Here is a 56224-nt window from a genome sequence, read left to right on the forward strand (position 1 = left end):
GATATCGTCTTCGTCGACATTCGAATAACCGATACGGCCTTCCGCCGTTTCCACTTCGACCAGCGGTTCCAGCCAGAGCATGCCGCGCGAACCGTTGCGCACGATTTCAACTTCGATGCCGCGTTTCTGAGCTTCAGCCGCAACTGCCAGCGCGACACGATCAGCGCCGAGCGCCAGTGCCGACGAATCACAAGGGACGTAGATGCGCGTCATACCAGATCCTCCGCGCTCGAATGAACGCGCGCCGCTTCGTACAGCCGCTCGAATTTCTGCGGCGTGACGCGGGCATGCAACTCACCGTTGATGGTCATGGCCGGCGACAGCGCGCATTGCCCGAGGCAATACACGGTTTCCAGCTCGGTATCGACTTGATGGCCGGAATCGAACTTGCACCCCGTATGCCCTTCGATATGCGCCGCCAGCGCTTCCGTTCCCATACTCTTGCAAGCCTCGGCGCGGCACAACTGCACGGTCACGCGTGCCGGCGCCTCGGAGCGGAAATGGTGGTAATAGGTGATCACGCCGTGCACTTCCGCGCGCGACAGCGACATGGCCTGAGCGAGCGGGGCGATGACATCGGCGGGAATGTAGCCGGCTTCGTCTTGAATAGCGTGCAGCACGGCGAGCAGCGATGCGCCCTTCTTCAGATGGCGCGCAACGCGCTCATCGGGCGTGCCGGCCGGCTGATTTTGGTGGTTATGAGGCATTTGGACCATGTGGGGAGTCTCCATTGCTCGGCATATGTTTTTTAAGAGCATATATCGGACCTATAATTTGCTATACCGAGCCCGTGATATGCAAGATACGAGGCTAGCCGGTCGATGGCAATAGGAACTGGGATTACATATGATCGATGTCGAATGCCGTACCGAGCTCGTCCTGCGCGACGCCGCAGGCCGCGAAGCCAGTCTCAGCGCGGCCGTGCCGCTTTTGCTGCTGGTTTCTCAGACTGGCAGCATCGCGCAGGCTGCATCGGCTAAGGGTTTGTCCTATCGGCACGCATGGGGTCTTTTGCGCGACATAGAGACGCGGCTGGGCGGCGCGCTGATCACGAAGTCGCGTGGGCGCGGGTCGGTGCTGTCGGAACTTGGCGAAGCCGTGCTGCGGGCGCAACGTTTGTCGAACGAGCGGCTCGACGGGCCGCTTCAGGCGTTGGCCAGCGAAGTGGCCGGTGAACTCAACCGTCGGCTCTCGCGCGCCGTTGGCGAAATACGGATTCACGCCTCGCACGGATACGCTGTGGCGGCGCTGGTGGGCGCGCTGGCCGCGAAGCAGATCCCCGCCGACATCAAGTACCGCGAGAGCGCTGAAGCCGTTACCGCTCTCGCGCGCGGCGAGTGCGAACTGGCGGGGTTTCACTTGCCGATCGGCGAATTCCGCGCGAGTTGCGCCGAGATCTATCGGCCATGGCTGGATGCGGGGCGGCATCGGCTGATTCATTTGACGCGGCGCACGCAGGGCCTGTTTCTGCCCAAGGGCAACCCGAAAGGCATACGCGGCTTGCGCGATCTCGCCCGCGACGACATCCGCTTCGTCAACCGTCAGCCGGGATCGGGCACGCGCATGTTGCTGGATCTGGCGTTGCGCCAGATTGGCGTCGACCCGGCGAGCATCAACGGTTACGCCACGGCTGAACTGACCCATTCGGCCATTGCCGCATTTGTCGCGAGCGGCATGGCCGATCTCGGTTTTGGTGTGCAGCCGGCCGCGCAGCAGTTCGCGCTGGACTTCATTCCGATCATCGATGAGGACTACCTGTTCGCGTGCAACCGCGACAAGCTCAACGGCGCCGGACTCAGCGGCCTGCTGGAGGTACTGCGCAGCGATACATACCGCGACAGCGTGGCGCACCTGGAGGGCTACGATCCGGCTTTTTGCGGACAACTGCTTGAGCTCGATGAAGCGCTCGGCGGGGGAACCGGAAACGCGCGGTAACCATTTAGACCCGGCGTGTCCCGCCGATCCGAAGCCTTCTGTCTAGAATTACGTTAACCTTATGGTTGGCTAGGGTTGGCAAGGCAGTCCGGTGGCGTTATATGCAACATTATGTCGCGGCTCACCAGGCCGGAAATGCTCTTGGCCAAACGTTTAATCGACGACCGTTTTACTCACCGTTACTGCTGCCATGAAATTGCTTTTGAGCGTTGCCGCGTTGATCGCGTTTGTTGTTAGCGCCGTTGCCTTTGTGCCCGTCGCTTTTGCCCAGAATTCGCCAGGTGTTCCGGGCGGCATCTTGCAGGACCAGTTTCGCCTGAAAGAGCACCCGCAGCTGCAGTTTGCTGCATCGGCGCCGTCGGATAAGTATCAAAACGGCGTGACCGCGAAGCGTAGGCGCGGCGATCTGGGCGATCCGAACGGCTGTAACTTGCAATGCCCGCAGGATCAATAACCCGGCCGGACTTTGGAGCGTGTGAACGGCGGCTCGTATGGAAGCCGCCGGTTCGCTGTGTGCGACCGCCTTAAAAACCAGCACACTTCCGCGGCCGGCGTTGCCGCGATTACGCAACCTGATAACGGCGTACGCTGAATCTGGATCAGTCCTCGTACTCGATCGGTTTATTAGCGCAATCCAGAACAGTCGAGTGAATGGACACCTCGCAGCGTTCCCGGAACATCTTGATAGTCCGGTTGCGTGGCCATAAATCAGCATCGACATACCACTCCTCGAGCATGTGCTCGAAGATCACCTTCCAGTTGCGTTGAATCCACCGATTGCCCGTATTAATCGGGTCGTCGGTATTGTCGGTGGGGATCAGAAATGCCGTCGGGTCGTCACGTGCGACGCCCAGCGCGATTTTCACATCGGGCGGGGAGGGATCTGCGGCGTTGATCCATTCAATAAATGGTGCCGTGGGCGCCACGACGGCGACTACCCGGTTCGTGACGTGAAGCGGTTCCAACTGCATGCGATCGATCCTCGTATCAGATGACCAAATGCTGAAGCAAGCCGGCCATCGTGCAACGCTGGCTGTCGAAGCCCAAGCTGCGCGTTAGAGAAGGGCAGAAATGCCAGCCCACAGGCGGGAACAGACGCCATGAGAGTAGGTGTCGATCATTGCCTGGATCGGAGCGTGACGCCCGTACGCCACCGTGGTCACGAGCAGGAGCCCGGTAGCGGCGGCAATGGGACGAAACAGCTTAACTTTGGAGCGTGCCAATGGGTGCACGAAAAGCGCCGCGACCAAGGCTCCGAGCAGCCAGCCGGCAATGACTTCCGGAACGGTGTGGGCATAGTCGAAGACGCGGGCACATGCCGTCAGCAACCCGACCAGCAGTCCCGCCATGGCGCCCACCCACGCGCTGCCGCCCGCACTTCGCCAGAGGAGGGCGATGGCAACCGTCCAGACAGCCGTAGACAAGGTCGTATGGCCGCTGATCACGCGAAACCCTATGGAGGAGATCTCGACTCCGCATCCGGCATACAGGATCTTGGTGATGCCGACCAGCGCCATCCCGGCGGCCAGAAGCGTCACCCAGCGCACGGCCAGTGTCTTATCCGACAGCCTGAGCCAGATCGCGCAGGTCAGGGCGATGGGTAGAGTCAACGCGGCATCGCCGACATTGCTGATTGCAGTCCACATGAATTCTGTCAGATCAAAAGAGAGCAGGGCAGTTTAGCGCATTGCGCAGGAAGCATTCGTGTGCGCCGACACCCAGGCCGGTCAATAAAAAACAATAAAAAACCCCGCGAGCCTTTCGGCCTACGGGGTTTCAAATAATCCGGCACACGTCCGGATGCGATATTGGTGGAGGCGGCGGGAATCGAACCCGCGTCCAGTAGCGCTCTACGACCAGTTCTACATACTTAGTTCTATCATTTAATTTAACCTGGCGACGCGGACGAACACGCTTCGCTTCGGCGATTCACTAAATTTTCGACCTTGGCGTCGCGACGCCGACAAGGCTTATCTGACGTATATGACCTCTCGCGGTATTGCTACCGGTCTTGCGACTCTAGTCCGTCAGTAAACTAGGGAGAGGCAGGCGGCCCTTAGGCTGCCAGTGCGAACGTTTCGTCGTTTGCAGTTACGTTTTTCCCATTGATTTACGAGGTGACGGGTCCTCGGTATGCCCTAGCCGCTTCGCAACCCCTGTCGAAACCAGGTCGCCCCCGAAGCATTGATCATTATCTCACAGTTCATCCGCGTTTTGGCCGGCGAGCCCACCCCATCCGGGAACCGCATCCCTCACCGGCCATTGATGAATTGATGGTTTATTGCACGTCGCGTAGCAGATGTTGCAATTCGATGGTTGTTTCCACGACATGATCCGCGTGCCACCGCGTGGGCGGCAGGTCCGTCCCGCAGTACCCGTAGGCGGCCGCCACGGTGACCATGCCGGCGGCAAAACCGGCCTGGACATCACGCAGGTCGTCGCCCACGTACACGACCCGCTCGGGCGCTTCTTCCATCAATTCCGCAGCATGCAGCAGCGGCGCCGGATGCGGCTTCGAATGCGAGGTGGTATCGCCGCAAACAAGGCACGCCGCGCGCTCAGCCAGTCCAAGCAGCGCCACGAGCGGTTCGGCCAGCCGCGTTGCCTTGTTGGTCACAATGCCCCAGCGCACGCCGCGTGCATCGAGTTGATCGAGCAATTCGTCGATACCTGGAAACAGCGTCGTCTCGATGCACAAATCCGCTTCGTAATTGGCGAGAAACTCCTCGCGCATGGACGCGTAATCAGGATGCTCCGGCTCGATCTCGAACGCGCCGGCCAGCAAACCGCGCGCACCCGCGGAAGCCAATGGCCTCAACGTCTCGAGCGGCCGCATTTCCAGCCCACGGTCATGCCGCATCTTGTTGACCGCGGCAACCAGATCGGGCGCCGTGTCCGCGATGGTGCCGTCAAGGTCGAACAACACCGCGTGGCAGAGCTTGAGCCGGGTCTTGTCGATTTGCTGCTTGGGCAAGGGCGTCGGATCGTCGCTCATGAAAGTCCGTACAGGTTCGATGACGCTCGGAGGCGTGGGGTCGGCATCACTGGGTCGATCGCTCATGTCATTTCCCGTCAGGCCACGCGGCGGCAAGCCATCAGATAGTTGATGCTTGAGTCGTCGGAGAGACCGAAGCGCTTGCTCAGCGGCCGGTACGTGATCCCCTTGATCTCGGCGATATCAAGTTGCGCAGAACGCACGAACTGCGCAAGTTCCGACGGCTTGATGAAGCGGGCGTAATCGTGCGTGCCGCGCGGCAACATCCGGGCAATGTATTCTGCGCCGATCACCGCAAACAAATAGGCCTTGGCATTGCGGTTGAGCGTGGAGAAAAACACCCAGCCGCCGGGTTTGACGAGCGTGGCGCACGCCTGAACAATGCCCGCCGGATCCGGCACGTGCTCGAGCATCTCCATACAGGTCACCACGTCATAGCTGCCGGGCTCTCGCGCCGCCAATGCTTCGGCCGCAATCTCTTCGTATTCGACTTTGACGCCGCTCTCCAGGCTATGCAAGTCAGCCACGCCCAGCGCGCTCGACGACAAATCCACGCCTTTCACCTTCGCGCCACGCACGGCCATCGACTCAGACAGGATGCCGCCGCCGCAACCGATATCCAGCGCGCGTTTGCCCGACAGATGCGCAAGCCGGTCAATCCAGTCGAGCCGCACGGGGTTGAGCTCGTGCAGTGGCTTGAACTCCGCATTCGGGTCCCACCAGCGATGAGCCAGCTCGCTGAATTTTTGAAGCTCGTGGGGATCGGCATTGATCATGTGCGGATAGCCTTGAAACGGAAGGTCGTAAGGTCAGGAACGGTTAAGTCCCAAGTATATAGGCGGCGGCGAGAGCCGGTGAATCGCGGCGCTCATCGAGGCCGGCCGGGCAGGGGAACGCCCCGGGCATGCCGCTGGAGGGGTTGCACCCGCAGGTTCCACATAAAAGTTGTACATAAAAAAAGCCCCGCCGAAGCGGGGCTTTGATCCTGCGGCAATCTGTCGCGAATTACTGCGGCTGACGCGAGGTTCCAACAACTTCGACTTCCACGCGACGATCCGGTGCGAGGCAGGCGATAAGTTGCTTGCGGTTCTTCTGGTTGCAACCCGTGGTAACCGGGTTACGCTTGCCCTTGCCTTCCGTATAGATACGGTTGGCTTCGATGCCCTTGCTGACCAAGTATGCCTTGACAGCTTGTGCACGACGCAGCGACAGGCGATCGTTGTACTTGTCCGAACCGATACGGTCCGTGTAACCCGTTGCGACCACGACTTCCAGGTTCAGGTCGCCAATCTTCGATGCGAGATCGTCAAGTTTTTCCTTGCCAGCCGGCTTCAGGATTGCCTTGTCGAAGTCGAACAGAGCGTCAGCTTGGTACGTAATCTTCTGGCTCTGGATGACCGGAGCAACAGGAGGAGCGACCGGCGGCTGCGGTGCCTGGGCTACCAGCGCGCCATCGCACTTTGCGTTAGCCGTTGCCGGGGTCCAGAACGCGTCACGCCAGCAAAGCTCGTTCGTGCCGTTCATCCAAACCCATTCGCCCGTGCCGTTCACCCAGTTGTCGTTCACTGCCTGGCGTGAAGCCGGGACCGATTGCGCCATCGCCGATGCAGCCATAACTGCGGTAGCTGCAATGAACGCGAGCTTTGAAAGTTTATTCATATTTCTCCTCTCGAAATTGAGATTACCGCAGGTTTACTGCGAGCCTTGTTGACGAAGACAAGTCATACATTGCTCGAAGTATAACATTACCGCGGAACAAAACGCTGTGTGTAGACTTCGAGCAGTGTCTAACTTTGTGCGTTCGCATTTTGCCATATCGTTCCCTTGCATCGATAAAAATATCCCTGGGGCCCCAACGCCCGCAACCTTATGTGGTGCATGCGCAACAAGACGGGGCAAGGAATTGCAGGGTTTGATACGTGCGGAACATGCGCACAATGCGTGCCACCCCGGAACTTTTTCCAAAAACATCAATACATTTTTTTCGACCAGTTTTTCGCGCGTTAAACGGCTGCGTCAAAACCAGTGAGGGCGAATGATAGCGGGTTAGTCTGACGTTTTCACTTTGTTGTGTGCAGCAATTTGTAAGCTTCGCAACTGTTTGCTCTGCGGGCTCCCGTCATGCTGGTCATCGGCTAGCGCCATTCGGCACTTTTCTGATCTCGTCCACGGCCTCACTGATTTGTCCCTGAATTGCTCGATCTGTTTCATGTGAACAATGGTCGAACTATCTGGGCTTACTGTATGTGTATACGCAGGTGCTCCGGAAGCGGATGTCGCGCATGTTAGAATCGCGTGATGCGTTGCGTTCGCAATGCCGATGCTAAACGACGGTGAATCCGGGTAAAACGCCGCAGAAGAGGCTTTTATTCCGCGCCGGCGCCGCACAGTTCAAGACACGGATAAATGGATCAATTCGCCAAAGAGACTCTGCCAATCTCCCTCGAGGAGGAAATGCGCCGCTCATATCTCGATTACGCGATGAGCGTGATCGTGGGGCGAGCGCTCCCCGATGTCCGCGACGGCCTCAAGCCAGTCCACCGTCGCGCACTGTATTCCATGCACGAACTGAACAACGACTGGAATCGCGCCTATAAGAAGTCCGCGCGTATTGTGGGCGACGTCATCGGTAAATATCATCCTCACGGTGACCAGTCGGTCTACGACACCATCGTGCGGATGGCGCAACCGTTCTCGCTGCGCTACATGCTGGTCGACGGTCAGGGCAATTTCGGTTCGGTCGATGGCGACAACGCCGCCGCCATGCGATACACCGAAATCCGCATGGCCAAGATCGGCCATGAACTGCTTGCGGATATCGACAAGGAAACGGTCGACTTCGGCCCGAACTATGACGGTAGCGAAAGCGAGCCGCTGGTTCTGCCGGCGCGTATCCCCAATCTGCTGATCAATGGCTCGGCCGGTATTGCCGTGGGCATGGCGACGAACATTCCGCCGCACAACCTGCGCGAAATCGTCGACGCCTGCATGCATCTGCTGAACAACCCCGACAGCACGATCGACGAACTGATGGAGATCGTTCCGGGGCCGGACTTTCCGACCTACGGCGTGATTTACGGCGTCTCGGGCGTAAAAGACGGCTATCGAACGGGTCGCGGACGCGTCGTGATGCGTGCGACCACGCACTTCGAAGAGATCGACCGCGGCCAGCGGATGGCGATCATCGTCGACGAAATCCCGTATCAGGTGAACAAGCGCACGCTGCTCGAGCGTATTGCCGAGCTGGTGAACGAGAAGAAGATCGAAGGCATCTCGGACATCCGCGACGAATCCGACAAGAGCGGCATGCGTGTCGTAGTCGAGCTGAAGCGCGGCGAAGTGCCGGAAGTGGTGCTGAACAATCTGTACAAGATGACGCAGCTTCAGGACACGTTCGGCATCAACATGGTTGCGCTGGTCGACGGCCAGCCGCGTTTGCTGAACCTAAAGCAGATGCTGGAGTGTTTCCTGTCGCATCGGCGGGAAGTGCTGACGCGGCGCACTGTATACGAGCTGCGCAAGGCGCGGGATCGCGGCCACGTGCTGGAAGGCCTGGCGGTGGCGCTGGCGAATATCGACGAATTCATCCGTATCATCAAGGCTGCGCCGACTCCGCCAATCGCGAAGCAGGATTTGATGAACAACGCCTGGGACTCGGAAATCGTGCGCGAAATGCTCTCGCGCGCCGAAACCGAGGAATCGGGCGGGCGTCAGGCGTACCGGCCGGAAGGGTTGAACCCGGCGTACGGCATGCAGGCCGATGGCTTGTACAAGCTGTCCGACGTTCAGGCGCAGGAAATTCTGCAAATGCGCCTGCAACGCCTGACCGGGCTCGAGCAGGACAAGATTGTTGGCGAGTACAAGGAAGTGATGGCGCAGATCGCTGACTTGCTGGACATCCTGGCGCGGCCGGAGCGGATTCGCGCGATCATCGTGGAAGAACTGGCGTCTATTCGTGCTGAATTCGGCGACGACCGCCGTTCGCGCATCGAGCTGAATGCGACCGAACTGAATACCGAAGACCTGATCACGCCGCAGGAAATGGTCGTGACCATGTCGCACACCGGTTATGTGAAGTCGCAGCCGCTGTCCGAGTATCGCGCGCAAAAGCGTGGTGGCCGCGGCAAGCAAGCCACGCAGATGAAGGAAGACGACTGGATCGACACGCTCTTCATCGCTAATACGCACGACCACATGTTGTGTTTCTCGAACCGTGGCCGCGTTTACTGGATCAAGGTCTACGAAGTACCGCAGGGTTCGCGGAATTCGCGCGGCCGGCCGATCGTGAACATGTTCCCGCTGCAAGACGGCGAGAAGATCAACGTCGTGCTGCCGATCAAGGAATTCTCCGCAGACAAATACGTCTTCATGGCGACCTCGCTGGGTACAGTCAAGAAGACGCCGCTGGAAGCCTTCAGCCGGCCGCTGCGCAAGGGCATCATTGCCGTTGGCCTGGACGACGGCGATTTTCTGATCGGTGCGGCGATTACCGACGGCCAGCATGACGTAATGCTGTTCTCGGATTCGGGCAAGGCGGTGCGTTTCGACGAAAACGACGTGCGCGCAATGGGCCGCGAAGCCCGAGGCGTGCGCGGCATGCAACTCGAAGAAGGCCAGCAGGTCATCGCGTTGCTCGTCGCCGGCGGTGAAAACCAGTCGGTGCTAACGGCGACTGAGAACGGTTTCGGCAAGCGTACGCCGATCGACGAATACACTCGCCACGGCCGTGGCACGAAGGGAATGATTGCTATCCAGACATCGGAACGTAACGGCAAGGTAGTCGCCGCAACGCTCGTCGAACCGGAAAGCGAGATCATGCTGATCACCAATACCGGCGTGCTGATCCGCACACGGGTCTCGGAGATCCGTGAAATGGGCCGCGCAACCCAAGGTGTTACACTCATCAGTCTTGACGACGGCACCAAGCTGTCCGGTTTGCAGCATATTGCCGAGGCGGAAGTCGCAGTCGAACTCGACGCCGATCTGGAAGGTGAAGCGGAGGATGCTGGCAGTGCTGGCGAAACTCCGTCCAGCGCCGCTGCTGATGATTCGGCTGATGCTGGCGACTCATCGAACGACGCCTCGAACGACGCCTCGGGTGACACGCCGGGCGACACGTCGGAAGGTGATGAGGACGGCACGTCCTGACCGAGTGTTCGCACCGAGCGCCTGTTCTGTTTCTGAAAGCTTGAATGGATAAGCTGCGCGACTTGAGCACATGCCAAGTCGCGTCGCGATGAAAGCAAAAATTTTTTAAGGGAGTAATGATGCAAAAACAGTTTAAACAATGGATGTTGCTGGCTGCTTTGGTACCGGCTTTCGCATCGGCTCAATCGCTCCAGAGCCAAGCAACGTCGCCGGCGCCGGATGCAGCCACAGCGGCACCGGATCCGGCGAAGCAAGCTGCGATCAAGGACCTGCTGGACGCAATCGACGCGCAAAAGCTCGTCGGCGCCATTGGTAACAGCGCACAAATGCAGTCGAAGCAACTGGTTCCGGCCATCTTGTCTGACGCTTTGAGCGAAAACAAGACGATGAACGACAAGCAGAAGCAAGCTGCCGTTCCTCAACTGCAGAAGGACACGGTACCGAAGCTGGTTGATTCGGCAGGTCAGGTTTTCGCGACCGACTCGTTCCGTCAGGACGCCATGCAGGCTCAGTACGACGCGTACGCGAAGTACTACACCACAGCTGAAATCAAAGACCTGACGTCGTTCTATAAGAGCCCGACGGGTCGCAAGTTCATCCAGGTTCAGGACCAGGTTGGTCGTGACGTGGTGAACGGTCTGATGCAGAAGTACATGCCGCAATCGATCAAGGCCACCCGCGCGCAAGCGGACAAGGAAGTGGCTGCCGTCAAGCCGAAGTAAGTAAGGCTGCCAACGCCCGCTGCCGCTCGCGCGACTGTAGTTTGGCGGGTTTTCGGGACGGTGCGATAATGGCTGTTTGCGTTCAGACGCAAACAGCCATTTCTTTTTCGTGGCGTGATTCAAGCTTTATTCAGCGTTCCGTTCGCGCTGGCGTTGTCTGCTAGCGTTCTCTTTATCGCGTCCGGCTTTTCGGGGTGTTTATCAGATGCGCGTGTTCAATTTCTCCGCTGGTCCTGCAGCAATGCCCGAAGAGGTACTCCGTCAAGCAGCCGACGAAATGCTTGATTGGCACGGTAGCGGCATGAGCGTGATGGAAATGAGCCATCGCGGCGCTGAGTTCATGTCGATCCATGAAGCTGCGCTTACCGATCTGCGCGATCTGCTGAAAGTACCCACGTCGCACAGAATCCTGTTTTTGCAGGGCGGCGGCATTGGCGAGAACGCGATCGTTCCGCTGAACCTGCTCGGCGCGCGTCAAACAGCCGACTTCATCGTGACCGGTTCCTGGTCGCAGAAATCCTTCAAGGAAGCGCAGAAGTACGGCACGCCGCACATTGCTGCAAACGGCAAGACGGAGCAGGGTTTCACGCATGTGCCGAAAGTCGCCGAATGGCATCTCTCTGACGACCCGGCTTACGTCCATCTTTGCACGAACGAAACCATCGACGGCGTCGAGACCTTTGAGATCCCCGATCTCGCTTCGGTACCACTGGTTGCGGACGCGTCGTCGCACATTCTTTCCCGCCCAATGGACATCGCGAAATATGGTGTGCTGTTTGGCGGCGCGCAGAAGAACATCGGCATGGCGGGTGTGACGGTCGTGATCGTGCGCGAGGATCTGCTCGACCGCGCGTTGGCCATCTGCCCGTCGGCGTTCGAATGGAAGACGGTCGCCGCGAATAATTCGATGTACAACACGCCGCCAACCTACGCCATCTACATTGCCGGGCTCGTGTTCAAGTGGCTGAAAAAGCAGGGTGGCCTGGAGGCCATGGAAGCACGCAGTATCGAAAAGTCGACGCTGCTGTACGACACTATCGACGCCAGCAGTTTCTATCTGAACAAAGTCGAGCGTCAGTCGCGCTCGAGGATGAACGTACCGTTCTTTCTCGCCGACGAAACCCGTAACGAAGCATTCCTGGCCGGCGCAAAAGCGCGCGGCCTGTTGCAGCTGAAAGGCCACAAGTCAGTCGGCGGCATGCGCGCGTCCATCTATAACGCGGTGCCGCTCGAAGCGGTGAAGACGCTCGTCGAGTATATGAAGGAATTCGAGCAGGCCAGTGCCTGAGTTCAGGCACGGCCTCCCATCCGACGCTTGGTAGCCCAAGCCGGATCGACTCATCTCATACAACGCATGGACGACGACCTTAATTCACGACTCATACCGCTGCGCGACCGCATTGATGCGCTCGACGCGCAGCTCATCGCGCTTCTGAATCAGCGCGCCGCCGTGGCGCTCGAAGTGGGCGAGGTGAAGAAGCATTTCAACGCGCCGGTGTTTCGCCCCGAGCGCGAGCTGCAAGTCATCGCGCGGCTCCAGGAGATGAGCGAAGGGCCACTTGCCGATGATCACATCAGCTCGATCTGGCGCGAGATTATGGCCGCGAGCCGTGCGCTCGAAAAGACGCTGCGCGCGGCGTATCTCGGTCCGGTCGGGACCTACAGCGAGCAGGCGATGGTCGAGTATTTCGGACACTCCATCGAAGGCGTGCCGTGTCCTTCCATCGACGAAGTGTTTCGCTCGGTTGAAGCCGGTGCGGCCGAGTTTGGCGTGGTGCCGGTTGAGAATTCTGCGGAAGGCGCGGTCTCGCGGTCGCTCGATTTGTTCCTGCAAACGCAGCTTGTGATTGGCGGCGAGTTGGCTTTGCCGATTCACCACAATCTGTTGACGGCATCCGGCACGCTTAATGGCGTGACCCGCGTGTTCGCGCATCCGCAAGCGCTCGCGCAATGCCAGCATTGGCTGACGGCGAATGCACCCACGCTCGCGCGCCAGGCTGTATCGAGCAATGCCGAAGCGGCGCGGCTGGCGGTAGGTGACCCGACCATCGCGGCTATTGCCGGAGATCGCGCGGCCACGCATTACGGGCTCGGCGTGGTCAGCTCGCTGATCCAGGACGACCCGCACAACCGCACGCGCTTCGTGATGATCGGCAAGGAGCGCACAGGCGTGAGCGGGCATGACCAGACGTCGCTGATCGTGTCGGTGGCTAACGAGCCGGGCGCATTGCTGAAATTGCTGGAACCGCTCGCGCGTCACGGCGTGTCCATGACGCGTTTCGAGTCGCGTCCTGCGCGCGTCGGCACGTGGGAATACTACTTTTATATCGACGTGGAAGGCCATCGCGACGACGCGCCGGTCGCCGCTGCGCTTGAGGAACTGGGCGAAAAAGCCGAGTTCCTCAAGATCCTCGGTTCGTATCCTCGCGCTCGTTGAGCCTTTTAAAAATCGCTGGAGAAAACATGACATCGCAATTCGGCCCTTCCTACGTGCGCGCAATCGCGCCTTATATTGCCGGCAAACCGATCTCGGAAGTGGCGCGCGAATTCGGACTGAACGAAGCAGATATCGTGAAGCTCGCGTCGAATGAAAACCCGCTCGGCATGCCCGAGTCGGCCAAGCTCGCGATGGCGCAAGCGATCGCGGAACTCGGCCGTTATCCGGACGCGAACGGTTTCGATCTGAAGGCTGCGTTGAGCGAGCGTTACGGCGTGCCGCCGGAATGGATCACGCTGGGCAACGGCAGCAACGACATCCTCGAAATCGCCGCGCATGCGTTCGTCGAGAAAGGGCAGTCGATCGTCTATGCGCAGTATTCGTTTGCGGTTTATGCGCTTGCTACGCAGGGTCTTGGCGCACGCGCGATTGTCGTGCCGGCCGTGAAGTACGGTCACGATCTCGAGGCAATGCTTGCTGCCATCGCCGACGACACGCGTCTCGTGTTCGTCGCGAATCCGAATAATCCAACTGGCACGTTTATCGATGGCCGGACGCTTGAGGCGTTCATTGCCCGCGTGCCGCGTCACGTCGCGATCGTGCTGGACGAGGCGTACACGGAATATCTGTCGAAGGACAAGCGCTACGATTCCATCGAATGGGTGCGTCGTTATCCGAATCTGCTCGTGTCGCGGACGTTTTCAAAGGCGTTCGGACTAGCTGGATTGCGTGTGGGTTTCGCCATTGCGCAACCGGAGCAAACCGATCTGCTCAATCGCCTGCGCCAGCCGTTCAACGTGAATTCGATGGCGCAAGCCGCCGCGATCGCCGCGTTGAAGGACACCGAGTTTTTAGCGAAGAGCGCTGAGATCAACGCGGCAGGGTATCGCAAGCTGACGCAAGCCTTCGACAAACTCGGCCTGCAATACGTCCCCTCCGATGGCAACTTCGTGATGGTGCGCGTGGGCGATGACGACGCTGCCGGACAACGCGTGAATCTCGCGTTGCTCAAGCAAGGCGTGATCGTGCGGCCGGTTGCGAACTACGGTTTGTTGCCGTGGCTGCGTGTCACGATTGGCTTGCCGGAAGAGAACGACGTGTTTATTGCGGCGCTGGAAAAGTCGTTGGCGGCCACTGCGTGATTGTTTTGTTTTACCCGTGCGTTTCGTGAAGAGGCACGGGTTTGTCCGATTGCTCACCCCTCGCGCCGAAAGGCGCGTTTTTATCGATGTCTCGTGGCCGCGTTCTCTTTCAATAAAATCGTGATTTTCGGCGTCGGCCTGATCGGCGGATCACTCGCGCGCGCATTGCGCGAACGCGCTGGCGCAGCGGGCGAAGTCATTGGCGTCGGGCGCTCGGTGAAATCCGTCGAGCGTGCGCTGGAACTTGGCGTGATCGACTCCGCCGTTTTTCTCGACGATGACCGCGCGCTCGATCTCGCGCTGCGTGACGCCGATATCGTGTTGATCGCCGCGCCGGTGGCGCAAACCGAGCCGCTGCTGCGGCGGATTGCGCCGTTCCTGGACGCGCGCACCATCGTCACCGATGCCGGTAGCACAAAAAATGACGTTGTCGCTGCGGCGCGTGCAACGCTGGGCGATCGCGTTTCGCAATTCGTGCCGGGGCATCCGATCGCCGGGCGGGAATCGAGTGGACCTGACGCCGCCATACCCGATCTCTATGTGGATCGAAACGTCGTGCTGTGCCCGTTGCCGGAGAACTCGCCGGAGCTGGTGGAGCGCGTCGCCGACATGTGGCTTGCGACCGGCGCCAGCGTGCATCGGATGACGGCCGAGCAGCATGACGGCGTGTTTGCATCGGTGAGTCATTTGCCGCACGTGTTGTCGTTCGCGCTCGTCGAGATGATTCTGCAAGCGCCGGATGCTGCGCTGAAGTTTTCGTTCGCCGCCGGCGGCTTCCGCGATTTCACGCGGATCGCGGCGTCGAGTCCGGAAATGTGGCGCGACGTGTGCATCGCGAACCGGGCGGCGCTGCTGACCGAAATCGATTCCTATACGAACGTGTTGGCGCGTTTTCGCCAGGCCATTGAAACCTCCGACGGCGCTGCGCTCGAAACCGCCTTCGAGCGTTCGCGCGCGGCACGGACCGAATGGCAACAAGGCGGCGCGATCAAGGCCGCCGACGAGTCGGCACAATAGTCGGCTCGATAATCGGCCCAATAATTCGCACACTAGCAATAGCTAACTGGACTAGAACCATGGAACACCTCGATCTCGGACCTTTTTCGCGTGCGTCCGGCACGGTTCGGCTGCCCGGATCGAAGAGCATTTCTAACCGTGTCTTGCTGCTCGCCGCGCTGGCTGAGGGCGAGACGGTGATCACGAATCTCCTCGATTCCGACGACACCCGCGTGATGCTCGCGGCGCTCAACACCTTGGGCGTCGAGGTGCAAAACGACGGCGAGCGCTGTGTCGTGAAAGGCACCGGCGGCCGCTTTCCGGTGAAATCGGCGGAGCTTTTTCTCGGCAACGCCGGTACGGCAGTGCGTCCGCTCACGGCCGCGCTCGCGCTCAACGGTGGTGAATATCGCGTGCATGGCGTGCCGCGCATGCACGAACGGCCGATCGGCGATCTCGTCGATGGCCTGCGCCAGATTGGCGCGAAGATCGACTACGAAGCGAACGACGGCTTTCCGCCGCTGCGGATTCATCCGGCTGAAATTGCTGTTGACCAACCGATCCGCGTGCGTGGCGATGTCTCCAGCCAGTTCCTGACCGCGTTGCTGATGAGCTTGCCGCTCGCGCAGAACACGCATGGCCCGATTGTCGTGGAAGTGGACGGTGAGCTGATTTCGAAGCCGTATATCGACATCACGATCAAGCTGATGGAGCGTTTCGGGATGACCGTCGAACGTGATGGCTGGAAGAGTTTTACGCTGCCGGCCGGCGCGCGCTACGCGTCGCCGGGCACGATCGCGGTGGAAGGCGACGCGTCGTCGGCCTCGTATTTCCTCGCGGCCGGCGCGCTGGGCGGCGGTCCGCTGCGGGTGGAAGGCGTGGGCCGCGCGAGCATTCAAGGCGACGTGAATTTCGCCGATGCGCTGATCCGCATGGGCGCGAACGTCATGCTGGGCGATGACTGGATCGAAGTACGCGGCGTGGAATCCGACGACGGCAAGCTGATGGCCATCGACATGGATTTCAACCTGATCCCCGACGCCGCCATGACCATTGCCGTGGCCGCGCTGTTCGCCACCGGCACGACCACGCTGCGCAATATTGCGAGCTGGCGCGTGAAGGAGACGGACCGGATTGCCGCAATGGCCACCGAGTTGCGCAAGGTTGGCGCGACGATCGAGGAGGGCGCGGACTACCTCGTCGTCACGCCGCCGGCCGCGTTGACGCCGAATGCGGCTATCGACACCTACGACGATCACCGCATGGCCATGTGTTTTTCGCTCGTGAGCCTAGGCGGCGTGCTGGTGCGTATCAATGACCCGAAATGCGTCGGCAAGACCTTCCCGGATTACTTCGAGCAGTTCGCGAAGCTCGCGAAGGCTTGATGACCATGACTAATATGAATGCATCAATGAAAGCTCCGACCCCGCGCGTCATTTCCCGCCGATCCGGACGTCTCCGATGAAACCCACTCGTCCGTTTCACCAGACTCCTGTTATCACCATCGACGGCCCGACGGCTTCGGGCAAAGGGACTGTGGCCGCATCGGTCGCCGCCACGCTCGGCTTCCATTTACTCGATAGCGGCGCGCTGTACCGGCTCACCGCGCTCGCGAGCGCGCGATACAACATCGAACCCGAGAATGGCGATGCGCTCGCCGAACTTGTCGCAGATCTTCACATCACGTTCCGGGAAGGTTTGGCACAGCTCGACGGCGTAGATGTATCGACGGAAATTCGTGCCGAGGAAATTGGCAACCGGGCGTCAGCGATTGCTGTGCACGGTCAGGTTAGGACGGCGCTGATTGCGCGCCAGCGGGCGTTCCGCAAGCCTCCGGGGCTGGTTGCCGACGGCCGCGACATGGGCACCGTTATTTTCCCCGATGCAACGCTCAAGGTGTTTCTCACGGCAAGCGTTGAAGCGCGGGCCGCGCGGCGGCATAAGCAATTGATACAAAAAGGCTTTTCTGCTAATATGGAAGACTTGCTACGAGATTTGCGCGAGCGGGACGCACGGGACAGTAACCGTGTAGCCGCACCGCTCAAGCCCGCAGTGGACGCGAAGACGCTGGACACCTCCGGGTTATCCATTGACCAGGCGGTCAATCGGATCATCGGCTGGTTTAATGCGATTCACGTGTAGTTAGCCGTAGAACACTGTAATTGTTGGAAAAAGCCGACATTTCGAAGGCTTTGTTTTGGAGCTCCATGAGAAACATGGAGCGTGTTTTAACCCCTCAACCCCGTGTGGCGTTCGCCTTTTTTGCCATCGGCCCGAACAGTTCGGGCAGGCATTGCGAAGCAGCTGCGCAACTATAGATTTTTATGTCCGACCTGCAAACATCTACCCCGATTACCGAATCTTTTGCGGCTCTGTTCGAAGAGTCGTTGACCAAGCAGGACATGCGTGCGGGTGAAGTCATTTCCGCCGAAGTCGTGCGCGTCGACCACAATTTCGTGGTCGTCAACGCGGGTCTCAAGTCCGAAGCCTACATTCCGCTCGAAGAATTCCTGAACGACGCGGGCGAGGTAGAAGTGCAGGCGGGCGACTTTGTTTCCGTGGCTATCGACGCCCTGGAAAACGGTTATGGCGACACCATCCTGTCGCGTGACAAGGCGAAGCGTCTGGCTTCGTGGCTGTCGCTGGAAAAAGCGCTCGACAACAACGAACTCGTGACCGGCACGATCACGGGTAAGGTCAAGGGCGGCATGACCGTGATGGTCAACGGCATCCGTGCGTTCCTGCCGGGTTCGCTGGTTGATACGCGTCCGGTCAAGGACACGACCCCGTACGAAGGCAAGACCCTCGAATTCCGCGTCATCAAGCTCGACCGCAAGCGTAACAACGTCGTGTTGTCGCGCCGTGCCGTGATCGAAGCGACCCAAGGCGAAGAGCGCGCAAAGCTGCTCGAAACGCTGAAGGAAGGCGCGATCGTGGAAGGCGTGGTCAAGAACATCACGGACTACGGCGCATTCGTGGACCTCGGCGGTATCGACGGCCTGCTGCACATCACGGACATCGCATGGCGTCGCGTGCGTCACCCGAGCGAAGTGCTGTCGGTTGGCCAGGAAGTCACCGCGAAGATCCTCAAGTTCGACCAGGAAAAGAACCGCGTATCGCTCGGTATCAAGCAACTCGGCGACGATCCGTGGGAAGGCATTTCCCGCCGTTACCCGTCGGGCACGCGCCTGTTCGGTAAGGTGACGAACATCACCGACTACGGCGCATTCGTCGAAGTGGAATCGGGCATCGAAGGCCTGGTCCACGTGTCGGAAATGGACTGGACGAACAAGAACGTTGCACCGTCGAAGGTTGTGCAACTCGGCGACGAAGTCGAAGTCATGGTTCTCGAAATCGACGAAGACCGCCGCCGTATCAGCCTCGGCATGAAGCAGTGCAAGCCGAACCCGTGGGACGACTTCAGCCGCAACTTCAAGAAGGGCGACAAGCTGGAAGGCGCCATCAAGTCGATCACCGACTTCGGCGTGTTTATCGGTTTGCCGGGCGGCATCGACGGTCTGGTTCACCTCTCGGACCTGTCGTGGAGCGAAACGGGCGAAGAAGCGGTTCGCAAGTACAAGAAGGGCGACGAAGTTCAGGCTATCGTTCTGGGCATCGATGTCGAGAAGGAACGCATCTCGCTCGGTATCAAGCAGCTCGAAGGCGATCCGTTCAGCAACTTCGTGGCAATGAACGACAAGGGCGCGACGGTTGACGGCGTGGTCAAGTCGGTTGACGCGAAGGGCGCAGTCGTGACGTTGACGGCAGACGTGGAAGGTTATCTCCGCGCCTCGGAAATCGCTCAGGACCGCGTGGAAGATGCTCGCAACGTGCTGAAGGAAGGCGACAAGGTCAACGCGATGATCATCAACATCGATCGCAAGTCGCGTGGCATCAACCTGTCGATCAAGGCCAAGGATTCGGCTGAGCAACAGGAGGCTATCCGTGGTCTGGCTTCGGCTGACTCGAGCACGGCTGCAACCGGCACGACGAACCTTGGCGCGCTGTTGAAAGCCAAGCTCGACGGCCAGAACGGCTAAGCCGCAGGTATTGCTGCAGCATGACCAAATCGGAATTGGTCGCCCAACTGGCGCTGCGATTTCCGCAACTTGTTCTTAAAGATGCGGATTTCGCGGTGAAGACGATGCTCGATGCGATGTCGGACGCTTTGGCCAACGGCCATCGCATCGAAATCCGCGGCTTCGGCAGTTTTGGCCTCAATCGTCGTCCATCGCGCGTTGGACGCAATCCCAAGTCGGGGGAGAAAGTGCAGGTACCGGAGAAATTCGTACCGCATTTCAAGCCTGGCAAGGAGTTGCGCGAACGAGTAGATGGCCGCTCGGGCGAGCCGCTGAAGCAGTCGAACGAAGCGGATAGTGACGAAGACGACGATGTTTGACCGGCGTCGGAGTTCAGGCCGTATCGAACTGCTCTCTGCCAGAGGCAAATGACCGAAAAAAGCACCCGCAAGGGTGCTTTTTTTATGCCCCGGCCGAACGTACGCCAGTGGCATCGCTGTTCTGCACGATCGTTCGTCACCGGTATTTTCACGCTGACGTGAAGCGGTAAACTGCCGCAAACGTCCTGCTGATCGGCCTATCGCCCAAGCCGTTGCGCATTGCCCCATAGGCTTCAATTACAATACCGCACGCTAACGACCCAATGCAGCGTGGTCCGCGCTTTGCGTCTTTCGTGGATATCGGTGTAGTACTCGCCGCCCGCGTTACCTTCTGCGTCGTTCCGCTATTGCCGTCAAAGAGACCCTTATGAAATTTTTTGTCTGGCTGATCCGTGTACTGGTTTTCGTGCTCCTGCTCGTGTTGGCGTTGGCCAATACGCAAAGCGCGACGCTCAATTTTCTCGCTGGCTACTCCTGGCAAGCACCGCTGATCCTGATTGGCCTGGCGTTTTTTGTGGTTGGCCTCGTGGCTGGTCTGCTCTCGTCGCTGCCTTCGTTGTTTCGCCTGCGGATGGAAAATGCACGCCTCAAACGCGAATTGCGCACGGCGCGCGATATTCCCGTCGTGCCAATGGATCCGCCTATGCCGCCGCTGATTTGACGGGTCGTGCAGTGACCGGCCCTGTGCCAGCGCGATCGGGTGCTTGCTTCCGGCACGCCGCGCTGGCCCTTAACCCTTTCCAAGAATTCGCATGGATCTAGACTTCTGGTGGCTGCTTGTCATTCCGGTCGCGTTTGCTCTCGGTTGGATCGCATCGCGCTATGACCTGAAAACGCTGCTGTCCGAAAACGCGAATCTGCCGCGCTCGTACTTTCGCGGCCTCAATTTCCTGCTGAACGAGCAGCACGACAAGGCCATCGACGCCTTTATCGAAGTGGCGAAGCTCGATCCTGAAACCATCGAATTGCACTTTGCGCTCGGTAACCTGTTTCGCCGACGCGGTGAGACGGACCGGGCCATTCGCGTGCATCAGAACTTGCTGGGCCGCGCTGATCTGCCCGTCGCTGAACGCGATCACGCGCTGTTCGAACTCGGGCAGGATTTCCTGAAGGCGGGTCTGCTGGATCGTGCGGAGGAAACCTTCCGGTCGCTCGAAGCGGGTGAATATGCGCTGGGCGCGCAACGGGCGTTGCTGACCATTTACGAGATCGAGAAAGACTGGAACAAATCGATTGCAACCGCCGGCCGGATCCAGGAAATGGGCGCGGCGACGCTTGAAAAAGAAGTCGCCCAGTTCCATTGCGAACTCGCGCAGGAAGCACTGCAGCGCAAGAACCCGGCAGACGCTCGTGCTGAACTGAAACTCGCGCTCGCGGCGAATCCCGATAACGTGCGGGCGACCATTCTGGTTGGCGACGTGGATGCCGCCGGGGGCGATCTGGAGTCGGCTATCGTGTGCTGGCGTCGCGTGGAAGAGCAGAATGCGGCGTATCTGCCGCTGGTGGCCGAAAAACTGGTGCAGGCTTACGAGCAACTCGGCCGTACGGCTGAGGGCGTGGATTTGCTGGTTGACTACGTGAATCGCTATCCGTCGAACGATCTGCTCGACGTGGCGTTCAAGCACGTCTCGCAATTGCGCGGCATGGACGCAGCCCACGCGCTTGCGCGGCACCAGATGCAGACATCGCCGAATCTCGCCGGCATGACACGGCTGCTGGAAGCGCAAGTGGCGACGGCCGAGGAACCGCGTCGCAGCGAACTCGAACTGATGCGCACGCTCGTCAAGCAGCGGACCAAGAACCTGCCGCGCTACACGTGCCAGAATTGCGGTTTCCGGGCACGTCTCTTTTACTGGCAATGTCCCGGCTGCAGCGGCTGGGAAACCTATGCGCCACGCCGCGTCGAGCCGATCACCGCGTCCGCCTGAACGCGGCGCGTTTTTCCTGCGTAGCCTGGCTCCCGCGGGATACGCAGGACACGCAACGTTTGACACGATCGGACTCCGTGGCTGTTTTGGCCTGACCTATCGACAATCACCGGTCTCTCCGGAACGCTTATGAAAATATCCATCATCGGGACGGGCTACGTCGGATTAGTGACCGGCGCGTGCCTCGCTGAAATTGGCAACGACGTGCTGTGCCTGGACGTCGATGCCCGCAAGATCGACATCCTCAATAACGGCGGCGTGCCGATCCACGAGCCGGGCCTGCACGAGATCCTGAAACGTACGCGTGCGGCCGGCCGTATCCGCTTTTCCACGGATATCAAGGAAAGCGTCGAGCACGGCGAGATCCAGTTCATCGCGGTGGGAACGCCGCCGGACGAGGACGGCTCCGCCGACTTGCAGTACGTGCTCGAGGCTGCGCGCAACATCGGGCGTTATGCAAACGGCTTCAAGGTGATCGTCGATAAATCGACGGTTCCTGTCGGCACAGCCCAACACGTGCGCAACGTAGTCGAGCAGGAACTGAGGGCGCGCGGTATTGAGCCGAGGGGCAAGAATGACTTTTCGGTTCTATCGAATCCGGAGTTCTTGAAGGAAGGCGCGGCTGTTGACGACTTCATGCGTCCTGATCGCATCGTGATTGGCGTTGACGACGACGAAGCCGGCCAGATTGCCCGCGACAAGATCAAGAGCCTCTACGCGCCGTTCAACCGCAATCATGAACGTACGCTCTATATGGATGTGCGTTCAGCCGAGTTCACGAAGTACGCGGCGAACGCCATGCTTGCCACGCGTATCTCGTTCATGAACGATTTGTCGAATCTCGCCGATGCCGTGGGTGCGGATATTGAAGCGGTGCGTCGCGGCATTGGTTCGGACCCGCGTATCGGCTATCACTTCCTGTATGCCGGTTGCGGCTACGGCGGTTCGTGTTTTCCGAAAGACGTGCAGGCGCTCGCGCAGACGGCGCGTGAAAACGGGCATCGATTGCGGATTCTCGAAGCCGTGGAAGAAGTGAACGATCTGCAAAAAGAAGTGCTCGTCAGCAAAATCACGAAGCGCATGGGCGAAGACTTGCGCGGCCGCACGTTTGCCGTTTGGGGCCTCGCGTTCAAGCCGAATACCGACGACATGCGCGAGGCGTCGAGCCGCCGGCTGATCGGCGCGCTGCTTGAGCGCGGCGCGACGGTTCGCGCTTACGACCCCGTGGCGGTGGCGGAAAGCCGCCGTGTATTCGCGCTCGATCTCGCCGATAAACCGCAGCAACTCGAGCGCCTGCATTTCGTTGTTTCACAAAAGGATGCGTTGCCCGGCGCGGACGCTCTTGTGATCGTGACCGAGTGGAAGGAATTCAAGAGCCCGGACTTCACGCATCTGAAGAACGAGCTCAAGATGCCGGTCATTTTCGATGGCCGCAACCTGTACGAACCTGAAGCGATGGCGGAACTCGGCATCGATTATTTTGCAATAGGACGTCCCCATGTCGAACTTCCTGTCACCTGAGGCAGCGGTGCGCTCGGTGCCTGCCGTCGCGGCACATGCTCCCGTTCCACCGGTCCCGCGTGCACGCATCGAGGCGGCGCGCGTGCTGGTCGTGGGCGACGTGATGCTCGACCGTTACTGGTTCGGCGATGTGAACCGCATTTCTCCGGAAGCGCCCGTGCCGGTCGTGCACGTACAGCGCCAGGAAGACCGGCTTGGCGGCGCGGCGAACGTGGCGCGCAACGCAGCCGCACTGGGCGCGCAGGCGGGCTTGCTGTGCGTGGTCGGGCATGATGAGCCGGGTGAACGCATTGTGACGTTGCTCGGCGAGAGCCGGGTCACGGCATTCCTCGAACGCGATCCCGAATTGCTCACCACCATCAAGCTGCGTGTGCTGTCGCGGCAGCAACAATTGCTGCGCGTTGATTTCGAGAATTCCCCCACTCACGAAGTCCTGAGCGCATGCCTCGCCCGGTTCGAAACGCTCCTGCCGCAACACGATGTGATCCTGATGTCGGATTACGCGAAGGGCGGCTTGACGCACGTGACGCAAATGATCGCGGACGCGAAGCGAGCTGGCAAACCTGTGCTGGTCGACCCGAAAGGCGACGACTGGGACCGCTATCGCGGCGCCACGCTGATCACGCCGAACCGTGCAGAGTTGCGCGAAGTGATTGGGCGCTGGAGCTCGGAAGAAGATTTGCTTGCACGGGTCACGGCATTGCGCGAGTCGCTCGATATCAGCGCGTTGCTGCTCACGCGATCAGAGGAAGGCATGACGCTCTTCACCGCTGGCCACGTGGTCCATACGCAGGCCGATGCGCGCGAAGTGTATGATGTTTCGGGTGCCGGCGACACAGTCATTGCAACCGTTGCAACCATGCTGGGCGCGGGTGTGCCGCTGGTGGACTGCATCGCGTATGCCAACCGTGCTGCGGGAATCGTCGTCGGAAAGCTGGGTACGGCGACTGTCGATTACAACGAACTTTTCGCCTGATCTTTCGGCTAAACACCACTATGACAATCATCGTTACCGGCGCGGCTGGGTTTATAGGCAGCAATATCGTGAAGGCGCTCAACGAGCGTGGCGAGCAGCGAGTGATCGCCGTCGACAACCTCACGCGCGCCGACAAATTCAAGAACCTGGTCGATTGCGAGATCGACGATTTTCTCGACAAGACGGAATTCGTCACGCGCTTTAAACGCGGCGATTTCGGCAAGGTCAGGGCTGTTTTCCATGAAGGCGCGTGTTCCGACACCATGGAAACCGATGGCCGCTACATGATGGAAAACAACTTCCGCTATAGCCGCGACGTGCTGGATACGTGCCTCGAACAAGGCGCGCAGTTCCTGTATGCATCGTCGGCGGCGGTGTATGGCGGATCGAGTGAATTCGTCGAGCGCCGTGACGTCGAGAAGCCGTTGAACGTATACGGTTATTCGAAATTTCTCTTCGATCAGATCGTCCGCCAGATTCTGCCGAAAGCGCGCACCCAAATTGCCGGTTTCCGCTATTTCAACGTGTACGGGCAGCGCGAGAATCACAAGGCGCGTATGGCCTCTGTCGCGTTCCACAACTTCAACCAGTTCCGCGCCGAGGGCAAGGTCAAGCTGTTTGGCGAGTACAACGGGTATGGCGCAGGCGAGCAGACGCGCGACTTCGTGTCGGTGGAAGACGTGACGAAGGTCAATCTGCACTTCTTCGACCATCCGGAGACGTCGGGGATTTTCAACCTTGGCACAGGGCGCGCGCAGCCGTTCAACGACATCGCGTCGACGGTGGTGAACTCGCTGCGTGCAATCAACGGCGAAGCGCCTTTGTCGCTGGCTGAGCTGGTCCAGCGAGGCTTGATCGAGTACATTCCGTTCCCCGATGCACTGCGCGGCAAGTACCAGTGCTTCACGCAAGCCGATCAGTCGAAGCTGCGCGAGGCCGGGTATGACGCACCGTTCCTGACAGTTCAGGAAGGCGTTGACCGGTACGTGCGTTGGCTATTCGGTCAGCTATAAAAGCATTCGTTATCTTCATACACTGGGTCTTCCGGTCAGCGATCATCGCGGACCGGTTTTCAAGGGAGACTCACATGATCAAGAAACTTCTCGCGGCGTTCACGCTGGCTGTATCAATCGGTTCGGCGTTCGCTGCCGTCGATATCAACAACGCCAATTCCGATGCATTACGCGGCATCAAGGGCATTGGGCCGGCCAAGGCGAAAGCCATCCTCGATGAACGCGAAGCGCATGGCCCGTTTAAAGATGCGGCCGAGCTGAGCAAACGCGTCAAGGGCATGAGCGGCAAGACCGTTGAGCGCTTGCAGGCTGAAGGGCTGACCATTGGACCAGGCGGAACGCCTGCGGCGGTTGCAGGCGCCGCTGCCAAGCCATCTGCCGGCGCGGTCGTGGTCAAGAAGTAATGCGGTATGGCGCATCGGTCGGCGCGCCGGTCGACTCGATGCGCCTTCTTTCACGGGAACCCGCAGTCTGCAGCTTCCGAGCTTCAAAAAGCACCGTCGCATCATCCCCTCCGTGCAATAGGGCCGCCCGGCAGCCGTACACCCCCTGGGCTACAATCGGTAGCTTATCGACCGCAGCAACCCCACTACCACTATGGCTTACAAGACTATTGAAGACACCATTGGCAATACGCCGCTGGTGCAACTGGTCCGCATCCCGGACGATGAAATCCGCAGCCGCAACAACGTGATCCTTGGCAAGCTCGAGGGCAACAACCCGGCGGGTTCAGTCAAGGACCGTCCGGCACTTTCGATGATCAAGAAGGCGGAAGAGCGCGGCCGCATCAAGCCTGGCGACACGCTGATCGAATCGACTAGCGGTAATACCGGCATTGCGCTGGCCATGGCTGCCGCCATTCGTGGCTACAAGATGGTGCTGTTGATGCCGGAGGACCTGTCGGTCGAGCGTCGCCAAAGCATGGCCGCCTACGGCGCGGAAATCGTGCTCACGCCCGTTACCGGCGGCATGGAATACGCCCGCGATCTCGCCGAGCAAATGCAGCGCGACGGTAAAGGCATCATCCTCGACCAGTTCGCGAATCCGGATAATCCACTCGCGCACTACGAGACGACCGGCCCGGAGCTCTGGCGCGAGACGGAAGGCCGCATCACGCATTTCGTTTCGGCCATGGGCACGACCGGCACCATAATGGGTGTGTCGCAATATCTGAAGGAACAGAACGCGAACATCGAGATCATTGGGGCGCAGCCGGAAGAAGGCTCGCGTATTCCCGGCATCCGGAAGTGGCCTGAGGCCTACTTGCCGAAGATCTTCGATCGAAGCCGCGTGGATCGCACGGAAAACGTCAGCCAGGCTGCATCGGAAGCAATGGCGCGGCGGCTGGCATCGGTGGAAGGCATCTTCAGCGGGATTTCGTCCGGCGGCGCGTGCGAAGTAGCCTTGCGCGTGGCGCGCCAAGTCGAGAACGCGACCATCGTGTTCGTGGTCTGCGATCGCGGTGACCGATACTTGTCGACAGGTGTGTTCCCAGCCTGACATCGGCTTGGTCGCTCACATAGGCAGAAACAAGAAAGCCCGGTATAAACCGGGCTTTTTGCATGGTGCGCGAGTCAAAAGACGCCCAAAAAGCTAGATCATTGCGATGCTGAACCCCCGACATTTCCCGCGTTCATCTGCGCTTTTACGGCTTCGCCAAGCTGATACACGGCGAGTGCATAGAAGAAGCTTCGGTTATAGCGCGTGAGCACGTAGAAGTTCTTCAGGCCGAGCGTGTATTCGGTCGCGCGGCCGGGTGTCGGCAAGTCCACGACCGTCACCGGCGTGCCCGCTTCCGCCATGGTGTTGAGCCCCGGTTCGCTCGTCAGCATGCCGGCTTTCGTGAGCTGCGCGAGTGACCAATGCGGCTCAGGCTGGCCGTCCGCGGCGGCCTGTGCAATCCCTTGGCTGCCGGTGTCGCCGGCAATCTTCCAGACCACTGGCCGTCCCGATTCCCAGCCATGCTGCTTCAGATAGTTCGCGACACTGCCGATGGCATCGGCGGGACTGGTCCGCAAATCGATGTGGCCGTTGCCGTCGTAATCCACCGCGTATTGCACGATGCTGCTCGGCAGGAATTGCGGAATGCCGATTGCGCCCGTGTACGAACCGAGCACGGTGGTCGGATCGATTTGCTGGTCGTGTGTCCACACCAGCAGGTCTTCGAGATTCTTGCGGAATGTCGCTTGCCGTTCTGCGCGGTTCGGCGTGTCGGGATAATCAAAGGTGAGCGTGGTCAGTGCATCGAGCGCGCGAAAGTTGCCCATGTACTTCCCATAGATTGTCTCCACGCCAATGATCCCGACAATCGCCTCCGGCGGCACACCGTACTGATCCGATGCACGCTGCAATGTCGCCTGGTTCGCGCGCCAGAACTTCACGCCGGCCGCAATGCGGATGGGTTCCACAAAACGTGCCTGATAGGCGCGCCAGTTTTTGGTGGCGGGAGTAGGCGAGGGCAGCACCAGCTTCACGGCCGTGGCCGAATAACTGACGCGATTGAACAGGTCATGCAAGGAGGCGGAATCGAAGTCGTAACGCGCCACCAGGTCGTTAATGAACGCGTCCACATTGGGATTGTTCGCGTAACGCTGCGGCACGATTTCTTCTTCGAACATCTGCCCCTGCGCTGGCGCGGATTGGGGCTGCGATTGCGCAACTGCCTGGCCGATACTGAGTGTGCCAAATGCACAAACAAGGCCGGCGAATAAGGCGAGGCGCGTGGTTCGCACCGAAAGAGGCAAGACGGTCGAAGCAAACTTGAAGTTCATAGTGTGCGTAATTGTGGCGATGTAACGCGAGGCGCGCGGGAAAAACGCGCAGGGCATACGAGAGTCGGATCAGTATAACCGACGCGTTTTCGACGCCATCCCGAAAGCCCCGTGAGCGGGCGCTGACGCTGCAAAAGGGAAGACGTACGGCCGCGCCATTTCGAGTGTGGTAACTTAACAATAACCCGCGCGGTGCGGCGTTCGGCCTCTTGCTGGCAAGCGGCGGGAACGGCCAGGCACCGCGACCGACAAAAACATCTGAACGACAAGAGACACGCGGCACGGCGCACCCGGCTGCGCAACCCATCATGGCTACCGGCTTTTATACCCATTCAGATTGCCTTCTTCATGACATGGGGCCGTGGCATCCCGAATGCCCCGCGCGGCTTCAGGCGATCGAGGATCAGTTGATCGCAAGCCGCATCGATACCCTGATCGTGCGTGAAGAAGCGCCGCTCGCGAGCGAAGAGGATCTGGCGCGGGTTCATACCCAGGCGCATATCGATTTCGTCAAGGAGACGGCGCCGTCAGTCGGCCGGGTCGAGATTGACCCGGACACGATGATGTCGCCGGGTTCTTATCACGCGGCGCTGCGCGCTGCGGGCGCCACGGTTGCCGCCACCGACGCCGTGATCGCCGGCACTTACGACAACGCATTTTGCAGCGTGCGGCCGCCTGGACATCACGCAGAACCGGCCCGCGCGATGGGCTTCTGCTTCTTCAACAATATCGCGATCGCGGCGCGTCACGCGCTCGAAGTGCATGGGCTCGAGCGCGTGGCGATTATCGATTTCGACGTGCATCACGGTAACGGCACGGAGGCCGCATTCTCGGGCGACCCGCGCGTGCTGATGTGCAGTTTTTTCCAGCACCCGTTCTACCCGTATAGCGGCGCCGACAATCACGCATCGAACATGGTCAATCTGCCGATGCCCGCGCGTACGAAAGGCATGGCAGTGCGCGAAGCCGTCGACATGATGTGGCTGCCGAGACTCGATGAATTCAAGCCGCAGATGATTTTCGTCTCCGCGGGTTTCGATGCGCATCGCGAGGACGATCTCGGCAACATGGGTCTTGTCGAGGACGACTACGCGTGGCTGACGCAGCAGATCCGTGAGGTGGCGAAGCGGCACGCGAAGGGCCGGATCGTGAGCACGCTCGAGGGCGGCTACAACCTGTCGGCGCTTGGGCGTAGCGTGGTCGCGCATGTGCGTGAACTGGCTGATATTTGAGCACCGGCTTCGCGGCGAGCCTGAAGCCTACGCTTGAGCGGCCGCACACGCGGTGGATCCCGGCAGCCTACAAAACATACCGAAAACTCACCAACCTGCCGTTTAGAGCACATCCCCGATTGCCATCCATGCATTTTGGCGCGTAAAATAGAACGATCGTGCTGTAAAAAATAAGCGTCTACTGATTGTGCAAAGCCTTCGGGGTCCTCTGCGGTTCGCCGTTAGCATTCGGCGTCGGGAGTCACTCGTTATAATGGGCTTGGGATGATGTATTCGTAACTTAGGAGCGTGTGCATGAAAATCTTGGTGCCAGTCAAACGCGTGGTCGACTACAACGTGAAAGTCCGGGTCAAGCCGGATGGCAGCGCAGTGGACATCGCGAACGTGAAGATGTCGATGAATCCGTTCGATGAAATCGCCGTGGAAGAAGCCGTGCGGCTGCGTGAAGCGGGCGTGGCGACGGAAGTGATCGCGGTATCGTGCGGCGTGACGCAATGTCAGGAAACGCTGCGTACGGCCATGGCGATCGGCGCGGATCGCGCGATCCTGGTCGAATCGACTGAGGAATTGCAGCCGTTGGCGGTCGCGAAGATCCTGAAGGCGCTGATCGATAAAGAGCAGCCGCAACTCATCATCCTCGGCAAGCAAGCCATTGACGACGACTCGAACCAAACGGGTCAGATGCTCGCCGCACTCGCTGGTTTGCCGCAAGCGACGTTCGCCTCGAAGGTGACGGTCGCCGACGGACGCGCCACGGTCGCGCGCGAAGTCGATGGCGGGTCGGAAACGCTGTCGCTGTCGCTGCCCGCTGTGATCACCACGGACTTGCGTCTGAACGAGCCGCGTTATGTGACGCTGCCCAACATCATGAAGGCCAAGAAGAAACCGATGGAAACGTTGAAGCCGGCGGACCTGGGTGTCGACGTGACGCCGCGCCTGAAGACGCTCAAAGTCGCTGAGCCGCCGCAACGCTCCGCTGGCGTGAAGGTGCCGGACGTGAAGACGCTGGTCGAGAAGTTGAAGACCGAAGCCAAGGTTCTGTGAGGGAGTTTCCAAAGTGACTATTCTTGTAATTGCAGAACACGACAACGCGTCGATCAAATCGGCGACATTGAACACCATCGCGGCAGCGCAGAAGATTGGCGGCGATATCCACGTGCTGATCGCGGGTTCGAACGCGCAAGCGGCGGCAGATGCCGCTGCAAAGATTGCCGGCGTAGCGAAGGTATTGCTCGCCGACGCGCCGCAACTCGCCGATGGCCTGGCTGAGAATATCGACGCAACGGTGGTCCAGATCGCGAAGAACTACTCGCATATCCTGGCGCCCGCGACCCCGTACGGCAAGAACATCGCTCCGCGAATTGCCGCGCATCTGGATGTCGCGCAGATCAGCGACATCACTGCAGTAGACAGCCCCGACACGTTCGAGCGCCCCATCTACGCGGGCAATGCCATCGCGACCGTTCAATCAAGCGATGCGATCAAGGTCATCACGGTGCGTACCACGGGTTTCGATCCGGTGGCGGCAGAAGGCGGCAGCGCATCGGTGGAAAAGATCGAGGCATCGGCGGATACGGGCATCTCCAAGTTCGTGAGCCGCGAGTTGACGAAACTGGATCGGCCGGAACTGACGTCGGCGAAGATCATCGTGTCGGGTGGACGCGGTTTGGGCAGCGGCGAGAACTACACGAAAGTGCTCGAACCGCTGGCGGACAAACTCGGCGCGGCGCTGGGCGCATCGCGTGCGGCAGTCGACGCCGGCTTCGTTCCGAATGACTATCAAGTTGGTCAAACCGGCAAGATCGTGGCGCCTAACTTGTATCTTGCCGTCGGTATCTCGGGCGCGATCCAGCACTTGGCCGGAATGAAGGACAGCAAGGTCATCGTGGCGATCAACAAGGATGCTGAAGCACCCATCTTCGGCGTGGCGGACTATGGCCTTGTGGGTGACTTGTTCACGGTCGTACCGGACCTTGTGAAAGAACTGGGCTGATCGTTTTTAAAGCCACTGGCTGGAAAGATAGCAAGACTGCAAAAAGGGGCGACATACGTGCGCCCCTTTTCACATCTGTTGGGGGAGACAAGACATGAGCTATAGAGCGCCCGTCAAGGACATGCTGTTCGTGATGAAGGAACTAGCCGATATTGAAAGCATCGCGGCGTTGCCGGGTTTCGAGGACGCCAGTCTCGACACGGCGCAGGCCGTGCTCGAAGAGGCGGCGCGCTTTAACCACGAAGTCGTCGCGCCGTTGAACTTCGAAGGCGACAAGAATCCTAGCTTCTGGAAGAACGGCGAAGTCACGACCACGCCCGGCTTTAAAGAAGCTTTCCGTCAGTTCGGCGAGGGTGGCTGGCAAGGCGTGCTGCATCCGGTGGAGTACGAAGGCCAGGGGTTGCCCAAGCTGATCGCGACACCCTGCATCGAGATGTTGAATGCGGCGAACCTGTCGTTCGCGTTGTGTCCGCTGCTCACCGATGGTGCTATCGAAGCACTATTGACTGCCGGGACCGAGGAGCAAAAGCAGCTCTATGTGCCCAAGCTGATTTCGGGCGAATGGACCGGCACGATGAACCTCACCGAGCCGCAAGCCGGGTCTGATCTCGCGCTGGTCCGCACGCGCGCTGAGCCGCATGGCGATGGCACGTTCAAACTCTTCGGCACGAAGATTTTCATCACTTACGGCGAGCACGACATGGCGAAGAACATCGTCCATCTCGTGCTGGCGCGCACGCCCAACGCGCCCGATGGCGTGAAGGGCATTTCGCTCTTCGTCGTACCCAAATTCCTCACCGATGAAAACGGCACGCTCGGCGCTCGCAACGACGTGCATTGCGTATCGATTGAACACAAGCTCGGGATCAAGGCGAGCCCGACCGCCGTGCTGCAGTTCGGCGATCATGGCGGCGCGATCGGTCAGTTGATCGGTGAAGAGAATCGCGGGCTGGAGTACATGTTCATCATGATGAACGCGGCGCGGTTCGCGGTCGGAATGCAGGGCGTGGGTGTGTCGGAGAGGGCGTATCAGAAGGCCGTCGCGTTCGCGAAGGATCGGGTGCAAAGCCGGCCGGTCGATGGCTCCGCCAAACAGCCTGTATCGATCATTCATCATCCTGACGTGCGACGCATGCTGTTGACGATGCGCGCGCTGACGGAAGCGTCGCGCGCGCTCGCCTATGTCGCGGCGGCGCATTGCGACCTCGCGCATCATCATCCTGACGAGGCCGCACGCGCGAGCCATCAGGCGATCTACGAGTTTCTTGTGCCGATCGTGAAGGGCTGGAGTACTGAGCTTTCCATCGATGTCGCGAGCCTCGGCGTGCAGGTTCATGGCGGCATGGGATTTATCGAGGAGACGGGCGCGGCGCAGTATTACCGCGATGCCCGCATTCTCACCATCTACGAGGGCACGACCGCCATTCAGGCCAACGACCTGATCGGCCGCAAGACCGTGCGTGACGGCGGCGCGACGGCGCAGGCAATTCTTGCGCAGATGGATCAGACCATCGCGCTGTTGGCTGATCGCGATGGGCAGGCTTTCACGTCGATGCATCGGCATTTGAGCGCGGGAAGCTTGTCGCTGGCACGGGTGGTCGAGTTCATGGTCGCCAAGGTGAAAAGCGATCCGAACGCGGTGTTTGCCGGCAGCGTGCCTTATTTGAAACTGGCGGGCATTGTGCTGGGCGGATGGCAGATGGCGCGCGCGCTATTGGTGGCGTCGGACAAGCGTGGCAATGACGAGGCGTTTTATGGCGCGAAGATCGCGACGGCGCAGTTTTTCGCGGAGCATCTTTTGTCGCAGGCGCCGGGGATTGAAGCGTCGATTGTCAGCGGTTACGGGCAGGACGGGTATCTCGCGCTGAGCGAGGATCAGTTTTGATTTGTTGAGGTTAAGCCGGGCTATGAAAAATGCCGTCCCTGACGAAAGTCAGGGACGGCATTTTCTCTGAAGCGTGCGTTCAAAAGCTACGCGTAAAATCCCACCTCACGCACCTGCATACGACGGCCGCGCGGTCGTGCGCGTTTCGCCGATATACCGATGCACCGACAAATCATCGGCCTGAATCGCAGGCTGCTTGCCCGACATCAAGTCGGCCAGCAACTGCCCCGATCCGCACGACATCGTCCAGCCCAATGTACCGTGGCCCGTGTTGAGGAACAGGTTCGGCAGCGGCGTACGCCCGACAATAGGCGTGCCGTCCGGTGTCATCGGGCGCAATCCAGTCCAGAACGATGCTTTCGCGGTGTCCCCGCCACCAGGGAACAGGTCGTTCACGCACATTTCCAGCGTTTCGCGACGCGCCTGGCGCAGCGATTTGTCGAAGCCGACGATCTCCGCCATTCCGCCGACGCGAATCCGGTCATCGAAACGGGTGATCGCGATCTTGTACGTTTCGTCGAGCACGGTAGAAACTGGCGCCGCGCTTTCGTTGACGATAGGCGCCGTGATCGAATATCCCTTCAGCGGATAAACCGGGATATCGACAAGACTGCCCAGCAATTTCGTGGAGTACGAACCGAGCGCGACGACGTATGAATCGCCACGGACCAACTCGCCGCCGCACTGCACGCCCGCAATCCGGCCGCCGCTTACCGCGAGCGCCTCGATTGGGGTGTTGTAGCGAAACTTCACGCCTAACTGTTCGGCCATTGCCGCGAGGCGCGTGGTGAATTTCTGGCAATCGCCGGTTTCGTCATTCGGCAGGCGCAGACCGCCGGTCAGCTTGTGCGACACCGCGGCAAGCGCCGGTTCAGCGTGATGCAGTTCAGCCGGCGTGAGCAATTCGAACGGCACGTTCGCGTCGCGCAACACAGCGATGTCCTTCGCGGCGCCATCGAGTTGCTGCTGGGTCCGAAAAACCTGCAGCGTGCCACCGGTACGGCCTTCGTAATTAATGCCGGTGTCCGCGCGCAGCGCCTGCAAACAATCGCGGCTGTACTCGGCCAGACGCACCATGCGACCCTTGTTGACCGAATAACGTGCCTGCGTGCAGTTTTGCAGCATCTGCCACATCCACTTCAATTGAAACGATGTTCCGTCCAGTCGAATGGCGAGCGGCGCGTGTTTCTCAAACATCCATTTGATTGCTTTGAGCGGCACGCCGGGCGCGGCCCACGGCGAGGCATAACCGGGCGAGATCTGACCCGCGTTGGCGAAACTTGTTTCGAGCGCCGGTCCCGCTTCACGATCGATCACCGTGACTTCGTGCCCCGCGCGCGCCAGATAGTAGGCGCTTGTGACGCCGACAACACCGCTTCCCAGAATTACGACTCGCATGCCTTGCTCCGTGCAAAGTGTGTCCGCCGGTCATTCGCTTCGTTTTGACCGAAGCCATGTGAGTAGCGGGTTACATAGTGGTATCGACTATAGTATTGATACCGAACCAGTTTTTGTTATTGTATTTATTCACTTTTCAGTGGAAAACAATGAGAACACAACGAAATTCAGTACGAGAACTCGATAAGATCGATCGCCGTATTCTGAAGATCCTTCAACAAGATGGGCGTATCGCGATGAAAGACCTGGCCGAGCAGGTCGGGCTCTCGGTGACGCCGTGTATCGAACGCGTCAAGCGCATGGAGCGAGACCTGGTGATCGCGGGGTATTACGCGCGAGTGAATCCGCATCAATTGGGGGCGTCGCTGCTGGTGTTTGTCGAGATCACCCTCGATCACAAGAGCGGCAACATGTTCGAGCAGTTCCGGCGCGAGGTGCAGCGCATTCCCGAGGTGCTGGAATGCCATCTCGTTTCCGGCGATTTCGACTATTTAATCAAGGCGCGCATTGGTGAAATGGCCGATTACCGCAAGCTGCTCGGCGACATCCTTCTGCAACTGCCCGGCGCCGTGCAGTCGAAAAGTTATGTGGTCATGGAGGAAATTAAGGAAACATTGACCATTGCTGTCGACGCCTGAATGAGCTTGCGAGCGAGGAAATTTACTGTATATTTATACAGTATTTTATCGCTTTCATTTCCTTGGCCATGGCTTCTGACGACCACGAATATCCTGTTGCTCCTCCCGCGCCGCTCAAGGGCCGAGGGGCGGTCACGAACCTTCAGGGGCGCTACGAGAAGGATCAGCGCGAGCGCGTGGATGACGGCTGGACACATGTCAGCGAGGAGGGTGAAACCAATGACGCGCCTGTCCTGCGCACACAAGTATTCGAGGAACGCGCGAAGAGCATCCTGACGCGCAATTCGTCGCCGGATATTCCGTTCAGCGTCTCGCTGAACCCTTACCGTGGCTGCGAGCACGGCTGCATATATTGCTTCGCCCGGCCTACGCATAGTTATCTGGGCCTGTCGCCGGGGCTCGATTTCGAAAGCCGGATCTACGCCAAGATCAATGCCGGTGAATTGCTCGAGCGGGAATTGGACAAACCGTCCTATCAGCCGGAGCCAATCGCGCTGGGCGTGATTACTGACGCGTATCAGCCCGTCGAACGGAATTTGCGGATCACGCGGCAGGTGATCGAGATCCTGAGCGAACGAGGGCATCCATTCGCGGCAATCACGAAGTCGTCGCTGATCGAGCGGGATATCGACCTGCTCGCACCCATGGCGCAGAAGGGTCAGGTCATGGCCGCCATTACGATTACCACGCTGGATGCGGATATCGCTCGTACGCTGGAGCCCCGCGCAGCCACGCCTTCAAGACGGCTGCGCACTATCCGGACGTTGACCGAGGCAGGCATTCCGGTGGGCGTCAGCGTTGCGCCCATGATTCCGTTCGTCACCGAACCCGATATGGAACGGGTGCTGGAAGCCTGCGCAGAAGCGGGTGCGACAAGTGCGAGTTACATCGTATTGCGCTTGCCGTGGGAGGTGGCGCCGCTGTTCAAGGACTGGCTTGCAGCGCATTTCCCGGATCGGGCGGATCGTGTGATGGGGCGTGTGCGCGATATGCGCGGCGGCAAGGACTACGACTCGGATTTTTCGAAGCGGATGAAAGGAGAAGGCTTATGGGCCGACATGCTCAAGCAGCGCTTCCATAACGCCACGAAGCGGCTTGGCCTGAATCAACGGCGGCACGGAATTCTGGATATGTCGGAGTTCCGGCATATCCAGAAGGTGGTGGGTCGAAAACCACGTGCAGCCGAGGACAGTGCGCAGATGAAGTTGTTTTGAGAAGCGTGGCCGCAGCGACTGCCGGGCAGAGGCGCTACGGCTCCCAAGCCTCACATCAACACGTATTACTGCGACGACTCTTTAGCTGCCTGAACCTGACCTTCGAAGTAAGTCTGGAAGGTGACGGCGAGGCCGGCCATCAGCAGGAACGCGCCGAACAACAAAGCAAAGATCACGACGAAAATGACTGTCCAGCCGGAATCGCTATGTTGGCCAGTTTGCGCATTGAACTGAGCGTCCCATTTTTCGTCCGGGCGCAGGCCGTAAACGATCGCCGACAAGAACGCCGACAGCAGCGAAATCGCTCCCGGAACGACCAGGACCCAGCCGAGGATCGAAGCCCGATCCGTTGCCGCGAGCAGCAGGTATCCGACTACGCCCAGCACGATGCCAACAATGTGCGCCCAGCCGAATTTGTCGCGTAAGCCGTACAGATAAAATCGATGCGCGCCAATGCTGCCGAAAAAGAAGGCGAGTGCGGCGGTGAGCGTTTTCGAGCGGAAACGCCCGTTTGCCGCTGGTTTCGATGGATGTGTGGCAGTGGACGGCGAATTGTTCATCGGGAAACGAAAAAGGAAATGCAGTGAGCAAAGGAAGCGGATTGGCGTAAGCGGCAACACCTTCGCGCCGACGCGGCATTCTACGCCCGCTCCGATGCGCACTCACGCGGCTAAACCGCTCAGTGCGCATCGACCGGGTCGCGGAAAAATGACTGCAAGATCACAGCGTCAAGGTTGCGCGTAGGTAATCCGGTAGATCGCGCCCGCGTAATCGTCGCTCACGAGTAGCGAGCCATCGGGCATTGGAAGGACATCGGCAGGACGGCCCCAAACATCGCCGTTTGTGCGAAGCCAGCCTTGGGCGAACGGTTCCATGCGCGGTTTTTCGCCAATCGCGCCCGGCACGACCCGCACAACCCGATACCCCACCTTCGCGCTGCGGTTCCACGATCCGTGTTCCGCGATGAACACGTTGTTCTTATAGCCGGCGGGGAACATCGTGCCTGTATAGAAGCGCATGCCGAGCGACGCCACGTGTGCGCCCAGCTTGACTACGGGCGGCGTGAACCCGGAGCACGGATGGCCGGCGCCGAATTCAGGGTCCGCTACGTCGCCGCCGTGGCAATAGGGGAAACCGAAGTCCATGCCGGCTTTCGGCGCGTGGTTGAGTTTGTCGTCGGGGATATCGTCGCCGAGCATGTCGCGGCCGTTGTCGGTGAACCAGAGTTCTTTCGTCTGCGGGTCCCAGTCGAAACCCACCGTGTTGCGCACGCCGTTCGCAAACACTTCATAGTCGCTGCCGTCCGGATTCATCCGTGCGATCAGTGCATATCGTTTGCGATCCGGATTGCAGACATTGCACGGCGCACCGGTTGGCACGTACAGCTTACCGTCCGGCCCAAACGCGATGAATTTCCAGCCGTGATGCCGGTCGGGAGGCAGTTTGTCCGTGACCACAACGGGTTTGGGCGGCGTATCGAGGCGATTGTCTATGTCGTCGAAGCGCAGGATGCGTGAGATCGCGGACACATACAGCGCGCCGTTACGCCACGCCACGCCTGCAGGCTCGTCCAGACCCGACGCGATCACATGCTTCGCTGTCACGCGACCGTCCTTCAACTCGAGCGCGTAGACGTGCCCGTCGAGGCTGCCGGCATAGAGCACCCCTTTCGGCGATAAAACCATCGCGCGGGCACTTGGCACGTCGTCGGAGAGAACAGCAATGCTGAAGCCCGGCGGCAGCTTGATCTGATCAACCGGCAGCGCAGCGCGGGCGTGACCTGTAATGAGCGCGCTGATCAGCGCAATCATTAAATTCGCCGCTAGAAGCACCGAACGCGTCGAACGTCCTGGAGACCAGACAAGACCGCCTGCCCGTTGCGATCCGTCGCCAAAAAAAGCTTTACCGATAAAAGCCATGAGCGAATTCAAGTTTGTCTCTCCAAAATGACATCCTGCGCGGCTTCGCGAAGTCTTTAAAAACCCGCATTGCGCCGCGTCAGGGCGGGCGATGGCCGGTCAAGGCGCGTGCCGCCGACCCCGTTGCATCTTGATTAATCGACGCAAGTGTTTGTTAAGGCTCCGTTTTGCCGCTATAATCGCGTGTTTTGGTAGTTCCGAACCCCGGTTTTCAAGGATTTCAGCATGGTTATCATCCGCTTGGCTCGTGGCGGCTCCAAGAAGCGCCCGTTTTACAACATCGTTGCAACTGATTCGCGTAGCCGCCGTGATGGCCGCTTCATTGAACGCGTGGGTTTTTACAACCCGGTCGCGACCAAAGGCGAATCGCTGCGTATCGCCCAGGACCGCCTGACGTACTGGCAAGACAACGGCGCGCAGATGTCGCCGACGGTTGCCCGTCTGGTCAAGCAATCGCAACAAGCTCAGCCGGCTGCTTAAGTGCGCTTGCTGCAGTCGATCGTTCGGATACTGGTGATCCGAACGATTCCAGCTGCCGAGGTTCGCGGGAGATTGGCTCATGTCGACGCGTGATACTGCTTCAGACTCAGGTTTGGCAGCCGCACGTGGCGAAAAACCTGAGCCGAACGAAGCCACGTTTGGCGCGTTTGTCCGCAAGCCGGCAGCGCGCCGCGTGGCTATCGACGGTTCAGATGACGCAGGATCGATCGAGTCCATAGAAAGTTTGCCCGATGACGCCATAGAAGTGGGTGCAATCGTCGACGCTTATGGACTGAAGGGCTGGGTCAAGATTGCGCCACATGCGCATGCGGGTCATGGCGGCGACGCAATGCTCGCAGCAAAGCGCTGGTGGCTGGTCAAGGGAAGCGAACGCAAGGCGGTTCGGTGTTTGCAGTCCAAAGTGCATAGCGACACGGTCGTTGCGCATTTTGCTGGCTGCGATGACCGCGACACGGCGTATGCGTTGCGTGGTCACACTATTCATGTGTTGCGCAGCGACTTCCCGAAGCTGACTGGCGATGACGAATTCTACTGGGTCGATCTGATCGGCCTGGACGTCGTGAACGAAGCGGACGTGGCCTTAGGCCAGGTCGCGGGCATGATCGACAACGGCGCGCATTCCATCATGCGCGTGGAATTTCCGACTACGGGCAAGGACGGTTCGCCCGCTATTGGCGAACGGCTGATTCCGTTCGTTGGCGTATTCGTCAAGACAGTGGATCAGGCGGCGCGCAAGATTGTCGTCGACTGGGAAGCTGACTATTGATCGATTCACTGCAAGGAGAGAGCGATGCAGTTTGACGTCGTGACGCTCTTTCCCGAGATGTTTCGCGCGCTGACCGATTGGGGTATTACCAGCCGGGCAGTCAAGCAAGAACGGTTTGGACTGCGCACGTGGAATCCTCGCGATTTCACGACGGACAGTTATCGAACTATCGATGATCGCCCGTACGGCGGTGGTCCCGGCATGGTCATGCTGGCACGACCGCTGGAAGACGCGATCTCGGCTGCGAAAGCGGCGCAAGCGGAACAGGGCATCAGCGGATCGCGTGTGGTGATGATGTCGCCGCAAGGGACGACGTTGAATCATGAGCGGGTCATGCAATTCGCTCAGGAACCCGGTCTTGTCTTGCTGTGCGGCCGTTACGAAGCCATCGACCAGCGCTTGATTGATCGCGTGGTCGACGAAGAAGTGAGTCTCGGCGACTTCGTGTTGTCGGGCGGCGAATTGCCGGCCATGGCGCTCATGGATGCAGTGGTGCGCCAGTTGCCCGGCGTGCTGAACGACTCGCAGTCGGCCGTGCAGGATAGTTTCGTCGATGTGCTGCTCGATTGCCCGCACTACACTCGCCCGGAAGAATACAGCGGTGTGCGGGTTCCGGATGTGCTGCTTGGCGGCCATCACAAGGAAATCGAAGCATGGCGTCGTCGGGAAGCGCTCAAGAATACGCAGGAAAAGCGGCCTGATCTGATCGAAAAGGCGCGCAAGGCTAAAATGTTGAGCCGTGTTGATGAAACATGGCTTGCAAGTCTCGCCAAGGAACGCTCTAAAGCGCAGTAGGCTTCGGAAGCTGAACACGAGGCGAGACGAAAGGGTGGTGCCAGGCTTGTGAATTCAAGCGGGCGCCAGATGTGAACCCATCCTCTACCGAGGCCACTTGTATGGCAAACAACTTCGGCAAGATGGCTCCAGGAGTCTGTAATGAATCTGATTGAGCAACTCGAGCAAGAAGAAATCGCGCGCGCGCTCGGCGAAAAGACTATCCCTGTATTCGCCCCCGGCGATACGGTGATCGTTAGCGTCAACGTAGTTGAAGGTACGCGCAAGCGTGTCCAGGCTTACGAAGGCGTTGTGATCTCGAAGCGCAACCGTGGTTTGAACTCGAATTTCATCGTCCGCAAGATTTCGTCGGGCGAAGGCGTCGAGCGTACGTTCCAGACCTACTCGCCGCTGCTGGCGAGCATTGTCGTGAAGCGTCGCGGTGACGTGCGTCGTGCAAAGCTGTACTACCTGCGCGATCGTTCGGGCAAGTCGGCTCGGATCAAGGAAAAGCTCGTGTCGAAAGACCGTGCTGCTGCCAAGGCGCAATAAACTGCTCCGAAGCTGCACTGAAAAAAGCACCTTCACAGGTGCTTTTTTCTTTGGTGTGGTCAAATCATGCTTTGCCGCGTTGTGCCGTTTCGTGCACGCCGCTTGAATCTTATTTGCGACCTGACCGCAACGATTTTTCAGAATCGGAATCAGAACCAGACGTCCAAGAACTAAAAGCCCCTCGTGTCTCCGACCAAGCTGTCGACTCCCCGAATCCTCGAGCCTGAGATCTTGCCGATCGAATCGACCGGCGAAGACCTGCCGCCTGTGCGCGGTGAAATCTTGACGCCGGCCGGACTGCGCGCGCGCTTCAAGCAGACGCTCGACTGGACGCCGGATGCACGCGACGACAGGATCAAGGCGCTGGGTGGCGACCCGCGGGTGGCGTCGGTACTGATTGCGCTGGTGTTGCGCGAGACGGGCTTGACCGTGCTGCTCACTCAGCGCGCGGACCATCTTTCGGATCACGCTGGGCAGATCAGTTTCCCAGGCGGGCGCCAGGAGCCGGAAGACCTCGACGCCGCCGCGACCGCGCTTCGCGAAGCGCAAGAGGAAGTGGGCCTCGCGGCGAAGCACGTCGAAGTGCTGGGGGAGTTGCCCGAGTATCTGACGGGCACGGGTTTTCGTGTCACGCCGGTCGTGGCGCTGGTGCATCCCCCGTTCGAACTGCAAGCCGATACCCTCGAAGTCGCCGATATCTTTGAAGTCCCGCTCGCGTTTCTCATGAACCCGGCCAACCATCAGGTCCGCGTGTTTCGATGGGAAGACGGCGAGCGTCGTTTTTTTGCGATGCCTTTTTCACCTGCCGAGAATGTGGCTCCGTATTTCATTTGGGGCGCAACGGCGGGTATGTTACGCAATTTCTATCGCTTCCTCGCGGCTTGACGCCGAACGTGCAGAGACTTGGCTAGCCATGCGGGCGATGTGTCCCTCTGGCGCGGACGGTGCTGTGCTATCTTTACAAGAAATTCGTAAAACTCGAATGTCTCGGCGCATCGCATGACTTTTTTCTCTGTATTGCTGGCTCTCATCATTGAGCAGTTGCGCGCGCTCTCGCCGCAGAATCCCATTTCGTCGTTGCTTCAGTACCATGCGGAATCCGCCGCTCATGGCTTTGATGCCGGCAAGCAGCGGCACGGCGTGCTCGCCTGGCTAGTGGTCGTGGTGCCATGGACGTTAGCCGTCGGGCTTGTCTATTACGTGCTCTATCGCATCAACTTCGCACTGGCGTTCTTGTGGAACGTCGTGATCGTGTATTTCACGTTGGGCTTCCGGCAGTTCAGCCACTATTTCACCGACATCCATCTCGCTCTGAACAACGACGACGTGCCTCGCGCTCGCGACGTTCTCAACGAGTGGACCGGCATCGATACGCTCGATATGCCCGTCAGCGAGATCGTCCGGCATACCCTGGTTCATGCAGTCGTGGCGTCGCATCGGCACGTGTTTGGTGTGTTTTTCTGGTTCCTGATTCCGATCGGACCGGCGGGCGCGGTGTTTTATCGGATCGCCGAGTATCTGGCGAGGTCGTGGGTCCAGCCGACCGACGAACGCACACCGGCGTTTTCCACCTTTGCGCAGCGGGCGTTCTTTTTCATCGACTGGGTGCCGGCGCGGCTGACTTCGCTCGGCTTCGCGATTGTCGGGAATTTCGAGGACGCCATTTATGCGTGGCGCAATCACGCCAAGCAATGGCCTGATGCCAACGAAGGGGTTCTGCTCGCGGCGGGGAGCGGGGCGCTGGGGGCCCGGTTAGCGGGACCGCTGGCGGAGCCGCTGAGCGTCGATGCGTTGGCGGTTGGCGATGCAAGCCCATTGCCCGTTGGCGATGATTGCACGCCAAGGACTTTGCAATCTGCAGTGGGCCTCGTCTGGCGTGCTGTGATTCTCTGGATGCTGTTGTTGCTCATGTTGAGCATTGCGGTGTGGCTGTCCTGAGCGTGCTGCCCGCTTGATTGAACGGGGCAGTCCTACTCGTCGTTTAACGGATCTCTCTCCGTTCCGCATTGCCAGCACACGGTGAATTGCGCTTCCAGCGCTTCACCGCATTGCTGGCAGCGCCATCCCCGGGCGTTGGTCGCCGGGCCGCTTCGGGCGCGCTCCAGGATGCCTGTCGCCAACCCCTCGTCGCGGTCATCGAGTATCCATATCTCGGGCGAGCATTGCTCCGCCGGAATCTCGCCCATTGCGCCGCTCAAATAGCGGTTGTGCAACTCGCACGCTATCCCCGCTGTCTCCAGCACATTCACCCAGTGATGCGCCGTAATCAGATTCGGAGCCCGCGTCAGTTTCTTCATCCCGTCGCACTATGTTTTAGAAGCAGTTGCTGACCGTGCATGAGATCGGGCCGATGAAATCATCGAACAATCTGGCTGGCTTCATGCACCAGTTGCGCATACAACTGATGTCGCGCCGGCCTGATCTTGCCTTCGGCCATGGCTTCCAGAATCGCGCAGCCCGGTTCATGCAGATGCCGGCAGTTATAGAAGCGGCACTTGCCGAGGAAAGGCCGGAAGTCCGCGAACGAGCGCTCCAACTGTCCCTCCGACAAGTGATGCAGCCCAAACTCCTGGAACCCCGGCGAATCGATCAATGATCCTCCACCCGGCAGCGGATACAGCCGCGTGAATGTAGTCGTGTGCCGCCCGCTGTTCAATGCCTTCGATATCTCCCGCGTAGCAACTTCGGCATTGGGCACGAGGATGTTCACCAGCGTCGATTTCCCCATGCCCGATTGTCCAAGGAGCAAGGTTGCGCGGTCCGCCAGGCGCGCATCGAGTTCTTCGTGCACGTGCTCGGGCGCCGCTTTCGCCGATAACTCCACCACCGTGTACCCAAGCTCGCGATACAGCGCCAGCCGCTTGCGCGCCACCGCGAGCGGTCCTTCCATGTCGATCTTGTTGAGCACGATCAACGGCACGAGGCCGTGCGCTTCGGCGGCAATCAACGCGCGCCCGAGCAAGTCCTCGCTGAAATGCGGCTCTGTGCCGAGCACGATCATCAACTGGTCGAGATTGGCGGCGAAGAGCTTCGACTTGAACTGGTCGGATCGATACAGCAGATTGCGCCGCTCGCCAATCTCGACGATCACCCCTTGATCGGCCGATGACTGCTCGTAACTCACGCGGTCGCCGACCGCTATCTCGCTGCGCTTGCCTCGCGGGAAGCATTGGAGCATGGCGCTGCCGTCGGTGGGGGCGACCAGATAATGCCGCCCGTGTGCCGCAATAACCTTTCCTTCGATGCGCGCGTTCGTCGCTTTCTTCGCGATACGCGGCCTCATGCGGCGTACTGCATCAAGCGCTCGATGCGCTGCGATGCAGGCGGATGCGACGCGTAAAACGCCGAGTAGAGCGGATCAGGCGTGAGCGTGGAGGCGTTGTCTTCGTACAGCTTGACCAGTGCGTTCACGAGGTCGCGCGGATCGGTCTGGCTCGCGGCGAATTCATCGGCTTCGAATTCATGTTTGCGCGAGCTCAGGCTGCCGAGCGGCGTGACGAAGAACATGAAAACGGGCAACGCCAGCATGAACAGCACGAGCGCGAGGCCGTTGTTGTTGCCGAGCAGCGATGGCCGTACGCCAAGACCTTCGTAGAACCACACGCATTGCGCGAGCCAGCCGAGCAGGGCAAGCATCGCGAGGCTGAGCACGAACGTGACGATCAGGCGCTTGATCACGTGACGCCGCTTGAAGTGCCCAAGCTCGTGCGCCAGCACCGCTTCGATCTCGTTGCCGGAGAGCCGGGCGAGGAGGGTATCGAAGAAAACAATGCGCTTCGCCGCGCCGAAACCCGTGAAATACGCGTTGCCGTGCGCCGAACGGCGGCTGCCGTCCATGACGAATAAACCTTTCGCGGCGAACCCCGTACGCGACATCAGGTTTTCGATGCGCGAGCGCAACGCCTCGTCTTTCAGCGGCTCGAACTTGTTGAACAGCGGCGCGATAAACGTGGGGTACAGGATCAGCACGAGCATCTGGAATGCGACCAGCAGCACCCACGCCCACAGCCACCACAACGCGCCGGCCTGGTTCATCAGCCACAGCGTCACGAACAGCACCGGCAAGCCGATTGCCGCGCCCAGCACAATACCTTTCACCAGATCGAGGAAAAAGAGCTTCTTCGTCATCCGGTTGAAGCCAAATTTCTCTTCGATCACAAAATGCCGAATGTAGTCGAACGGCAGGTCCACCACGCTGGTGATCGCGACAACGATGGCCACCAGCGCCATTTGCCCCACATAACCGCGGCCGAGCCAGTCGGAGACGGCGAGTTCGATCTGCTGGATGCCGCCAAGCAGCGTCAGGACGATCAGCAGCGCTGCGCTGACCAAAACCTCGACCATGGTCAGGCGCGTGCGCTCGACGGTGTAATCGGCGGCGCGCTGGTGAGCGGCGAGCGGAATGGTCTGCAGGAACTGCGGCGGCACATCCTTACGATGCGCGGCGACGTGCCGGATCTGGCGCGACGCGAGCCACAGCTTGGTGCCGACCATGCCGACCAGCGCCACGACGAACACGACCGAGAAGGCGAGATTGAAATTGGACATCAGCGGGAATCCATTTGATTTATGCGAGAATTATAGGTTCTTGGCCGCCGCCGCGCGCGGTCTGTGTCTGATATCTGAAACCGCGCCCGGAAAGGCGTGAAACCCGCGTCAAACCCCTCTCAGGTTGCCCACCTATGGCCGATTCCGTGCTTGATTCCGCATCTTCCCCAAGCTCCACCGACCTCGTTCGCAGCGACATGAATCTCGTGTGGCTCGACATGGAAATGACGGGTCTCGAACCCGATACCGACCGCATTATCGAAATTGCGGTGGTGGTGACGAATTCGACGCTCGACAAACTCGTGGAAGGGCCGGTTCTGGCGATTCACCAGGACGAAACGGCGCTGGGCAAGATGGATGAATGGAACCGCAACACGCACGGCCGCTCGGGACTGACCGAGCGCGTGCGGGCGTCGACGGTGGACGAGGCGGAAGCCACACGGCAAATTCGCGAATTCCTTGGTCAGTATGTGCCGCCGGGCAAGTCGCCCATGTGCGGCAATTCCATCTGCCAGGACCGCCGTTTCATGGCCCGGTGGATGCCCGAACTGGAGACCTTCTTCCACTATCGAAACCTTGACGTCAGCACGCTCAAGGAATTGTGCCGCCGCTGGCAGCCGGCTATCTATAAGGGTTTTCAGAAGCGCGCGATGCACACGGCGCTCGCCGATATTCACGAATCCATCGACGAGCTCAAGTACTACCGCGAGCATTTCCTGATTCCGTCGGCTACCGGCGATACCACGCCGGTTTAAGCCGGAAAAGGGTCAGGCTTTCGGCGGCCGGATCGCGTTTTTCGGCCTGAACGCGGCTACGACCTCGGGCCGCGTTTCGATGTATGGACCGCCGATCAAGTCGATGCAATAAGGCACAGCGGCAAAAATGCCCGGCACGCTGGATTTGCCATCCGCGTTGCGTAGTCCTTCCAGCGTTTCGCGGATCGATTTCGGTTGCCCAGGCAAATTCACGATCAGTGCGGCGTGATCCGGCGTTTCGCGAATCACGGCCACTTGCCGCGACAAGATGGCGGTCGGCACGAAATTCAGGCTGATCTGGCGCATTTGCTCGCCGAAACCGGGCATTGGCTTCGTGGCGACGGCCAGCGTGGCTTCCGGTGTTACATCGCGACGCGACGGGCCTGTGCCGCCCGTGGTCAGGATCAGGTCGCAGCCGGTTTCATCCACTAATTCGATCAGCGTGGCCGAGATGGTCGCCGCGTCGTCCTGGATCAGCCGCGTTTCCGCGCGCCAGGGCGAACTCAGCGCGCTCGTGAGCCACTCATGCAGCGACGGAATGCCCTTGTCCTCATACACGCCCTGCGAAGCGCGATCGCTGATCGACACCAGGCCGATCACCAATTCGTCGTGATTACGCTTTGTAGCCATCGTCGTCATCTCGTTGCGGGAATTCGACGCCATCGTCTTCTTCGTCGTCTTCGCCTTCGATCAGGCTTTCGTCTTCTTCGTCTTCCACGCCCGCCGCGGTCTTGATCCACTGGAACAACTCGCGGAAGTAGCGCGGAGGTTTCGCCTGTTCGCGTTCCTTGCGGGCATTGCGGATCAGCGTACGGCCTTCCTGCGGGTCGATACCGGGATGCTGGCGGATGAAGTCGGTGAGGGCGGCGTCGTCGGCGAGGAGCTTTTCGCGGGTGCGTTCGATCCAGTGCAGCTTGGCCGTTTCCGCCCGGTTCACGCCGCGATACGAATCCAGCGCGGTACGTATTGCCGCGGTTTCTTCGTCAGTCAGCGAGCGCATGACGCGCCCGACGTACTGCACTTGCCGGCGCTTGCCTTCGTGGTCGGTGATCTTGCGGGCGGCGCGAACGGCGTCGTCGAGCTTTTCCGGCATGGGCATGCGCTTGAGCGCGTCTTTCGGCAGATCGATCAGCGTGACGCCCAGCACTTGCAGCGCGAGCATGTCGCGTTTGAGCTGGGACTTGCTGGGGCGGTCGTAGCCGTGCTCGCTGCCGTCCTGTTCGGAGGCCTCGGCCGGGTTTATCGGTTGCGTGCGGGTTTTACGGTTCATCCCGGTATTGTAACTTGGCGGGCGCGCTAGTTTTATCGATAGTGGTCATGGTGTTCAGCGTCCAGCGGGGCCAAGCCAACGCCCCATGAAACCAAACCCGTGCCGGACTTGCTATCATCGTGCGATGGTCGAATACCGGCCACACAGCTGCATTCCAGCGCACAGCGGGCGCTAACCCGCCCCGTCGCCACGACCGGCAACGTGAACACGCTCCCACCATCGAGCACCCACAGGCAGACATAAAATGGCAGCAGACATGGACGTCAGGCAACGCTTTTTCCCGCACACCCAGGACGAGCTGAAGGAAATCGCGTCCGACATCCTGCGGCATGCGAAGGAGCTCGGCGCCACCGACTCCGCCACCGAGATCTCCGAAGGCGACGGCCTCTCAGTCAGCGTGCGCCGCGGTGAAGTCGAAACCATCGAGCACAATCGCGATAAAATGGTCGGCGTGACGGTGTTTATCGGCAATAAGCGCGGTAATGCCAGCACCTCGGACTTCACGCGCGCAGCGCTCAGGGACACGGTCGCAGCCGCCTACAACATCGCGCGTTTCACCGCCGAAGACAGCGCCGCAGGACTCGCCGAAGAAGAACTGCTGGAAAAAGCGCCGCAGGATCTCGATCTATATCACCCGTGGGATATCGACGCCGAAGAAGCCGCCGATCTCGCCCGCCGGGCTGAAGATGCGGCTTTTGCAGTCGATAAACGCATCCAGAACTCCGAAGGCGCAAGTGTCTCGGCGCAGCACTCGCAATTCGTGCTGGCGACCTCGCGCGGGTTCATGGGCGGTTATCCGTTCTCGCGTCATTACGTGGCGTGTGCGCCTATCGCGGGCTCCGGGCGCGACATGCAGCGCGACGACTGGTACACATCGAAACGCAATGCCGCCGATCTCGCCGAACCGGAAGCTATCGGCCGGTATGCCGCGCATCGCGCGCTTGCCCGCATGGGCGCACGCGGGCTGGACACGCGCAAATGCCGCGTGATGTTCGAAGCGCCGCTGGCAGCCGGCATCCTGGGTGCGTTCGTGCAGGCGGTCAGTGGTGGCGCGCTGTATCGAAAGACCACATTCCTCGTCGATAGCCTCGGCAAGCCGGTGTTCGCGCCGCATATCCAGGTGCTGGAAGATCCGCACGTGAAGGGCGGCATGGGCAGCGCGCCGTTCGACGAAGAAGGCGTGCGCACGCAACGCCGCAACGTGGTGGAAGACGGCGTGGTGCAGGGCTATTTCCTGTCGACGTATTCGGCGCGCAAGCTCGGCATGAAGACGACCGGCAATGCCGGCGGCTCGCATAACCTGTCGCTGCGCAGCTCGCTGACCAAACCCGGCGATGACTTCGAGGAAATGCTCAAGAAACTGGGCACAGGCTTGCTGCTGACGGAACTGATGGGGCAGGGCGTGAACTACGTCACCGGCGACTATTCGCGCGGCGCATCGGGTTTCTGGGTGGAGAACGGCAAGATCCAGTATCCGGTTGAAGAGATCACCGTTGCCAGCACGTTGCAGGAGATGTTCCGGCATATCGAGGCCATTGGCGCGGATACGGTCGTGCGCGGCAACAAGGAAATTGGCTCGGTGCTGATCGAGAAGATGACGATCGCGGGGCAGTAAGAGCATCTACGGACGAGAAAAAGCCCGGAACGGTTAGCGCCGTTCCGGGCTTTTTCAATGGAAATTCGCTATTCCAGCCTACGCCGTGCGCCGCTCGTATGCCACGAACGAATAGTCGAAGTCGTTCGGCGCCACCGAGTGATGCGTCTCGCGTGAGACCTCTTTCCAGACGGCGGCATCGGGTGCATCAATGGAAATGTCGCCGGGGAAATCGGCATCGATCTCAGTCACGATCAGCTTGTGTGCAATCGGCCAACCTTCGCGGAACAACTCGGCGCCACCGATCAGGAAGACTTCGCTGGCTTTATCGCGAGCGGCCAGTTCCAGGGCATCGGCAAGTCCAGTCACCGTGTCGCAGCCGTCGAAGCGGAGCCCGGCGTCACGCGAGACCACTATATTTCGCCGTCCCGGCAACACTCGTCCGATGGACTCGTGCGTCTTGCGTCCCATCACTATCGGCGCGCCCATCGTCGTGCGTTTGAAGAACGCGAGATCTTCGGGCAGGCGCCAGGGCAATTGGTTGTTGCGCCCGATCACGCCATTACGCGCGCGGGCGACGATCAGGGTCAGCGTCGTCATGGTGTGGATATCCGGTGCGGAATTCGGCTTTGAGATAAATCAAGCCGCAGATTCTACCCGACCGTCCGACGAGTCTCGCAGCTTCCTCACTCGGCGTCCGCGCCGTTCGCCATCACCGCGCCACGCAGCCCGTGCGCGATCATCAGCCTGTACAACGTCACGCGCGAAATTCCCAACTCAGCCGCGGCCTCGCTGAGTTTGTGCCGATGCCGCAGCAACGTCAGCTCGATCGCGCGCTTCTCGGCGGCGTCGCGCGCAGCGGCCAGCGTGGTCGATTCAATGCCGGTGCAGTGGCCGAGCCCGAGGTCATCGGCGGTGATCAGCTTGTTCTCCGCCATCACGATCGCGCGCCGCACGCGGTTGATCATCTCGCGCACATTGCCGGTCCAGGCGTAGCTGTACATGGCTTCTATCGCCGAGGGTGCAAAGCCGATGATCTTGCGCCTGCCGTCGCTTCTGAACTTGTGCAACACGTGCAGTGCGAGAATTTCGATGTCCTTGCCGCGCGCCCGCAGCGGCGGTTCATCCACGCGCAGCACGCACAGCCGATGGAACAGATCGGTACGAAACCGGCCGCTGGCCATGGCGGCTTCCAGGTCGATATGAGTCGCGGAAATGATCCGCACGTCAACGGAGACGGGGTCACGGCCGCCCAGGCGGTCGATCTTGCGTTCCTGCAGGAACCGCAGCAAATGCACCTGGCTCTCGAGCGGCAGGTCGCCGATTTCATCGAGGAAAAGCGTGCCGCCATCGGCTTCTTCCACCCGGCCGATCTTGCGCTGATTCGCACCCGTGAACGCGCCGCGCTCGTAGCCGAACAGTTCCGACTGGATCAGGTGATTGCCGATCGCGCCGCAATTGATCGCGACGAACGGTCCCTTACGGCGCGGCGAGCGTTCGTGGATCGCCACGGCCGTCAATTCCTTGCCGGTCCCGGATTCACCGGTGATGAAGACGTTGGCGTCGGTGTTCGCGACTTTGCGGATGGTGCGAAAGAGCTGCTGCATGGCCTCGCAGGTGCCGACCATCTGCTCGTCGCCGAACACGGTCGGGGTTTCAGTTAGGTCGATGCCGCCGAGGCTCACCATGCCGTACGCGTGATCGACGAGGTAACCGATGTTCGCGTTGGAGAACGGGCCCTTCACAAAGTCGAAGCAGAAGTGCCGGATCAAGTGGCAGACGACCGGGTCCGCGAGATGGGTGTCGTCGGTAAAGGCGATCCAGCCTGCTCGCTGATGACGCAGCGCGGGCTCGAGCGCGGCCAGTTCGCGCGCCGAGAAGCTGGTCATATCGACAATACCGGCTACCGGAGCGTCGATCTTCAGCGCGCCGGCCTGCGTGGCGAGCGTCCCGGCCGAGACCTTCCAGCCAAGGCCCTTCAAATACGTGATCAACGCCTGATCCGGCGCTTGGGAGACGTAGAGCAGGGTGCGGACGGCGACCGACACATGCGGTTCGGGGTGGACCGCAACGACCGGATCAGTAGTAACGATTGGGCCGAGCGGGACGAACGGCAGGGCCGACGCGCCAGAGAGATCCGCTGTCATTGGGTCGCCGGTGGAGAGGGGGCCGATTGGCGGCATTGCTGCCAGTGCGTTTGGATCCGACGCGGGCGAAGAGACGGGGATGGATTCGAGCACGGGCGATCTCCTTTTACAACGCGAGCGGACGGTGTCCAAGCGGACACACCGGCTCAATGCGTTGCCGATCCATATAGCCGTCGAGCGGGACGCCGGATAAAGCCAGCAGACGAACCCGCGCATACCTTCGCGCGATTGCGCGACATGCTCACGCGCCGCGCGATCAGGCGGCTTTCTCTTATTTCGTTACTCGTTGAGCAATACGACACAGTGTCCTACGGTCCTATGTGTCGTTCGATCGTGCTGTGTGCGCTGTTGGAAGGCGCATCGCGTGTTTTTTTGCGGTCGTCCTGCAGACGACTCGTTTTGCATCATATTGCAATTTCCCGGCTACCGGGTCCTTTGAGCGCCCGCGCTCGCCACGTTGCCCGGTGCGGAGCGAGCGGCTGCATCGACGGGAACGGGAGCAGGCATCGGCGGCGCTATCTCATCCCAGAGCGTGACGCTCGGTCCATGGGCGGCGGCGGCCGATTCGTCCCTCGTCGACGTGACCTTTTCGACCTCGATGTCGACCTGGACTGCAAGTGGCGCCGACGAAATGCGTTGCACCGATGCGGGTCGTTCAGGTCCCATTACATGATTAACAATAATGCGTTCGTTCGATGCAGCCTCGCCACCACCAGCGGCAGGGGTTTTTCCTTCCGTAAAAATGGCTGGCGGATTTTGGCTGGTCGTGAATGTTTCATATTCGGACACTACTGTCTGGGATACAGGCGGGATCACTCTATCTTCACCCGCGTTATTTTGCGCGCAAACGTTGGCGGCTGAGCCGCTCAGTACAAACCACCCAGCACTAATGACGGCAATCTTAAGTCGTGTCGCAGTATTTTCTCGTTTGATGACGCAGCCGGTGCGTTCCATGGCGGTCTCCCCAGATTCATTGTCTGTTAGCGAAACATATGCCATGGCACGTATCCCGTTGCTGCTATTGAGCGCGCGGCAAGCTAACTGAAAAACTGAATCAGAAAAGACGCGAAAACGTTTCATGATTGAAACGATGGAACGTTAACGGCCATTTTTATCAAAAATTGCGTAAATACTATTGTCTTATTTAAACGATTTGCAAAATGCTTATTAAAACCGGGGCCCGTTGTTGAAACGCACGGTACCCCCGCTTCAGGAGGGCTTCGCAGACATTGTTGCGGATATTTGTTTTCGAAGTATTCGCTTTATAGTAATCTCTCAAAAACAGCATCTGAAACAAAACAAGGTTCGCATAGAACCACGCGACAGTACTCGTCGCTTCCGGGGTTTCACCGTTTGCAGTTTTCCGAATGACCGTTCGCTTGGGGCATGCGAGTCTTCGACGTCTGCAGCGTGGTTGAGGGCAATAACCGGCGCGACCTTTTCAACGACCGTTGACGAAAGGATCAGAACAATGGAAGTCGCTCGGCGGCAACTAATCTACGTGACTCGTGACCCGAGCGCGCCGTTGTGTGCTCGGTTTGAAGAGCGGGGCTGGCACATCGAAGTGGTATCGAACGCGAAGGACGCCCGCAGGTGGCTTCGCAGCGACTTGGCAACCGGTGGTTTGCTGGATCTGTCCAGCAGTTTTGAAGCACATGAACTCGCGGCGCTCGAAGCGTCGCTGACGTTGACCAATGTCGGCTGGGTCGCGGCAACCGTGACGGGCCAACTCGAAGATGCGGCCGTGCGCCGGCTGATTCGCGACTACTGCTTCGACTACGTCACCTTACCTACATCGAATGATCGCGTGGTCGACGCTGTCGGCCATGCATACGGAATGGTTGCGCTGCACGAGAATGCGTCCAACGATGCGCACGACGGCCGCGCCGAAGGCGAGATGGTCGGTTCGTGCGACGCCATGCTCGCGTTGTTCCGCTCTATCCGCAAGGTCGCCATGACCGACGCGCCCGTGTTCATCTCGGGCGAATCGGGCACGGGCAAGGAACTCACTGCAGTCGCCATTCACGAACGCTCCGTGCGGCGGGAGCAGCCGTTCGTCGCCATCAATTGCGGCGCAATTCCCGCTCACCTGTTGCAATCGGAATTGTTCGGCTATGAGCGCGGTGCGTTTACCGGCGCAAATCAACGCAAGATCGGCCGCGTGGAAGCGGCCAACGGCGGCACGCTGTTCCTCGATGAAATCGGCGACTTGCCGCTCGAAAGCCAGGCCAGCTTGTTGCGTTTCCTGCAGGAGCGTAAGGTCGAACGGCTTGGCGGACATGGCTCAACGCCGGTGGACGTGCGCATCATTTCGGCCACTCATGTGGATATGCAGACGGCCATGATCGAAGGGCGGTTCCGCGCCGACTTGTACCACCGTCTGTGCGTGCTGCAAATCGATGAACCGCCGCTGCGGGCGCGTGGCAAGGACATCGAATTGCTCGCGAAGCACATGCTCGATCGCTTCAAGAAGGACGCGAGCCGGCGTCTGCGCGGGTTCGCGCCCGATGCCATTGCGGCAATTCATAACTACGGCTGGCCGGGTAATGTGCGTGAGCTGATCAATCGGGTGCGCCGCGCCATCGTGATGTCGGAAGGGCGTCAGATCAGTGCACGTGATCTTGAACTCGGCGAGTACGTTGAAGTGGCGCCGGTGTCGCTAGCGCAGGCTCGGGAAGCTGCCGAACGGCAAGCGATTGAACTCGCTTTGCTGCGCCATCGAGGCCGTCTGGGCGACGCCGCGCAGGAACTCGGCATTTCGCGAGTCACGCTGTACCGACTCCTGAGCGCGCACGGCATGCGGCACATTGAAGTCGATGCACCGACAGAGCACGTCACGCGCGGCTGAACGCCGCTTGTGACGACTGCTCGCCGGTCGCCTCACTGATTCACTCCCAATCCGGCCCGGGGTTCTCTGGAACGCCGCGGATTGCTCGCATTTGCCCCCGCAAGACGCCTTCCCACCTCTCCCTCTGACGCTTGGTAAAATCGTGGTTTGGTTTTACCAGCTTCTGCGTTTCCCAGATTTCCCGCGTTTTCCGCGGCTTGCGGAATCCCGCGCGCGAGAGCGCCGCAGGCGCGCGGAAATCTTCTGCCAGAATAGCGTCACGACCTCCTTTTACGAACGATCCTGCTCATGATCCAGTACCAAGAACTGCTCAAAGACATTCTCCAACGCGGCGCTCGCAAGATGGACCGGACCGGCACGGGGACGATCAGCACGTTTGGCCGTCAATTGCGCTTCGATCTGGCGGAAGGTTTCCCGATCGTCACGACCAAGCGCATTCACATGAAGAGCGTGGTCTACGAGCTGCTGTGGTTCCTGAACGGCGATACGAACATCAAGTATCTGAACGATAACGGCGTGACCATCTGGGACGAATGGGCCGATGAAAACGGCAATCTCGGCCCGGTGTACGGGCATCAATGGCGTTTCTGGCCAAAGAGCGATGGCACGATGGTCGATCAGGTGAGCGCACTCGTGCATCAGATCAAGACGCGGCCGAACTCACGCCGGTTGATGCTGACCGCATTGAACGTGGCGGATTTCCCGGACGAATCCATGTCTCCGGTCGATAACGCCCGTGCTGGAAGAATGGCGCTGGCTCCTTGCCATTGCCTCGCGCAGTTCTATGTGAAGGAAGGCAAGCTGAGTTGCCTCCTGTACTGCCGCAGTCAGGATGTATTCCTGGGCACGCCGTTCAATATAGCGAGCTATGCATTGCTCACGCACATGCTCGCGCAGCAATGCGATCTGGATGTGGGGGAATTGGTCTGGACCGGTGGCGATTGCCATATCTACCTAAATCATCTGGAGCAGGTCGATCTTCAGTTAAGCCGTGAACCGTATCCGTTGCCGAAGCTCGAACTGGCGAGAAAACCCGCGTCCATCTTCGATTACCAATACGAAGATTTCGTGATCGAAGGGTATCGATATCATCCGGGCATCAAGGCGCCAATCGCAATTTAAGCGGTTTCTGCCATGCCCTAAACTAAAGCGTCCCAGCTCCAAATGTTTGAAGCCGGGACGCGCGCCTTTTTTAAGATCTTTTAAGACCTGCTAAAACCTTTTAAAACATCAAGGCGTGACGATGTTGAACATTGGGTCGAAGCGGTCGAGCATGCTGAACAGTTCAACCACCTTTTGACTGTTGCCGCTGACCTTGGCTGCGTCTGACGGTGCTTGCTGGCCACCCATCAACAACCTGGCGAAGTCGGCCTTGCTCATGTTGAGCGTGGCGTCGGGGTTCGCCAGCGTGACGCCCTCGGTGTAGATCAGCACCGAATTGTGCAACTCGATACCGTATTTCGTGCCGTCACCGAGATCCCAGTTGATGACCGTGTGCTTGCCGTCCGCCTTCGGACCGTTGAGCCGGATGCCCATGAAATCGAGCAGCAGATCAGGGCTCATTGCAGCAATTGCGTCAGGTGTCGCCGTGTTGACACCCTTCACCTTCGGCACACCGTTACGCAGTTCGAACGCGCCCATCAGGTACTCGTTGCGCCAGGTGGGGTTCTCGGTCTGATAGCCTAGCTGCTCGAGCGCGTCCGCTTCCAGATCGCGCGCAGCCTTGTTCGAAGGATCCGCAAACACGACCTTGTTCATCACGGTCGCGACCCAGCGGTAATCGCCCTTGTCGAATGATTGCTTTGCCTTCGTCATCACGGCGTCGGCGCCGCCCATGAACTCCACGAAGCGCTTCGATTCCTCTTCCGGCGGATACGGATGCAGGTTCGCCGGGTTCGAGTCATACCAGCCGAGATAGCGCTGGTAGACCGCCTTCGCGTTGTGATTGACCGAGCCGTAATAGCCGCGGTTGTACCACTTCTTGCCGATGCTGTCGGGCAACTGAATCTCTTCCTTGATTCAGATAATCGCGGTTCAATCAACTTGGTATTCCTAATAATCCTGATCTGGAGTATTTGAGAGCGATTCGACGGACAGGGTGCACTCGCGCCTGAATACGAAAGCGAGTTGAAAACTCTACAGGGGAACCAATTTTCTAAGTGTCATATTTCGTCGGCATGGGCGGAAGAGGTTCGATAGAGAACGTG

Annotated in this window: 55 protein-coding genes and 1 other RNA gene (1 of these 56 only partly in view); 35 read left to right on the top strand and 21 right to left on the bottom strand. The window is 59.7% G+C overall.

Going from position 1 to position 56224, the window contains the following annotated elements:
- Nucleotides 1–213: the 5' portion of a formate dehydrogenase beta subunit gene (locus tag ACMX25_RS07175; protein ID WP_414948879.1), read on the bottom strand. The gene continues 1344 nt to the left of window position 1, outside the view; only the first 213 of its 1557 coding nucleotides appear in the window; it begins with the start codon at nt 211–213; the stop codon falls past the left edge of the window.
- Nucleotides 210–707, bottom strand: a complete 498-nt coding sequence (locus tag ACMX25_RS07180) for an NAD(P)H-dependent oxidoreductase subunit E (protein ID WP_414949063.1) — start codon at nt 705–707, stop codon at nt 210–212. Before ACMX25_RS07180 ends, ACMX25_RS07175 begins: the two co-directional genes overlap by 4 nt.
- 139 nt (nt 708–846) lie before the next feature.
- Here ACMX25_RS07180 and ACMX25_RS07185 point away from each other — a divergent pair, with 139 nt between their 5' ends.
- Nucleotides 847–1935, top strand: coding sequence for a substrate-binding domain-containing protein (locus ACMX25_RS07185; RefSeq protein ID WP_414948881.1), 1089 nt, complete (start codon nt 847–849; stop codon nt 1933–1935).
- Between the two features lie 190 nt (nt 1936–2125).
- Complete coding sequence (locus ACMX25_RS07190) at nt 2126–2389, top strand: hypothetical protein (RefSeq protein WP_414948883.1); 264 nt, start codon at nt 2126–2128, stop codon at nt 2387–2389.
- 145 nt (nt 2390–2534) lie between these two features.
- Here ACMX25_RS07190 and ACMX25_RS07195 read toward each other — a convergent pair whose 3' ends face one another.
- The 6 genes from ACMX25_RS07195 to ompA form a co-directional block, all read right to left on the bottom strand.
- Nucleotides 2535–2906: a hypothetical protein gene (locus tag ACMX25_RS07195; protein ID WP_414948884.1), complete on the bottom strand. Its 372-nt coding sequence runs from the start codon at nt 2904–2906 to the stop codon at nt 2535–2537.
- A gap of 84 nt (nt 2907–2990) precedes the next feature.
- Nucleotides 2991–3581 (bottom strand): phosphatase PAP2 family protein, encoded by a 591-nt coding sequence (locus tag ACMX25_RS07200; protein WP_414948885.1) that lies wholly within the window; start codon nt 3579–3581, stop codon nt 2991–2993.
- Between the two features lie 163 nt (nt 3582–3744).
- Nucleotides 3745–4113, bottom strand: a transfer-messenger RNA (tmRNA) gene (ssrA, locus tag ACMX25_RS07205).
- A 100-nt stretch (nt 4114–4213) separates the two neighbouring features.
- Complete coding sequence (gene gph, locus ACMX25_RS07210) at nt 4214–4930, bottom strand: phosphoglycolate phosphatase (protein ID WP_414949065.1); 717 nt, start codon at nt 4928–4930, stop codon at nt 4214–4216.
- A 77-nt stretch (nt 4931–5007) separates the two neighbouring features.
- Entirely contained in the window at nt 5008–5706 is a 699-nt protein-coding gene (gene ubiG, locus ACMX25_RS07215) for a bifunctional 2-polyprenyl-6-hydroxyphenol methylase/3-demethylubiquinol 3-O-methyltransferase UbiG (protein ID WP_414948887.1), read from the bottom strand.
- Nucleotides 5707–5935: 229 nt separating this feature from the next.
- Nucleotides 5936–6589 (bottom strand): outer membrane protein OmpA, encoded by a 654-nt coding sequence (gene ompA / locus ACMX25_RS07220; RefSeq protein WP_414948888.1) that lies wholly within the window; start codon nt 6587–6589, stop codon nt 5936–5938.
- Nucleotides 6590–7336: 747 nt separating this feature from the next.
- Between ompA and gyrA the strand changes: the two genes are divergently transcribed.
- From gyrA to cysM, 17 genes are all read left to right on the top strand, one after another.
- Nucleotides 7337–10078, top strand: coding sequence for a DNA gyrase subunit A (gene gyrA, locus ACMX25_RS07225; RefSeq protein ID WP_414948889.1), 2742 nt, complete (start codon nt 7337–7339; stop codon nt 10076–10078).
- Between the two features lie 119 nt (nt 10079–10197).
- Nucleotides 10198–10800 (top strand): DUF2059 domain-containing protein, encoded by a 603-nt coding sequence (locus ACMX25_RS07230; RefSeq protein WP_414949067.1) that lies wholly within the window; start codon nt 10198–10200, stop codon nt 10798–10800.
- Between the two features lie 205 nt (nt 10801–11005).
- Nucleotides 11006–12088 carry a 3-phosphoserine/phosphohydroxythreonine transaminase gene (gene serC, locus ACMX25_RS07235; protein ID WP_414948891.1) on the top strand — a complete coding sequence of 361 codons (1083 nt, stop codon included), beginning with the start codon at nt 11006–11008 and terminating at the stop codon, nt 12086–12088.
- Between the two features lie 66 nt (nt 12089–12154).
- On the top strand, nt 12155–13237 hold the full coding sequence (pheA, locus tag ACMX25_RS07240; RefSeq protein ID WP_414948892.1) for a prephenate dehydratase: 1083 nt from the start codon (nt 12155–12157) through the stop codon (nt 13235–13237).
- A gap of 26 nt (nt 13238–13263) precedes the next feature.
- A complete protein-coding gene (gene hisC / locus ACMX25_RS07245) occupies nt 13264–14379 on the top strand; it encodes a histidinol-phosphate transaminase (RefSeq protein WP_414948893.1) in 1116 nt (371 codons plus the stop codon).
- A gap of 93 nt (nt 14380–14472) precedes the next feature.
- Nucleotides 14473–15396 (top strand): prephenate dehydrogenase, encoded by a 924-nt coding sequence (locus tag ACMX25_RS07250; RefSeq protein WP_414948894.1) that lies wholly within the window; start codon nt 14473–14475, stop codon nt 15394–15396.
- Nucleotides 15397–15455: 59 nt separating this feature from the next.
- Entirely contained in the window at nt 15456–16760 is a 1305-nt protein-coding gene (aroA, locus tag ACMX25_RS07255) for a 3-phosphoshikimate 1-carboxyvinyltransferase (protein WP_414948895.1), read from the top strand.
- A gap of 76 nt (nt 16761–16836) precedes the next feature.
- Nucleotides 16837–17517 (top strand): (d)CMP kinase, encoded by a 681-nt coding sequence (gene cmk / locus ACMX25_RS07260; RefSeq protein ID WP_414948896.1) that lies wholly within the window; start codon nt 16837–16839, stop codon nt 17515–17517.
- Between the two features lie 182 nt (nt 17518–17699).
- On the top strand, nt 17700–19415 hold the full coding sequence (rpsA, locus tag ACMX25_RS07265; protein WP_031361047.1) for a 30S ribosomal protein S1: 1716 nt from the start codon (nt 17700–17702) through the stop codon (nt 19413–19415).
- A 20-nt stretch (nt 19416–19435) separates the two neighbouring features.
- Complete coding sequence (locus ACMX25_RS07270; protein ID WP_299705205.1) at nt 19436–19774, top strand: integration host factor subunit beta; 339 nt, start codon at nt 19436–19438, stop codon at nt 19772–19774.
- 367 nt (nt 19775–20141) lie between these two features.
- Nucleotides 20142–20435, top strand: coding sequence for a LapA family protein (locus tag ACMX25_RS07275; protein WP_414948897.1), 294 nt, complete (start codon nt 20142–20144; stop codon nt 20433–20435).
- A 91-nt stretch (nt 20436–20526) separates the two neighbouring features.
- A complete protein-coding gene (lapB, locus tag ACMX25_RS07280; RefSeq protein WP_414948899.1) occupies nt 20527–21702 on the top strand; it encodes a lipopolysaccharide assembly protein LapB in 1176 nt (391 codons plus the stop codon).
- Between the two features lie 129 nt (nt 21703–21831).
- Nucleotides 21832–23223, top strand: coding sequence for a UDP-glucose dehydrogenase family protein (locus ACMX25_RS07285; RefSeq protein ID WP_414948901.1), 1392 nt, complete (start codon nt 21832–21834; stop codon nt 23221–23223).
- A complete protein-coding gene (rfaE1, locus tag ACMX25_RS07290; protein ID WP_414948903.1) occupies nt 23201–24199 on the top strand; it encodes a D-glycero-beta-D-manno-heptose-7-phosphate kinase in 999 nt (332 codons plus the stop codon). The genes ACMX25_RS07285 and rfaE1 overlap by 23 nt, the downstream gene beginning before the upstream one ends.
- 20 nt (nt 24200–24219) lie before the next feature.
- Nucleotides 24220–25212 (top strand): ADP-glyceromanno-heptose 6-epimerase, encoded by a 993-nt coding sequence (gene rfaD / locus ACMX25_RS07295; protein ID WP_414948904.1) that lies wholly within the window; start codon nt 24220–24222, stop codon nt 25210–25212.
- Nucleotides 25213–25286: 74 nt separating this feature from the next.
- Nucleotides 25287–25616, top strand: coding sequence for a ComEA family DNA-binding protein (locus ACMX25_RS07300; RefSeq protein ID WP_414948905.1), 330 nt, complete (start codon nt 25287–25289; stop codon nt 25614–25616).
- Between the two features lie 193 nt (nt 25617–25809).
- Nucleotides 25810–26712: a cysteine synthase CysM gene (cysM, locus tag ACMX25_RS07305; protein ID WP_414948907.1), complete on the top strand. Its 903-nt coding sequence runs from the start codon at nt 25810–25812 to the stop codon at nt 26710–26712.
- A gap of 98 nt (nt 26713–26810) precedes the next feature.
- Here cysM and mltB read toward each other — a convergent pair whose 3' ends face one another.
- Nucleotides 26811–27983, bottom strand: a complete 1173-nt coding sequence (gene mltB / locus ACMX25_RS07310) for a lytic murein transglycosylase B (protein ID WP_414948909.1) — start codon at nt 27981–27983, stop codon at nt 26811–26813.
- Between the two features lie 308 nt (nt 27984–28291).
- On the opposite strand from mltB, the gene ACMX25_RS07315 reads away from it, so the two are divergent.
- The 4 genes from ACMX25_RS07315 (at nt 28292) to ACMX25_RS07330 (ending at nt 33093) form a co-directional block, all read left to right on the top strand.
- Nucleotides 28292–29215: a histone deacetylase family protein gene (locus ACMX25_RS07315; protein WP_414948910.1), complete on the top strand. Its 924-nt coding sequence runs from the start codon at nt 28292–28294 to the stop codon at nt 29213–29215.
- Between the two features lie 294 nt (nt 29216–29509).
- A complete protein-coding gene (locus ACMX25_RS07320; protein WP_414948912.1) occupies nt 29510–30259 on the top strand; it encodes an electron transfer flavoprotein subunit beta/FixA family protein in 750 nt (249 codons plus the stop codon).
- 13 nt (nt 30260–30272) lie between these two features.
- Complete coding sequence (locus ACMX25_RS07325) at nt 30273–31208, top strand: electron transfer flavoprotein subunit alpha/FixB family protein (RefSeq protein WP_414948913.1); 936 nt, start codon at nt 30273–30275, stop codon at nt 31206–31208.
- A gap of 94 nt (nt 31209–31302) precedes the next feature.
- Nucleotides 31303–33093 (top strand): acyl-CoA dehydrogenase, encoded by a 1791-nt coding sequence (locus tag ACMX25_RS07330; RefSeq protein ID WP_414948914.1) that lies wholly within the window; start codon nt 31303–31305, stop codon nt 33091–33093.
- Between the two features lie 105 nt (nt 33094–33198).
- On the opposite strand, the gene ACMX25_RS07335 is transcribed toward ACMX25_RS07330, so the two are convergent.
- Nucleotides 33199–34491 (bottom strand): D-amino acid dehydrogenase, encoded by a 1293-nt coding sequence (locus ACMX25_RS07335; RefSeq protein ID WP_414948916.1) that lies wholly within the window; start codon nt 34489–34491, stop codon nt 33199–33201.
- Between the two features lie 149 nt (nt 34492–34640).
- Here ACMX25_RS07335 and ACMX25_RS07340 point away from each other — a divergent pair, with 149 nt between their 5' ends.
- Together ACMX25_RS07340 and ACMX25_RS07345 are read left to right on the top strand one after the other, a co-directional pair.
- Complete coding sequence (locus ACMX25_RS07340) at nt 34641–35129, top strand: Lrp/AsnC ligand binding domain-containing protein (protein ID WP_213769041.1); 489 nt, start codon at nt 34641–34643, stop codon at nt 35127–35129.
- Between the two features lie 68 nt (nt 35130–35197).
- On the top strand, nt 35198–36343 hold the full coding sequence (locus tag ACMX25_RS07345) for a PA0069 family radical SAM protein (protein WP_414948917.1): 1146 nt from the start codon (nt 35198–35200) through the stop codon (nt 36341–36343).
- Between the two features lie 65 nt (nt 36344–36408).
- Here ACMX25_RS07345 and ACMX25_RS07350 read toward each other — a convergent pair whose 3' ends face one another.
- Entirely contained in the window at nt 36409–36903 is a 495-nt protein-coding gene (locus ACMX25_RS07350; RefSeq protein ID WP_414948919.1) for an NINE protein, read from the bottom strand.
- A gap of 168 nt (nt 36904–37071) precedes the next feature.
- A complete protein-coding gene (locus ACMX25_RS07355) occupies nt 37072–38154 on the bottom strand; it encodes a PQQ-dependent sugar dehydrogenase (protein WP_414948921.1) in 1083 nt (360 codons plus the stop codon).
- A 333-nt stretch (nt 38155–38487) separates the two neighbouring features.
- Between ACMX25_RS07355 and rpsP the strand changes: the two genes are divergently transcribed.
- The 6 genes from rpsP (at nt 38488) to ACMX25_RS07385 (ending at nt 42793) form a co-directional block, all read left to right on the top strand.
- Nucleotides 38488–38742 carry a 30S ribosomal protein S16 gene (gene rpsP, locus ACMX25_RS07360; RefSeq protein WP_299717319.1) on the top strand — a complete coding sequence of 85 codons (255 nt, stop codon included), beginning with the start codon at nt 38488–38490 and terminating at the stop codon, nt 38740–38742.
- Between the two features lie 79 nt (nt 38743–38821).
- Nucleotides 38822–39529: a ribosome maturation factor RimM gene (rimM, locus tag ACMX25_RS07365; protein ID WP_414948922.1), complete on the top strand. Its 708-nt coding sequence runs from the start codon at nt 38822–38824 to the stop codon at nt 39527–39529.
- 24 nt (nt 39530–39553) lie between these two features.
- Entirely contained in the window at nt 39554–40324 is a 771-nt protein-coding gene (gene trmD, locus ACMX25_RS07370) for a tRNA (guanosine(37)-N1)-methyltransferase TrmD (protein WP_414948924.1), read from the top strand.
- Nucleotides 40325–40465: 141 nt separating this feature from the next.
- Complete coding sequence (rplS, locus tag ACMX25_RS07375; protein ID WP_414948926.1) at nt 40466–40855, top strand: 50S ribosomal protein L19; 390 nt, start codon at nt 40466–40468, stop codon at nt 40853–40855.
- Nucleotides 40856–41038: 183 nt separating this feature from the next.
- Nucleotides 41039–41740, top strand: a complete 702-nt coding sequence (locus ACMX25_RS07380; protein WP_414948928.1) for a CoA pyrophosphatase — start codon at nt 41039–41041, stop codon at nt 41738–41740.
- Nucleotides 41741–41854: 114 nt separating this feature from the next.
- Nucleotides 41855–42793 (top strand): CobD/CbiB family protein, encoded by a 939-nt coding sequence (locus tag ACMX25_RS07385; protein ID WP_414948930.1) that lies wholly within the window; start codon nt 41855–41857, stop codon nt 42791–42793.
- Between the two features lie 32 nt (nt 42794–42825).
- Here ACMX25_RS07385 and ACMX25_RS07390 read toward each other — a convergent pair whose 3' ends face one another.
- From ACMX25_RS07390 to ACMX25_RS07400, 3 genes are read right to left on the bottom strand one after another with little or no spacing between them, the layout of a single operon-like run.
- Nucleotides 42826–43152, bottom strand: a complete 327-nt coding sequence (locus ACMX25_RS07390) for a putative signal transducing protein (RefSeq protein ID WP_414948931.1) — start codon at nt 43150–43152, stop codon at nt 42826–42828.
- Nucleotides 43153–43211: 59 nt separating this feature from the next.
- Complete coding sequence (gene rsgA / locus ACMX25_RS07395; RefSeq protein WP_414948932.1) at nt 43212–44138, bottom strand: ribosome small subunit-dependent GTPase A; 927 nt, start codon at nt 44136–44138, stop codon at nt 43212–43214.
- Nucleotides 44135–45403 (bottom strand): M48 family metallopeptidase, encoded by a 1269-nt coding sequence (locus ACMX25_RS07400; protein ID WP_414948933.1) that lies wholly within the window; start codon nt 45401–45403, stop codon nt 44135–44137. The genes rsgA and ACMX25_RS07400 overlap by 4 nt, the downstream gene beginning before the upstream one ends.
- 134 nt (nt 45404–45537) lie before the next feature.
- Between ACMX25_RS07400 and orn the strand changes: the two genes are divergently transcribed.
- Nucleotides 45538–46158 carry an oligoribonuclease gene (orn, locus tag ACMX25_RS07405; protein WP_414948934.1) on the top strand — a complete coding sequence of 207 codons (621 nt, stop codon included), beginning with the start codon at nt 45538–45540 and terminating at the stop codon, nt 46156–46158.
- A 12-nt stretch (nt 46159–46170) separates the two neighbouring features.
- Here the strand turns inward: orn and mog are convergent, their stop codons facing one another.
- Both mog and yjgA read right to left on the bottom strand, forming a co-directional pair.
- The gene (mog, locus tag ACMX25_RS07410) at nt 46171–46788 is read right to left on the bottom strand and encodes a molybdopterin adenylyltransferase (RefSeq protein ID WP_414948935.1); all 618 of its coding nucleotides are present in this window, start codon (nt 46786–46788) and stop codon (nt 46171–46173) included.
- Nucleotides 46772–47428, bottom strand: a complete 657-nt coding sequence (yjgA, locus tag ACMX25_RS07415; RefSeq protein WP_414948936.1) for a ribosome biogenesis factor YjgA — start codon at nt 47426–47428, stop codon at nt 46772–46774. The genes mog and yjgA overlap by 17 nt, the downstream gene beginning before the upstream one ends.
- Before the next feature lie 244 nt (nt 47429–47672).
- Here yjgA and pmbA point away from each other — a divergent pair, with 244 nt between their 5' ends.
- Nucleotides 47673–49043: a metalloprotease PmbA gene (gene pmbA / locus ACMX25_RS07420; RefSeq protein ID WP_299717343.1), complete on the top strand. Its 1371-nt coding sequence runs from the start codon at nt 47673–47675 to the stop codon at nt 49041–49043.
- 78 nt (nt 49044–49121) lie between these two features.
- On the opposite strand, the gene ACMX25_RS07425 is transcribed toward pmbA, so the two are convergent.
- The 3 genes from ACMX25_RS07425 to ACMX25_RS07435 form a co-directional block, all read right to left on the bottom strand.
- Nucleotides 49122–49622: a dihydrofolate reductase gene (locus tag ACMX25_RS07425; protein ID WP_414948938.1), complete on the bottom strand. Its 501-nt coding sequence runs from the start codon at nt 49620–49622 to the stop codon at nt 49122–49124.
- Between the two features lie 86 nt (nt 49623–49708).
- A complete protein-coding gene (locus tag ACMX25_RS07430; protein ID WP_414949068.1) occupies nt 49709–51169 on the bottom strand; it encodes a sigma-54 dependent transcriptional regulator in 1461 nt (486 codons plus the stop codon).
- 423 nt (nt 51170–51592) lie between these two features.
- On the bottom strand, nt 51593–52249 hold the full coding sequence (locus ACMX25_RS07435) for a hypothetical protein (protein WP_414948940.1): 657 nt from the start codon (nt 52247–52249) through the stop codon (nt 51593–51595).
- A 391-nt stretch (nt 52250–52640) separates the two neighbouring features.
- Here ACMX25_RS07435 and ACMX25_RS07440 point away from each other — a divergent pair, with 391 nt between their 5' ends.
- Both ACMX25_RS07440 and ACMX25_RS07445 read left to right on the top strand, forming a co-directional pair.
- Nucleotides 52641–54017, top strand: a complete 1377-nt coding sequence (locus tag ACMX25_RS07440; RefSeq protein ID WP_414948941.1) for a sigma-54 dependent transcriptional regulator — start codon at nt 52641–52643, stop codon at nt 54015–54017.
- Nucleotides 54018–54305: 288 nt separating this feature from the next.
- A complete protein-coding gene (locus ACMX25_RS07445; RefSeq protein ID WP_414948942.1) occupies nt 54306–55139 on the top strand; it encodes a thymidylate synthase in 834 nt (277 codons plus the stop codon).
- A gap of 108 nt (nt 55140–55247) precedes the next feature.
- On the opposite strand, the gene ACMX25_RS07450 is transcribed toward ACMX25_RS07445, so the two are convergent.
- Nucleotides 55248–56036, bottom strand: a complete 789-nt coding sequence (locus tag ACMX25_RS07450; protein WP_414949070.1) for an alkyl sulfatase dimerization domain-containing protein — start codon at nt 56034–56036, stop codon at nt 55248–55250.
- Nucleotides 56037–56224 lie beyond the last annotated feature (188 nt).

The organism is Caballeronia eucalypticola (assembly GCF_047608185.1).
Classification (GTDB): Bacteria; Pseudomonadota; Gammaproteobacteria; order Burkholderiales; family Burkholderiaceae; genus Caballeronia.

Bases quoted from the DNA above. Each gene is read 5' to 3' on its own strand.
- ACMX25_RS07385 (WP_414948930.1), top strand. From the start codon at position 41,855: ATGACTTTTTTCTCTGTATTGCTGGCTCTCATCATTGAGCAGTTGCGC.
- ACMX25_RS07355 (WP_414948921.1), bottom strand. From the start codon at position 38,154: ATGATTGCGCTGATCAGCGCGCTCATTACAGGTCACGCCCGCGCTGCG.
- ACMX25_RS07350 (WP_414948919.1), bottom strand. From the start codon at position 36,903: ATGAACAATTCGCCGTCCACTGCCACACATCCATCGAAACCAGCGGCA.
- ACMX25_RS07300 (WP_414948905.1), top strand. From the start codon at position 25,287: ATGATCAAGAAACTTCTCGCGGCGTTCACGCTGGCTGTATCAATCGGT.
- ACMX25_RS07200 (WP_414948885.1), bottom strand. From the start codon at position 3,581: ATGTGGACTGCAATCAGCAATGTCGGCGATGCCGCGTTGACTCTACCC.
- ACMX25_RS07320 (WP_414948912.1), top strand. From the start codon at position 29,510: ATGAAAATCTTGGTGCCAGTCAAACGCGTGGTCGACTACAACGTGAAA.
- mog (WP_414948935.1), bottom strand. From the start codon at position 46,788: ATGGCTACAAAGCGTAATCACGACGAATTGGTGATCGGCCTGGTGTCG.
- ACMX25_RS07190 (WP_414948883.1), top strand. From the start codon at position 2,126: ATGAAATTGCTTTTGAGCGTTGCCGCGTTGATCGCGTTTGTTGTTAGC.
- ACMX25_RS07390 (WP_414948931.1), bottom strand. From the start codon at position 43,152: ATGAAGAAACTGACGCGGGCTCCGAATCTGATTACGGCGCATCACTGG.
- ACMX25_RS07335 (WP_414948916.1), bottom strand. From the start codon at position 34,491: ATGCGAGTCGTAATTCTGGGAAGCGGTGTTGTCGGCGTCACAAGCGCC.
- lapB (WP_414948899.1), top strand. From the start codon at position 20,527: ATGGATCTAGACTTCTGGTGGCTGCTTGTCATTCCGGTCGCGTTTGCT.
- ACMX25_RS07440 (WP_414948941.1), top strand. From the start codon at position 52,641: ATGGAAGTCGCTCGGCGGCAACTAATCTACGTGACTCGTGACCCGAGC.
- mltB (WP_414948909.1), bottom strand. From the start codon at position 27,983: ATGAACTTCAAGTTTGCTTCGACCGTCTTGCCTCTTTCGGTGCGAACC.
- ACMX25_RS07430 (WP_414949068.1), bottom strand. From the start codon at position 51,169: ATGACAGCGGATCTCTCTGGCGCGTCGGCCCTGCCGTTCGTCCCGCTC.
- ACMX25_RS07425 (WP_414948938.1), bottom strand. From the start codon at position 49,622: ATGACGACGCTGACCCTGATCGTCGCCCGCGCGCGTAATGGCGTGATC.
- yjgA (WP_414948936.1), bottom strand. From the start codon at position 47,428: ATGAACCGTAAAACCCGCACGCAACCGATAAACCCGGCCGAGGCCTCC.
- rpsP (WP_299717319.1), top strand. From the start codon at position 38,488: ATGGTTATCATCCGCTTGGCTCGTGGCGGCTCCAAGAAGCGCCCGTTT.
- aroA (WP_414948895.1), top strand. From the start codon at position 15,456: ATGGAACACCTCGATCTCGGACCTTTTTCGCGTGCGTCCGGCACGGTT.
- rimM (WP_414948922.1), top strand. From the start codon at position 38,822: ATGTCGACGCGTGATACTGCTTCAGACTCAGGTTTGGCAGCCGCACGT.
- ACMX25_RS07180 (WP_414949063.1), bottom strand. From the start codon at position 707: ATGCCTCATAACCACCAAAATCAGCCGGCCGGCACGCCCGATGAGCGC.
- rfaE1 (WP_414948903.1), top strand. From the start codon at position 23,201: ATGTCGAACTTCCTGTCACCTGAGGCAGCGGTGCGCTCGGTGCCTGCC.
- ACMX25_RS07270 (WP_299705205.1), top strand. From the start codon at position 19,436: ATGACCAAATCGGAATTGGTCGCCCAACTGGCGCTGCGATTTCCGCAA.
- ACMX25_RS07285 (WP_414948901.1), top strand. From the start codon at position 21,832: ATGAAAATATCCATCATCGGGACGGGCTACGTCGGATTAGTGACCGGC.
- ubiG (WP_414948887.1), bottom strand. From the start codon at position 5,706: ATGATCAATGCCGATCCCCACGAGCTTCAAAAATTCAGCGAGCTGGCT.
- ACMX25_RS07275 (WP_414948897.1), top strand. From the start codon at position 20,142: ATGAAATTTTTTGTCTGGCTGATCCGTGTACTGGTTTTCGTGCTCCTG.
- rplS (WP_414948926.1), top strand. From the start codon at position 40,466: ATGAATCTGATTGAGCAACTCGAGCAAGAAGAAATCGCGCGCGCGCTC.
- rfaD (WP_414948904.1), top strand. From the start codon at position 24,220: ATGACAATCATCGTTACCGGCGCGGCTGGGTTTATAGGCAGCAATATC.
- ACMX25_RS07230 (WP_414949067.1), top strand. From the start codon at position 10,198: ATGCAAAAACAGTTTAAACAATGGATGTTGCTGGCTGCTTTGGTACCG.
- ACMX25_RS07330 (WP_414948914.1), top strand. From the start codon at position 31,303: ATGAGCTATAGAGCGCCCGTCAAGGACATGCTGTTCGTGATGAAGGAA.
- rpsA (WP_031361047.1), top strand. From the start codon at position 17,700: ATGTCCGACCTGCAAACATCTACCCCGATTACCGAATCTTTTGCGGCT.
- ACMX25_RS07435 (WP_414948940.1), bottom strand. From the start codon at position 52,249: ATGAAACGTTTTCGCGTCTTTTCTGATTCAGTTTTTCAGTTAGCTTGC.
- ACMX25_RS07345 (WP_414948917.1), top strand. From the start codon at position 35,198: ATGGCTTCTGACGACCACGAATATCCTGTTGCTCCTCCCGCGCCGCTC.
- pheA (WP_414948892.1), top strand. From the start codon at position 12,155: ATGGACGACGACCTTAATTCACGACTCATACCGCTGCGCGACCGCATT.
- gph (WP_414949065.1), bottom strand. From the start codon at position 4,930: ATGAGCGACGATCCGACGCCCTTGCCCAAGCAGCAAATCGACAAGACC.
- gyrA (WP_414948889.1), top strand. From the start codon at position 7,337: ATGGATCAATTCGCCAAAGAGACTCTGCCAATCTCCCTCGAGGAGGAA.
- rsgA (WP_414948932.1), bottom strand. From the start codon at position 44,138: ATGAGGCCGCGTATCGCGAAGAAAGCGACGAACGCGCGCATCGAAGGA.
- ACMX25_RS07445 (WP_414948942.1), top strand. From the start codon at position 54,306: ATGATCCAGTACCAAGAACTGCTCAAAGACATTCTCCAACGCGGCGCT.
- cysM (WP_414948907.1), top strand. From the start codon at position 25,810: ATGGCTTACAAGACTATTGAAGACACCATTGGCAATACGCCGCTGGTG.
- orn (WP_414948934.1), top strand. From the start codon at position 45,538: ATGGCCGATTCCGTGCTTGATTCCGCATCTTCCCCAAGCTCCACCGAC.
- ACMX25_RS07185 (WP_414948881.1), top strand. From the start codon at position 847: ATGATCGATGTCGAATGCCGTACCGAGCTCGTCCTGCGCGACGCCGCA.
- serC (WP_414948891.1), top strand. From the start codon at position 11,006: ATGCGCGTGTTCAATTTCTCCGCTGGTCCTGCAGCAATGCCCGAAGAG.
- hisC (WP_414948893.1), top strand. From the start codon at position 13,264: ATGACATCGCAATTCGGCCCTTCCTACGTGCGCGCAATCGCGCCTTAT.
- ACMX25_RS07400 (WP_414948933.1), bottom strand. From the start codon at position 45,403: ATGTCCAATTTCAATCTCGCCTTCTCGGTCGTGTTCGTCGTGGCGCTG.
- ACMX25_RS07340 (WP_213769041.1), top strand. From the start codon at position 34,641: ATGAGAACACAACGAAATTCAGTACGAGAACTCGATAAGATCGATCGC.
- pmbA (WP_299717343.1), top strand. From the start codon at position 47,673: ATGGCAGCAGACATGGACGTCAGGCAACGCTTTTTCCCGCACACCCAG.
- ACMX25_RS07315 (WP_414948910.1), top strand. From the start codon at position 28,292: ATGGCTACCGGCTTTTATACCCATTCAGATTGCCTTCTTCATGACATG.
- ompA (WP_414948888.1), bottom strand. From the start codon at position 6,589: ATGAATAAACTTTCAAAGCTCGCGTTCATTGCAGCTACCGCAGTTATG.
- cmk (WP_414948896.1), top strand. From the start codon at position 16,837: ATGAAACCCACTCGTCCGTTTCACCAGACTCCTGTTATCACCATCGAC.
- ACMX25_RS07195 (WP_414948884.1), bottom strand. From the start codon at position 2,906: ATGCAGTTGGAACCGCTTCACGTCACGAACCGGGTAGTCGCCGTCGTG.
- trmD (WP_414948924.1), top strand. From the start codon at position 39,554: ATGCAGTTTGACGTCGTGACGCTCTTTCCCGAGATGTTTCGCGCGCTG.